Origin of the sequence: Christiangramia sp. (genome assembly GCF_029937855.1) — a bacterium.
GTDB lineage: Bacteria > Bacteroidota > Bacteroidia > Flavobacteriales > Flavobacteriaceae > Christiangramia.
Genome location: NZ_JAPYPC010000008.1, coordinates 1 through 57,671 on the forward strand (window position 1 = coordinate 1; position 57,671 = coordinate 57,671).

The 57,671-nt window shown below is 35.9% G+C and carries 58 protein-coding genes and 1 riboswitch (1 of these 59 running past the window's edge); of the genes, 40 read left to right on the forward strand and 18 right to left on the reverse strand.

Features of this window, described 5'->3' with window-relative positions; translation table 11 throughout:
- Positions 1 to 31 precede the first annotated feature (31 nt).
- The 3 genes from Q1K34_RS06075 to Q1K34_RS06085 all read right to left on the reverse strand — a co-directional run bounded on the left by Q1K34_RS06075 (position 32) and on the right by Q1K34_RS06085 (position 2,616).
- Positions 32 to 979 carry a hypothetical protein gene (locus tag Q1K34_RS06075; RefSeq protein ID WP_300435872.1) on the reverse strand — a complete coding sequence of 316 codons (948 nt, stop codon included), beginning with the start codon at positions 977 to 979 and terminating at the stop codon, positions 32 to 34.
- 159 nt (positions 980 to 1,138) lie between these two features.
- Positions 1,139 to 1,864 carry a superoxide dismutase gene (locus tag Q1K34_RS06080; RefSeq protein WP_009780324.1) on the reverse strand — a complete coding sequence of 242 codons (726 nt, stop codon included), beginning with the start codon at positions 1,862 to 1,864 and terminating at the stop codon, positions 1,139 to 1,141.
- A gap of 110 nt (positions 1,865 to 1,974) precedes the next feature.
- On the reverse strand, positions 1,975 to 2,616 hold the full coding sequence (locus Q1K34_RS06085; RefSeq protein WP_251740850.1) for an N-acetylmuramoyl-L-alanine amidase: 642 nt from the start codon (positions 2,614 to 2,616) through the stop codon (positions 1,975 to 1,977).
- Between the two features lie 195 nt (positions 2,617 to 2,811).
- Here Q1K34_RS06085 and Q1K34_RS06090 point away from each other — a divergent pair, with 195 nt between their 5' ends.
- The 9 genes from Q1K34_RS06090 to Q1K34_RS06130 are packed head-to-tail and all read left to right on the forward strand — an operon-like array spanning position 2,812 to position 9,995.
- Positions 2,812 to 3,099: a hypothetical protein gene (locus Q1K34_RS06090; RefSeq protein WP_251740851.1), complete on the forward strand. Its 288-nt coding sequence runs from the start codon at positions 2,812 to 2,814 to the stop codon at positions 3,097 to 3,099.
- A complete protein-coding gene (locus Q1K34_RS06095; protein ID WP_300435890.1) occupies positions 3,099 to 3,383 on the forward strand; it encodes a hypothetical protein in 285 nt (94 codons plus the stop codon). Before Q1K34_RS06090 ends, Q1K34_RS06095 begins: the two co-directional genes overlap by 1 nt.
- Positions 3,370 to 5,793 carry a TraG family conjugative transposon ATPase gene (locus Q1K34_RS06100; protein ID WP_251740853.1) on the forward strand — a complete coding sequence of 808 codons (2,424 nt, stop codon included), beginning with the start codon at positions 3,370 to 3,372 and terminating at the stop codon, positions 5,791 to 5,793. Before Q1K34_RS06095 ends, Q1K34_RS06100 begins: the two co-directional genes overlap by 14 nt.
- Positions 5,777 to 6,358, forward strand: coding sequence for a conjugal transfer protein (locus Q1K34_RS06105; RefSeq protein ID WP_300435893.1), 582 nt, complete (start codon positions 5,777 to 5,779; stop codon positions 6,356 to 6,358). Before Q1K34_RS06100 ends, Q1K34_RS06105 begins: the two co-directional genes overlap by 17 nt.
- 6 nt (positions 6,359 to 6,364) lie before the next feature.
- Entirely contained in the window at positions 6,365 to 7,201 is an 837-nt protein-coding gene (locus tag Q1K34_RS06110; RefSeq protein WP_300435896.1) for a hypothetical protein, read from the forward strand.
- Positions 7,201 to 7,824, forward strand: coding sequence for a conjugal transfer protein TraK (locus Q1K34_RS06115; protein WP_300435898.1), 624 nt, complete (start codon positions 7,201 to 7,203; stop codon positions 7,822 to 7,824). The genes Q1K34_RS06110 and Q1K34_RS06115 overlap by 1 nt, the downstream gene beginning before the upstream one ends.
- Positions 7,805 to 8,731 (forward strand): conjugative transposon protein TraM, encoded by a 927-nt coding sequence (gene traM / locus Q1K34_RS06120; protein WP_300435901.1) that lies wholly within the window; start codon positions 7,805 to 7,807, stop codon positions 8,729 to 8,731. The genes Q1K34_RS06115 and traM overlap by 20 nt, the downstream gene beginning before the upstream one ends.
- A gap of 12 nt (positions 8,732 to 8,743) precedes the next feature.
- Positions 8,744 to 9,631, forward strand: a complete 888-nt coding sequence (locus Q1K34_RS06125; RefSeq protein WP_300435903.1) for a DUF4138 domain-containing protein — start codon at positions 8,744 to 8,746, stop codon at positions 9,629 to 9,631.
- Position 9,632: 1 nt separating this feature from the next.
- On the forward strand, positions 9,633 to 9,995 hold the full coding sequence (locus Q1K34_RS06130) for a hypothetical protein (RefSeq protein ID WP_300435906.1): 363 nt from the start codon (positions 9,633 to 9,635) through the stop codon (positions 9,993 to 9,995).
- A 9-nt stretch (positions 9,996 to 10,004) separates the two neighbouring features.
- Here the strand turns inward: Q1K34_RS06130 and Q1K34_RS06135 are convergent, their stop codons facing one another.
- The 5 genes from Q1K34_RS06135 to Q1K34_RS06155 form a co-directional block, all read right to left on the reverse strand.
- The gene (locus Q1K34_RS06135) at positions 10,005 to 10,622 is read right to left on the reverse strand and encodes an SOS response-associated peptidase (RefSeq protein ID WP_300435909.1); all 618 of its coding nucleotides are present in this window, start codon (positions 10,620 to 10,622) and stop codon (positions 10,005 to 10,007) included.
- A 112-nt stretch (positions 10,623 to 10,734) separates the two neighbouring features.
- The gene (locus tag Q1K34_RS06140) at positions 10,735 to 11,259 is read right to left on the reverse strand and encodes a hypothetical protein (RefSeq protein ID WP_300435912.1); all 525 of its coding nucleotides are present in this window, start codon (positions 11,257 to 11,259) and stop codon (positions 10,735 to 10,737) included.
- Positions 11,260 to 11,265: 6 nt separating this feature from the next.
- Positions 11,266 to 11,907, reverse strand: coding sequence for a hypothetical protein (locus Q1K34_RS06145; RefSeq protein ID WP_300435914.1), 642 nt, complete (start codon positions 11,905 to 11,907; stop codon positions 11,266 to 11,268).
- Entirely contained in the window at positions 11,907 to 12,263 is a 357-nt protein-coding gene (locus tag Q1K34_RS06150; RefSeq protein ID WP_300435916.1) for a hypothetical protein, read from the reverse strand. Before Q1K34_RS06150 ends, Q1K34_RS06145 begins: the two co-directional genes overlap by 1 nt.
- 27 nt (positions 12,264 to 12,290) lie before the next feature.
- Positions 12,291 to 13,271 (reverse strand): hypothetical protein, encoded by a 981-nt coding sequence (locus Q1K34_RS06155; RefSeq protein ID WP_300435919.1) that lies wholly within the window; start codon positions 13,269 to 13,271, stop codon positions 12,291 to 12,293.
- Positions 13,272 to 13,473: 202 nt separating this feature from the next.
- On the opposite strand from Q1K34_RS06155, the gene Q1K34_RS06160 reads away from it, so the two are divergent.
- The 11 genes from Q1K34_RS06160 (at position 13,474) to Q1K34_RS06210 (ending at position 31,785) form a co-directional block, all read left to right on the forward strand.
- On the forward strand, positions 13,474 to 14,094 hold the full coding sequence (locus Q1K34_RS06160; protein WP_300435922.1) for a DUF1819 family protein: 621 nt from the start codon (positions 13,474 to 13,476) through the stop codon (positions 14,092 to 14,094).
- On the forward strand, positions 14,094 to 14,672 hold the full coding sequence (locus tag Q1K34_RS06165) for a DUF1788 domain-containing protein (protein WP_300435925.1): 579 nt from the start codon (positions 14,094 to 14,096) through the stop codon (positions 14,670 to 14,672). The genes Q1K34_RS06160 and Q1K34_RS06165 overlap by 1 nt, the downstream gene beginning before the upstream one ends.
- 2 nt (positions 14,673 to 14,674) lie before the next feature.
- Positions 14,675 to 18,178 carry a BREX system P-loop protein BrxC gene (gene brxC, locus Q1K34_RS06170; RefSeq protein WP_300435928.1) on the forward strand — a complete coding sequence of 1,168 codons (3,504 nt, stop codon included), beginning with the start codon at positions 14,675 to 14,677 and terminating at the stop codon, positions 18,176 to 18,178.
- Positions 18,178 to 21,708, forward strand: a complete 3,531-nt coding sequence (pglX, locus tag Q1K34_RS06175; protein WP_300435931.1) for a BREX-1 system adenine-specific DNA-methyltransferase PglX — start codon at positions 18,178 to 18,180, stop codon at positions 21,706 to 21,708. Before brxC ends, pglX begins: the two co-directional genes overlap by 1 nt.
- A gap of 3 nt (positions 21,709 to 21,711) precedes the next feature.
- Positions 21,712 to 22,329: an alpha-ketoglutarate-dependent dioxygenase AlkB gene (locus tag Q1K34_RS06180; RefSeq protein ID WP_300435933.1), complete on the forward strand. Its 618-nt coding sequence runs from the start codon at positions 21,712 to 21,714 to the stop codon at positions 22,327 to 22,329.
- Between the two features lie 45 nt (positions 22,330 to 22,374).
- Positions 22,375 to 23,469, forward strand: coding sequence for a DNA/RNA helicase domain-containing protein (locus tag Q1K34_RS06185; RefSeq protein ID WP_300435935.1), 1,095 nt, complete (start codon positions 22,375 to 22,377; stop codon positions 23,467 to 23,469).
- 10 nt (positions 23,470 to 23,479) lie between these two features.
- The gene (locus Q1K34_RS06190; RefSeq protein ID WP_300435937.1) at positions 23,480 to 25,282 is read left to right on the forward strand and encodes a Rho termination factor N-terminal domain-containing protein; all 1,803 of its coding nucleotides are present in this window, start codon (positions 23,480 to 23,482) and stop codon (positions 25,280 to 25,282) included.
- Positions 25,282 to 26,724, forward strand: coding sequence for a hypothetical protein (locus Q1K34_RS06195; RefSeq protein ID WP_300435939.1), 1,443 nt, complete (start codon positions 25,282 to 25,284; stop codon positions 26,722 to 26,724). Before Q1K34_RS06190 ends, Q1K34_RS06195 begins: the two co-directional genes overlap by 1 nt.
- A 3-nt stretch (positions 26,725 to 26,727) precedes the next feature.
- On the forward strand, positions 26,728 to 29,229 hold the full coding sequence (gene pglZ, locus Q1K34_RS06200; protein WP_300435941.1) for a BREX-1 system phosphatase PglZ type A: 2,502 nt from the start codon (positions 26,728 to 26,730) through the stop codon (positions 29,227 to 29,229).
- A gap of 11 nt (positions 29,230 to 29,240) precedes the next feature.
- A complete protein-coding gene (gene brxL, locus Q1K34_RS06205) occupies positions 29,241 to 31,256 on the forward strand; it encodes a BREX system Lon protease-like protein BrxL (protein ID WP_300435944.1) in 2,016 nt (671 codons plus the stop codon).
- A gap of 88 nt (positions 31,257 to 31,344) precedes the next feature.
- Positions 31,345 to 31,785 carry a hypothetical protein gene (locus tag Q1K34_RS06210; protein ID WP_300435948.1) on the forward strand — a complete coding sequence of 147 codons (441 nt, stop codon included), beginning with the start codon at positions 31,345 to 31,347 and terminating at the stop codon, positions 31,783 to 31,785.
- Between the two features lie 195 nt (positions 31,786 to 31,980).
- On the opposite strand, the gene Q1K34_RS06215 is transcribed toward Q1K34_RS06210, so the two are convergent.
- The 3 genes from Q1K34_RS06215 to Q1K34_RS06225 form a co-directional block, all read right to left on the reverse strand.
- Positions 31,981 to 32,646, reverse strand: a complete 666-nt coding sequence (locus Q1K34_RS06215; RefSeq protein ID WP_300435951.1) for a hypothetical protein — start codon at positions 32,644 to 32,646, stop codon at positions 31,981 to 31,983.
- 104 nt (positions 32,647 to 32,750) lie between these two features.
- Positions 32,751 to 33,269 (reverse strand): hypothetical protein, encoded by a 519-nt coding sequence (locus Q1K34_RS06220; RefSeq protein ID WP_300435954.1) that lies wholly within the window; start codon positions 33,267 to 33,269, stop codon positions 32,751 to 32,753.
- A gap of 35 nt (positions 33,270 to 33,304) precedes the next feature.
- On the reverse strand, positions 33,305 to 33,712 hold the full coding sequence (locus tag Q1K34_RS06225) for a hypothetical protein (protein ID WP_300435957.1): 408 nt from the start codon (positions 33,710 to 33,712) through the stop codon (positions 33,305 to 33,307).
- 89 nt (positions 33,713 to 33,801) lie between these two features.
- A riboswitch (SAM-I-IV-variant riboswitch) is annotated at positions 33,802 to 33,899 on the forward strand.
- A 53-nt stretch (positions 33,900 to 33,952) separates the two neighbouring features.
- On the opposite strand from Q1K34_RS06225, the gene Q1K34_RS06230 reads away from it, so the two are divergent.
- From Q1K34_RS06230 to Q1K34_RS06325, 20 genes are all read left to right on the forward strand, one after another.
- Positions 33,953 to 34,702 carry a hypothetical protein gene (locus tag Q1K34_RS06230; RefSeq protein ID WP_300435960.1) on the forward strand — a complete coding sequence of 250 codons (750 nt, stop codon included), beginning with the start codon at positions 33,953 to 33,955 and terminating at the stop codon, positions 34,700 to 34,702.
- Positions 34,703 to 34,709: 7 nt separating this feature from the next.
- Positions 34,710 to 36,155 carry a hypothetical protein gene (locus Q1K34_RS06235; protein ID WP_300435963.1) on the forward strand — a complete coding sequence of 482 codons (1,446 nt, stop codon included), beginning with the start codon at positions 34,710 to 34,712 and terminating at the stop codon, positions 36,153 to 36,155.
- Positions 36,156 to 36,188: 33 nt separating this feature from the next.
- Positions 36,189 to 36,587: a DUF3293 domain-containing protein gene (locus tag Q1K34_RS06240; protein WP_300435966.1), complete on the forward strand. Its 399-nt coding sequence runs from the start codon at positions 36,189 to 36,191 to the stop codon at positions 36,585 to 36,587.
- 40 nt (positions 36,588 to 36,627) lie between these two features.
- Positions 36,628 to 37,053, forward strand: coding sequence for a hypothetical protein (locus tag Q1K34_RS06245; protein WP_300435969.1), 426 nt, complete (start codon positions 36,628 to 36,630; stop codon positions 37,051 to 37,053).
- The gene (locus Q1K34_RS06250; RefSeq protein ID WP_300435972.1) at positions 37,004 to 37,450 is read left to right on the forward strand and encodes a hypothetical protein; all 447 of its coding nucleotides are present in this window, start codon (positions 37,004 to 37,006) and stop codon (positions 37,448 to 37,450) included. The genes Q1K34_RS06245 and Q1K34_RS06250 overlap by 50 nt, the downstream gene beginning before the upstream one ends.
- Positions 37,426 to 38,235, forward strand: a complete 810-nt coding sequence (locus Q1K34_RS06255; protein WP_300435974.1) for an ADP-ribosylglycohydrolase family protein — start codon at positions 37,426 to 37,428, stop codon at positions 38,233 to 38,235. The genes Q1K34_RS06250 and Q1K34_RS06255 overlap by 25 nt, the downstream gene beginning before the upstream one ends.
- Before the next feature lie 111 nt (positions 38,236 to 38,346).
- Complete coding sequence (locus Q1K34_RS06260; protein WP_300435977.1) at positions 38,347 to 39,396, forward strand: hypothetical protein; 1,050 nt, start codon at positions 38,347 to 38,349, stop codon at positions 39,394 to 39,396.
- Positions 39,397 to 39,604: 208 nt separating this feature from the next.
- Positions 39,605 to 40,837: a hypothetical protein gene (locus Q1K34_RS06265; protein WP_300435980.1), complete on the forward strand. Its 1,233-nt coding sequence runs from the start codon at positions 39,605 to 39,607 to the stop codon at positions 40,835 to 40,837.
- A gap of 36 nt (positions 40,838 to 40,873) precedes the next feature.
- The gene (locus Q1K34_RS06270; protein WP_300435983.1) at positions 40,874 to 41,725 is read left to right on the forward strand and encodes a hypothetical protein; all 852 of its coding nucleotides are present in this window, start codon (positions 40,874 to 40,876) and stop codon (positions 41,723 to 41,725) included.
- Positions 41,726 to 41,805: 80 nt separating this feature from the next.
- On the forward strand, positions 41,806 to 42,297 hold the full coding sequence (locus Q1K34_RS06275) for a hypothetical protein (protein ID WP_300435986.1): 492 nt from the start codon (positions 41,806 to 41,808) through the stop codon (positions 42,295 to 42,297).
- 59 nt (positions 42,298 to 42,356) lie between these two features.
- Positions 42,357 to 42,995: a VWA domain-containing protein gene (locus Q1K34_RS06280; protein WP_300435990.1), complete on the forward strand. Its 639-nt coding sequence runs from the start codon at positions 42,357 to 42,359 to the stop codon at positions 42,993 to 42,995.
- Between the two features lie 94 nt (positions 42,996 to 43,089).
- Positions 43,090 to 43,596, forward strand: a complete 507-nt coding sequence (locus Q1K34_RS06285; RefSeq protein ID WP_300435993.1) for a hypothetical protein — start codon at positions 43,090 to 43,092, stop codon at positions 43,594 to 43,596.
- Entirely contained in the window at positions 43,577 to 43,846 is a 270-nt protein-coding gene (locus Q1K34_RS06290; RefSeq protein WP_300435995.1) for a hypothetical protein, read from the forward strand. Before Q1K34_RS06285 ends, Q1K34_RS06290 begins: the two co-directional genes overlap by 20 nt.
- 107 nt (positions 43,847 to 43,953) lie before the next feature.
- A complete protein-coding gene (locus tag Q1K34_RS06295; protein ID WP_300435998.1) occupies positions 43,954 to 44,157 on the forward strand; it encodes a hypothetical protein in 204 nt (67 codons plus the stop codon).
- A gap of 72 nt (positions 44,158 to 44,229) precedes the next feature.
- On the forward strand, positions 44,230 to 44,856 hold the full coding sequence (locus Q1K34_RS06300; protein ID WP_300436001.1) for a sigma-70 family RNA polymerase sigma factor: 627 nt from the start codon (positions 44,230 to 44,232) through the stop codon (positions 44,854 to 44,856).
- A complete protein-coding gene (locus tag Q1K34_RS06305) occupies positions 44,853 to 46,091 on the forward strand; it encodes a hypothetical protein (RefSeq protein WP_300436004.1) in 1,239 nt (412 codons plus the stop codon). The genes Q1K34_RS06300 and Q1K34_RS06305 overlap by 4 nt, the downstream gene beginning before the upstream one ends.
- Positions 46,092 to 46,106: 15 nt before the next feature.
- Positions 46,107 to 49,145 carry a CHAT domain-containing protein gene (locus tag Q1K34_RS06310; protein ID WP_300436007.1) on the forward strand — a complete coding sequence of 1,013 codons (3,039 nt, stop codon included), beginning with the start codon at positions 46,107 to 46,109 and terminating at the stop codon, positions 49,143 to 49,145.
- 125 nt (positions 49,146 to 49,270) lie between these two features.
- Positions 49,271 to 50,191, forward strand: coding sequence for a GH25 family lysozyme (locus tag Q1K34_RS06315; protein ID WP_300436011.1), 921 nt, complete (start codon positions 49,271 to 49,273; stop codon positions 50,189 to 50,191).
- An 81-nt stretch (positions 50,192 to 50,272) separates the two neighbouring features.
- Complete coding sequence (locus tag Q1K34_RS06320) at positions 50,273 to 50,710, forward strand: hypothetical protein (protein ID WP_300436014.1); 438 nt, start codon at positions 50,273 to 50,275, stop codon at positions 50,708 to 50,710.
- Between the two features lie 82 nt (positions 50,711 to 50,792).
- A complete protein-coding gene (locus tag Q1K34_RS06325) occupies positions 50,793 to 51,614 on the forward strand; it encodes an endonuclease/exonuclease/phosphatase family protein (protein WP_300436017.1) in 822 nt (273 codons plus the stop codon).
- Between the two features lie 339 nt (positions 51,615 to 51,953).
- Here the strand turns inward: Q1K34_RS06325 and Q1K34_RS06330 are convergent, their stop codons facing one another.
- From Q1K34_RS06330 to Q1K34_RS06360, 7 genes are all read right to left on the reverse strand, one after another.
- Positions 51,954 to 53,213, reverse strand: coding sequence for a Y-family DNA polymerase (locus Q1K34_RS06330; protein ID WP_300436019.1), 1,260 nt, complete (start codon positions 53,211 to 53,213; stop codon positions 51,954 to 51,956).
- Positions 53,213 to 53,632 carry a translesion error-prone DNA polymerase V autoproteolytic subunit gene (locus Q1K34_RS06335; RefSeq protein ID WP_300436022.1) on the reverse strand — a complete coding sequence of 140 codons (420 nt, stop codon included), beginning with the start codon at positions 53,630 to 53,632 and terminating at the stop codon, positions 53,213 to 53,215. The genes Q1K34_RS06330 and Q1K34_RS06335 overlap by 1 nt, the downstream gene beginning before the upstream one ends.
- A 66-nt stretch (positions 53,633 to 53,698) precedes the next feature.
- Positions 53,699 to 55,309 (reverse strand): type IV secretory system conjugative DNA transfer family protein, encoded by a 1,611-nt coding sequence (locus Q1K34_RS06340; RefSeq protein WP_300436025.1) that lies wholly within the window; start codon positions 55,307 to 55,309, stop codon positions 53,699 to 53,701.
- Between the two features lie 11 nt (positions 55,310 to 55,320).
- Positions 55,321 to 56,361, reverse strand: coding sequence for a MobB family relaxase (gene mobB, locus Q1K34_RS06345; RefSeq protein ID WP_300436028.1), 1,041 nt, complete (start codon positions 56,359 to 56,361; stop codon positions 55,321 to 55,323).
- Positions 56,362 to 56,367: 6 nt separating this feature from the next.
- On the reverse strand, positions 56,368 to 56,748 hold the full coding sequence (locus Q1K34_RS06350; protein ID WP_347709965.1) for a BfmA/BtgA family mobilization protein: 381 nt from the start codon (positions 56,746 to 56,748) through the stop codon (positions 56,368 to 56,370).
- 347 nt (positions 56,749 to 57,095) lie between these two features.
- A complete protein-coding gene (locus tag Q1K34_RS06355; RefSeq protein WP_251740875.1) occupies positions 57,096 to 57,545 on the reverse strand; it encodes a RadC family protein in 450 nt (149 codons plus the stop codon).
- A 77-nt stretch (positions 57,546 to 57,622) separates the two neighbouring features.
- Positions 57,623 to 57,671 carry the 3' portion of a single-stranded DNA-binding protein gene (locus tag Q1K34_RS06360; protein WP_300436032.1) on the reverse strand. 305 nt of this gene lie beyond the right edge of the window, so only the last 49 of its 354 coding nucleotides appear in the window; its start codon lies off the right edge, out of view — the gene reads right to left on this strand; its stop codon occupies positions 57,623 to 57,625.

The window sequence follows — 57,671 nt, forward strand, 5'->3', positions numbered from 1 at the left end:
TTATTTGCGATGAACCGATGTTGGCATTTCGTTATTTTTCGAAAATCTTGATAATATCATTCCAGTAAATAATAATCTCCATTATAGCAACGACTATAGCTAAAGCAATTCCGATCATTTTTAATTTGGAACTCTTAATTCCAGATTTGGAATCTCCAGAATGTATTGTACTATCATTTACCTCCCCATTGACAAAAGTTACATTTTTGCTTCCTTTTATTTTTATATTCTGTTTGGGCATTTCATAAAGTTTTTGAAGATTTTCATATTCAATATAGGATGAATTATTCGCTTTTAAATCTTTAATCCATTTTTCTAATTCGGATTTTTTTCCTTTTGCTAAACTGTTATTTTGAGAATATGAACTCAGTCTAAAATTAAGTTTTGATATTAATTTTTGAGTGAATAAGAATCTTCTTGCGAAGAATTGCTCCATTTCTAAACGTATAGATATCTCTTGTAGTTTATGTTCAAGAGATGAAAAATTCCCTGAAATTATAAAGTCACTAAGTTTTAAACCTTTTGCTTGGCAAAATTCATCAAATTCCAACTTTGTTTTAAAAAGTTCATTGTTCTCTTTTAATATGTGTTTCCAAACAACCTCATCTTTTAAGGTTACAATTATATCATTATCATTTTGAGTAAGTTTTGACCAAATCATATCAGTCCATCGACTTGTTAAATAATCTGAAGCAATTTGTAATTCTTGGTCTGTATAATCTTTAATATTTAAATAATAATTGCCATTTAGTAAATCTTCCGATATTTTTTCCGCTTCCTTGGGTTCTAAATCTTTTCTCTTGATAATTTGGGAGCGAAAGTAGCTTGGTTTGACTTCAATCCAATTAGGTTTAATAATTAGACCTGTAATTTTTATTCTCTCAACTTTTCCATTTGATTTGGTTGTAACTTCAAAATCACAGTGATTAACCTGAAAAGTACAAGTAGTTTCTTTAGCTATGTTTATTAGATTAGTCACTAAAATCTCTTAAATAATGAATGCCAACGGTTTCGGCTATGAGTAGTTGCGTGGTTTAGCACTTAACTTTGCAAGTACACACCAAACTGAAAATCCGTGAGGATTTTCAGAAGTAGGCGAGAACAAGCAATTACTTATAGCCATTGTTGGCAGTAGTGTTTATTTTGTCAGTCGTTTTGCTGTCATAAATCGGTCAGCTACATTGTCCCAATTGATAATTTCAAGAACTGTATCAACAAAATCGGCTCTTTTATTTTTGTATTTCAAATAATAGGCGTGTTCCCAAACATCAATCACCAAAATCGGAACAACTCCCCATTGTGTTAATTTTTGATGATTTTCGCATTGTAACAATGTCAAGCTATCCGAATAAGGTTGGTAACCCAAAATACCCCAACCGCTTCCTTCTACAGTTTTTGATATTTTCCCGATATAGCTTTTCAGTTTGTCAAATGAACCGAAATCCTTTTCTATCTGTTTTAAGAGTTCAGTTTTGGGTTCAGTTTTTTTATTCGTTAAGTTCGTCCAAAAGATGGAATGAAGCACGTGGCTTGAAAAGTGGTAAGCTAACTTTCGGGTCCACAAATCCACTTGGTCTAAATCGCCCGATTTTAGATGTTCCTTAATTTTAATCAAATCTGTGTTTGCCCCTTTTACTGCTCCACCGTGATGAAATTCAAAGTGCAGATGTAAGGTTTCTTCATCCATATGTGGCTCCAAAAAAGTTTTATTGTATGGAAGTGATTTTTGAATGAAATTTCCATTACTGTCCACTAATCTGTCAATTCCGTTTTCCGTTACATTTTGTGAAAAAACGTTGTTCATTGGTAGGATTGTCGCTCCACCTAAAATTGCCGTGTTTCTTAAAAATTCTTTTCTGTCCATATTTATACTTTTTTCAATTTATCTCGTTTTTCCACATTACTGCCAACTCGTTATATTCATCCAAATATACACTTTTAATCGAGTACGTTCCGGGATAAACGCAGTTCTACCTATTTTATAACACTCAAAATTGCTAGACTTAATTCTTTCAGATTCCTAGGATCACTTAAATATCCTGCTTCAACCGGATTACTCAAAAAACCCATCTCTATCAATAAAGAAGGGGTGCTATCAATAGTTTCCCGCAGTACCTGAAAATCCGAGAATTTTACGCCCCGACTCTTTATACCAGTCCTTTGAGTGACTGATTTTTCAATTTGGTATGCTAGGTAAGTGGATTCATTTAGATTAATGCTATTCCTCCGGGAAACATAAATTTCAATTCCTCTGGCGTTTATAAAAGGGGAGTGGTTGCAATGCAGGGAAATAAATCTATCCGCTTTAAGTGATCTGGCAATTTTAGATCTGTCGCTTAGAGAAATTAAAGTATCTGAATATCGCGTAAGATAAATTTCAAATTTATTCTGGAATACAATTAGATTTAGTTTTTGAAGGTGCAACGCTAATTTCAGCACTACCTCTTTTTCCTGGATCTCATTTACTCCTATGGCTCCGGCATCTTTGCCTCCATGTCCGGGATCGATAACAATAACTAATTTTTCATTTCCTTTCAATTGCGCAGAAATATACTGGGGCATAAGGATTAATCCTGTCAAAATAATGATCCCTACAATTGATCTTAAAAACTGCATGACTTCTGTTTTAATTGTTTAAAAATCAGACAATCAAAACTTCTATTGAGAATATTTCAAAGTTTAACATGAGCTCAAGTTAAAATTTGAACATTTCAATCCATCCCTTCAGTTTCATGATAGATTCGATAAAAATTCATTCATCAAGTTGTCATCAACTACCTGTTATAACTAACAGTCAAAAAACGAAACATCATGAAAAGATCTATTTACACTACACTTTTTTTGTCTCTTTTTTCTATTCCAGTTTTCGCACAGATTGGCGGTATAGAAAATTCTGTAGCGGACATTTCCGACACTATCAGAGCAATTTTTCCCATCATTCTCGGAGTGATATTTCTGGTAGGCTTCCTTTTTAATGCCGGCCATTTTTTTGGTGAAAATGCCGATTTGAAAAAGGGAATCACCCGTGTGCTGGTTTTTGTTTTAATCGCCGGAGCGGTGGTTGGAATTTTTACTTACCTCATAAGCATCGTTGTATAATGAAACAGTTCGAGGTATATAGAAATATTAGAAAAGGAGCCATGATTTGGGGACTTCCCATTACGATGTTCGCATTGATTATGATCTGTATCGTAGGCTCACTTATGGTGATTATTTTCTCCTTCAGCTTAACAATGATCATTGGGGTTTTTATTTGTAATACCGGTCTCTATATAATTCTGATCAGGATATCAAGCAATCCCCGGCTTTTTCAATTTTCAAGTGTCTTTCCAGGTATTATCAGCAATAAAAAATCAAGCCTTTTAAATTATGAAGAAAATTAACCTAGCATCCTATTCACCAATCTTTGATATTCAGGATAATTTGGTTTTTGCCAGTAATGGGAACCTGATTCTATGTTATCAGGTTAGACTTCCCGAAATCTACTCATTGTCAGAAAAAGATTTTGATGAACTGCACAGTACTTTCTTTCAGGCATTCAAGTCACTACCTGCATCCTGTGTTATTCACAAACAGGATGTTTATTTAAAGCAGGAGTATTCTTCAGAAAAGCTTCCCAATAAAACTTTTTTGGAAAAGGCTACCCATAATCATTTTAAAGGGCGGGAGTACATAGAACACCAAAGCTATTTGTTTTTCGTGCTGACAAAAAACAAATCCTTAAACAATGCTAAATATAAAAACCCCTTCAGAAACATTTCAAAAACAATTCCTGAGACACTGGAGGAAAATATCCGGGACTTCGTAAGTACGGTATCAGATTCGGTTTCCTATATCAATAATAGCCGTAAGGTCAGCTTAGTTCCTCTTGCTGAAAATAGTATAATGAGCTTTAGCGATTCTTATTTTAATGGTTTCAATGAAGCTTGTGATACCGATATATTGCTTGATAAATCAGGTATACATATAGGAGATAATTATTTCGATTTACTATCCATAAACAGTGAATTGTGTTTCGGGGAGAGTGTTCAAAGCAGCAAAAGAAATGAACACTTTACCTCTGATGATTTTATTTTTCACCAGGGCTTTATTGATGGTTTAGGCCTGACCTTAAATGAAAACCATATAGTAAACCAGATCATCTATCTGGACGATAAACACAAATGGAGAAAGCTGCTGGACAAAAAAATAGAAGAGCTTAACAAAAGTTCCAATTTTGGATCACAAAATAAGGTGGTTCTCCAAAAAATTCAGCATATACAGGATCAGATTAATAACGACGATAGCTCCAGGATTATTCGCGGGCATTTAAACGTCATCTATTGGACAGATGAGGCCAGCAAGTTGCAGAGAATAGCATCCAGAATAAAGGCTGAATTTAAAGAATTGGATATCATACCATACTATCCGGGTGGTGAAGAACGTAAGAACTATTTCCTTAACAGCTATTTCTGTTTCTCCTCTAATTTTTCGAATGAGGATTTATATGTCACCGATCTCAAGCATGCATTGTGTATGCTTATAAATAATACAAATTATAAATCGGATCCAACCGGAATCATTTTTAATGACAGGGAGTATAATATCCCGGTTTTCAAAGATGTTTGGGATGAGAAAAAGAAGCGGATCAAGGCAAGGAATTTTGCAATTTTTGCCCCAACTGGAGAAGGCAAATCCTTTCTGGCCAATAATATTCTCCGTCAATATTTTGAAAGTGGTGTGCGTCTGGTGATCATTGATCTTGGAGGGTCTTATGCCAAATTTGCCAAATTATACCCTGGCAGCTATGCTATTCTACGCTATAAAAAGGGAACAAATTTAGGTATCAATCCATTTTATATAAATGATCTCAAGGACCTAACTCCCCAGCGTCTGGAAGATCTGGCAGATTTTCTTTTCGAATTGTTCGCCTCCGGTTTGAAAGTAACAAAGGCGCAATCGGTTTCCACTAAAAAGATCTTACTCCATTATTATCAAAATGTTCCTATCCCACATTCGTTGGGCAGTTTTTATCGCTTTATAGAAGAGAATCAAAAAGATCTACATGATCAATTAAAAGTTCATCCGGATTATTTTAATATCACTGATTTCCTTCACATTATGTCTGAATATGTAGGAAATGGAATTTATAGTTTTCTATTTAAAGAAGGATTAGATCTAACCTATAAAATTGAAGATAAAAGGCTTATCGTCTTTGAACTGGATGAAGTGAAGGATAACAAGGAGATCCTTTCGGTAATGCTGAAATTAATTAAATCTGCTATACAAAGGACCATCTGGAGAAACCGTGCTGAAAAGGGAATTATCCTTTTTGACGAATTTGCCAAACAACTGAAATTCGAAAACGTCCTGGAAAGCGTGGAGTTTTATTACCAGGCTATTCGGAAACAGAATGGAGCGATAGGGATCATTCTTCAATCTATCAATCAGCTTCCCAATAATTCCACCTCAGCAAGTATCCTGGAGAATACTCAGGTCATTTACAGCCTTCAAAATGAAAAAGGATATGACGAGTTGAAAAAACGTCTGAACCTCTCAATGCATGATTTAAATCAGCTGAAATCCATTAAAAACAACTTTGTCGGCCCCAGGATATACACTGAAATATTTATAAAGATCGGTAAGGAGAGCAATATTTTCCGCCTGGAAGTTCCGAAAGAAGCTTATGCAGCGTACCTGACCGATGGTTGGGAAAATGAAGAGATTATGAGACTTTATGAAAAATATTCTGATATGGAAAAAGCAATAATTGAATTCACATCTAAAAGATCAAACTATGAAATATCAAACTAAAATTGCAGCGCTGGCGATAGTTATTGCCCTAATCATGCCCGCAAGAGTTGCGAGTCAGGGAATGCCAGTTTATGACAACACCAATTTTATAAGTCTTGCAAAATCGCTTATAGAATCGGCCAAACAAACCTCACAATTATTGAAAACAGTGGATTTCCTTAAACAACAAAAGGAAAATCTGGAGAAAGTAAATAATGTGGTAAAACAATTGAAAGCGGTCCAGGAAATCACGGAAAATAATCAACGGCTATTTGATATAGTTCGGGACGATCTCAGGGAGATCCTGAATTCACCGTATATCAAACCGGAAGAAGTGACCCGTATTTCAGACTCCTTTAATTCTATTATTGAAAACTCATTGGAAGATCTGGATTTTATAGACCAGATACTTTCCAGCGATTATTTAAAAATGACCGATGCTGAAAGAGCGGCCATCCTTAAAGAAAAAGAAATGAATTCTAAAGAAATGGTGGCCGAGATCACTCAGAAGACCCAACGCTATCGCGATATCATTTCCTTTCGGGAAATGCAGGATAAAATCAACAATAGGGAAACTGATTACTAAACGGCTATGGGTATATTTTTAGGAATAGGACTGGAATATGTGGATGCTGTTTTTCAAACTATCAAAAGCAGTGATTTTTCGCAATACACCATAGCCGGGATGAAAAGTCTCGGGGTCATGTTTTTTCTGGTAAATATTCTCAAAAAATATAATGAAGGAATTGCGGACAGGGATGGATATACCTGGGGTTTGAGTCCTGGAGAACTCGCTAAGAATTTTGTGATCGTTCTACTGGTCATATTCTCAACAGAGGTGCTGGGTGTCTTTGATGGTATTTTGGTAGCGATTGAAACCAATTATCGTGATACTGCACCTGCGCTTATACCGCTTCAGTTGCAGGATATTGATATCGAGCAGGATGTAGGTGCCATTGAAGCAGCAAAAAAGGCGATGGCTTTGTTGTATGAGGCATTAGTAACTCCGCTTTACCCTGTAAAAGTACTATCATTTATAATCGGATTGTTTTTATGGGTATTAGACCTTTTTATTTATCCTTTGTTTCTGGCGGAACGCTATTTTCTCCTTGGAATCATGCAGGCTTTTTTTCCTTTGGTAATCAGCCTGGCCGTTTTTGAGAAATTCCGAAGTATGGCCTATAATTTTTTCAGGATGTATGCGGCGGTTTATATGCTCGTTCCTGCTTTTTTCCTGGTAAACATTTTTGTAAATGCTCTCTATGCGGAAATTAATATCAACTTCTGGTCGAATTTGTTAGGATCATCAACCGATAATGGAATAATAAAAATCATTGTAGAAGCCGGGTCTATAGCCTTTATCGTGTTTTTGAAATTTAAATTATACACACGAGCAACATCATTCACATTTAAACTTTTTACAGCATAATGAGAACAGCATATCACAATATTTTCAGTGTTTTAAAGATCAATCGCATTATAGTAATTACGGTGGTATGCGGCGCAGTCGTCACCAGCCTGTTTTCTGGGTGGCTGGTATATAACATACACCGTGAAGCTCTTAACAATGCATTTGCAGTAAGTACAGATGGAGCGGTAATTCCGCTAAAGTGGGTAGATCAGAAAGAAAATTTAAAAGTAGAAGCCCTGGCACACCTGGAATTATTTCATCAATATTTTTATGATATCGATGCCAGTAATTACGAAAAGAACCTTGAGAAAGCACTCTGGTTAGGGAACAGTTCGGTGGACAATGTTTACCGACAGAAAAAAGCCGATGGCGTTTATAACCGCTTACTTCAATATTCCCTAGTACAAAATGTGTTAAGCATAAATTCTGAACTAGACCTTGAACAGGAGCCGTTCCAATTTAAAACCACAACCATCTTTGAAATTAACCGTGGAAGTATTGTTGATACCTATGAACTGATAACCACCGGTAATCTGATTCAGGTGGATCGGAATTTTCCCAATAATACTCACGGAATTTTAATAACCAATTATTTTGAAAACAGTTTAAAAAAGATCGAATATGAAAATAGAAAAGAATAAAGTAGTCTTCGGAAGTATACTGGCATTTGTTATCATTTTTATCGTGTCTTATTCCGTGTTGGTTTTAGGTGATGGTTCTGAAGAATCTGAGTCATTGAAGCAAACTAATGTGCCGGAACTGGAAGAAGAGCAGGAGCAATACAATTCTAAACTCGACGCAATTAATGCACTCAGGGAAGTTAGGGAAACCAATGCTCCGAGTATCTATGACGAAAAACTAATTGATTCCCTGGGGTTTTATGATCCAGACCTTGAAATTAAGGAAAAGGAACGTATCGTTGATAGTATCTATAAATCTGGCAGGATCAATTACAGCGAGAACAGCTATCGAAAGACGAAACCTGATTTAAAAAAGCCTGAAGTACAAATAGCCGATTCCATTATTCCGGAAACAAAGGAAAGCCTGTCAGCTAAGGAAATTGGGCTGGAACACCAGTTATTTTTCGCTTCTCAACCTTTAAAAAATGAAATTGAAAAAGCATCAATCAATACAGACCCATTTATTTACGCAGAAGTAGATGGCGAACAAGTGGTCAAAACTAATTCCAGACTCCGAATGCGCCTTATAGAAAATGCAAAGATAAACGGTAAACCTGTTCAGAAAAATACCCTCATTTACGGGTTTATCAGTTTCAAGCCGAATAGGGCATTAATTGAAATTGAAAACATTCAACATCAACCGGTAAAATTGAAAGCTTATGACCTTCAGGATGGCAGCGAAGGGATTTATGTTGAAAATAGTTTCCGCAACGATGCTACCAGGGAAGTCATAGGAGATGTGGTGGAGGATATCAATGTAGCGGGAGTTCCACAGGTTTCAGGAATTAAAGACATATTCCAAAGAAATAATAAGAATATCAAAGTCACTATTACCAATAACTATAAGCTCATTTTAAAGGCTCATTAATATTCTACAATCATGAAAAATTCACTCATTTTATCAATCATTCTCATTTTTCCTTTTGCAATTGTAAAAGCCCAGATCGGAGCCTTTCACAATTCCAAGGATTCCCGATTGGATACCATTTTTGCTAACGATACAAAGAATGTGGCCCTATTTTTTCCAGAGCCAATCCAGCAGGGAATTGCGGGTTCCGATAATTTTGTATTGACCTATAACAGGGAAAAAGAACAAACATTTGCACTGCTCCAGGCAACTCCCGGAAAAGAAAGTAATTTACTGGTTATCAGTAATTCAGGTGCTATTTTTTCGTATATTGTAAAGTATTCCGAAGAGCTTCAAAACCTAAATTATTTTATTGAAAAATCAGGGAGTATTGGCAATGTTTACCGGGTTGTGGCTAAGCCTGAAAATGTTGAAATTGAGACTGATTCACCTCTCAATACTCAAATTAAACCATCATTGAATGACCGACTTTATTTTCAGAAGTTTGGTTCTTATTTGTTGAATAAAAATATAAAGTCTGGAATGCTTCGCAAGCGGAATGAAAAGGTGGTTTTAAAGTTTGAAAATATCGTATTCCATAACGAGCATTTATATTTTGTGATGGCAATACAGAACAGGTCGGCAATAGATTATGAAGTCAACTTTTTGAAGGTTTCGGTAAAAACCCGAAAAAATGGAAAAAGGAAGTCCATGCAAAACCTGATTCTGGATCCGGTATTCAAATATGATATGCCGAATAAGATTGGAGTGGGGGAAAGCGCTCGGTTTGTATATGTAATGCCAAAATTCTCCATTGCTTATGATAAATTAGTAATGCTTGATTTAAATGAAAAGAATGGCGAACGAAATATGAAAATGAAAATTAAACAGCGCTTCATTAATAATCCTAATTTCTATTAATATGAAAAATTATGTATTTATCCTGATTCTGGCTATTTGTGTTTCCTGTGCTGAATCTCAGATGAGTCCTGCCATGACCGCTCAAAAAGTCGTGGAGAGTTTTTATGCTAAGGATAACTCCCAGTTGAAAAAATATACCACTGCAGCAAGTTATGAATCTTTTCTGTCTGTACAGGATATGTTTGAAGCTCAAAATTCATTGACATCAAATTTCAAAGTGCTTGATGAATCAATAGAAAATCAAACTGCCTGGGTTAAATTCAGCACCAGTTTTGAAGATAATCCAGAGATCTTCAAATTGATACAGGAAGATGGAATTTGGAAAGTTACGGAAAGTGGGGTAAGGGAAACCAGCCCTTTTTAGTCTTCTATCCTAAACCGGTTTTGCTTCCAATTCTACATCATACGGAAATGCAAAATTTGAAACTTCATTTCCTGTGAGCCATGACTGATGATCTGCAGATTTAAGCACCACCGGCATTCGCTTTTTATTATTATGGATTTCACTCATTAACTCATTGGCTTCGGTTGTTACGATAGAGTAGGAGTTTACTAATTCATCATTCTCAGGATTCTTCCAGGTTGAATAAATTCCTGCAAAGGCAAATATTTCCTGGTCTTTAGGGGTTAGTAAATATTTCTGTTTTTCCTTACCTTTTGAATCCAGCCATTGCCATTCGTAATAACCATCAGCTATGATAAGGCAGCGATTTTTGACAGAATTTCTATAGGCCGGTTTTTCTGAAACAGTTTCAATCTTGGCATTTAGGGTCATTTTTTTGATCTTATCATCCTTTGCCCAAAATGGGATTAATCCCCAGTTGAACATTTGGATTTCTCCATGATTTTCATCGGTAATTACCGGTGTTTTCATAAAAGTGAATGCGTTGATCTCATCCATGGGAGAAAACAGTTCAGGCTCTACAAAACGAGCTTCAAACGAACGTTCAATGGCAGCAAGCCTGGAATTCAATTTGGTACGATAGCACATATTATTAATATTTTGAATTTACGGAAATTCTTGCATATAATATATTTCATAGTTATTGGATAAACTATCTCAAGCAATTACTGATGCAATAATTTTTTACGTGAATGACTCCTTACGGTAACTCTGAACAAATATCAGAAGTCCAATATAACCTGTCAAACTCCTCCAGAAATCGGACTGTAAATTCAAATTCCTTTGGGTCAAGTTTTACCTTTACATCTTCGAATTGAGGGAGAAAGGGTTCTATACTATTATGTTCCTGTAACCATTCTGACCAAAAAGTAAAAAAATCCTCTGTTCCTAATTTTTCATTTTTCTTAAGCCATTGCATTAGAGCCGGGGAATCACTTTCCACCTTCTTCAGCAATTCTAACTGATCCTGAAAGTAGGTTTCCTTTTTATGCATTTCTGCTACTTCTTCCAGGCTCTTATAAAAATCAAGGAATTTATTCTCAACCGAATTTAAGGTATGGAAGCATGGTAGTTCTTCAAAACAGGATGCGTTATTCCAGTTTTCCTTGCAGTAGGAGTAGAGCTTATCATGTTTTAAAAGCCACCAGTTAATTTTAGCCATCGAAATACCATCACTGATTTGTAAGGATTTTAACTCTTCAATGGCACTATTAATTCGTTTCATTAATTTTTATTGGAGAAGTTCTATTATTTCTATAGCTCTTTTATCAAACGTATTGTTTGATTCTTCTCGAACGAAACAATTTTTGCTTAGTTGATTTGTTTCGACCAAGTGGATAAGTCTTTTTGCAGTTATTGGACCATGTTTTTTACTTCGCTTTATATAGTAAAATTTAGTATCAAGATTTATTTCCTCGCTTTTATAAGAAAAAGTTTTTGCAGATCCAGACATCATTTTATTTATGACGGCATCAATTGATGATTTGTATTCAGCATCTTCTTCATATCTTCTGTTAGAATCTTCTTTGACTTGATTTTGTAATTCCGCTCTTTTGCGGATTTTTCCGTCTAAATTTTTATCATTTAAATCAACCATTGTAACTGATCTTCCTCCGTTTTCCCTGAAGCTATAGGTTACGTAATTGGGTTCATATGAATTTTTGCTTTTGGAGTTTTTACTTATCAAACCTTTTGATATTTCATAGGAAATGTAAATGGTGATAAATTGTAAAGCTAACAACCAAGACGTAAACACTTGGAAAAGGGTAAACAATGAGATTAAACCAATAGCGGTATTTCTAGCACTATTTCCAAATAGAGAGGAAATTTGAATAATTAGAAAAATTCCAATTTGATAAAATAAAACAGCCATTATATTAATTCCTTATTTACCTGGTAGATTTCCCCATTGATATTTAACTCTATGAAATTCTTCGGATTAACTAATTTTTCCTGGGTCAATCCTTCTTCTAGGTAATTTTTAATGTTATTTATCCAATAATACTGACTTCTCATGGCAAGCTGAGAAGTGTTAGGAACGATATAGTCTTTTTCCCCTAAAGAATTGCGTAGGGTTATTATTACAACTTCCTTATTATTTAAATCCCCCTTCCTGTAGTTAATAAGAATGTGCTTCAGATTTTTATCCTGAAATAATTTCTTATTTGATTCTTCATTTTTTTCGAATGCCTTTTTAAAAGCATTAATATCAAATTCTGATCTTCCCATAATTCAAATGTTTGATTTTTTATTAGGTTATATTAATTTAGACTTTAAATTTTTAATTGATTCTTCACTATTTCGAATAGAAGATGAAATTTTCTCTAATTTTTGATTTAATGCCTTCTTCTCTTCAAGAATCCTCTGTAATTGCACTTCAACCATTTCAGCTTTCGAGAAAACCTTCTCTTTTCTCTTTCTTTCTTCAACAATTTTAGCATTTAGAACCTCGATCTCTTTATTTTTTTCCTGATTTAAGATTATTCTAAATGCACATATTTGAACTATGATCACCGATGCAAGTTCATAATTGCCTCTAACAAAATTTTTTGAAGCTGTAAAAGTAGTCGTGAATTTATTTGATATACTTTCTAAACTCTCATTTCGTATGGAGTAAGCAAAGGCTCCTATTCCAATTGCCCAACCTACCGGTCCGGTTACAAAAGCTAGGAAAGAGCTCATGCCTGTATAGAAAGCAAACGGGAGAGTAATTCCTAATAAACTGGTAAGGCCACCAACCAAAGTTGAGGCCATAATATACAAACCCATCCCCGAGAGTTCTGCTAAAGCAAGCGCTCCCACTGTACCTAAGGAGGCTAATTGGGAATTTTCTAGATTTTGATTTTCAAGCACTTTATTGAGTTGATCCTGGAACTTCTTTTTTTCCTCCGGAGATAGTTTATCATAATTTTCCTGGAATTTATGTAGGAGTATTTGCTCTTCCATCTTTTTAACTGATGAATTAGTACCTGGTAAATTATAATGTTTAATTATTTTTTGGAGAATTTCCCCGTAGGTGAGTTTTTTCTGAAACATGCCCTTTAGGGGCTTGATTATAGCAGATAATTCCTTTTCAATATCAAAAGACTCACCAGGTTTTTTATTTAAAAGCTTTTGAAAAACCCTTTTTTGATCCGCATTGAGGTTATTAAATAATTTTGTAGGGTATGGCGCCCATTGAGTAAAGCCTACATTAGGAAAATCATCATCTATTGATGAAGAATAGGTTCTTGGCATAAGGTTAAAAATTTAAGGGATAGAAATTGTGTAGGGTGAATTTCTATCGGATAGCATCGTTAAGTATATAGAAAAAATTAACATTCCCATTTTCTTGTTTATCCTAAGTAAGAATTGTATAATTAAATCTTAATTAAATTGACAACGATCTCACCCTACTTTATTCATTGTCAATTGAAAACGATTAAACAGATCTTGGTTTTTGAATGCTGAAATAATGAATCCTGAAAAATATGACTTCGCATATACTTCATCTTCTCTACGATTGAATGAGATGGTGCTTGTAGGTGAGCATATTTTAAATGGGACCGAGCCTGATTATGTAAATGAATTGGGAGCAGGAAAAAGCGCAACTGGTAAACGTATTTACAGGGAGGTTAAAAAACGCCTGGTGTTCCTTAATGAACAGCAATTGAAGTTGCTGGTTAAAGGGAGTCTTGAAATTCAGAAGCATATGACGTTTTATGCGGCTTGTAAAACCTATCTGTTTATCAGGGATTTTACCGTTGAAGTTCTACGGGAGAAGTATCTGATATTTGATTATGAGATCAGCGAAGGAGATTATATTTCCTTCCTGCGTAGAAAGCAAGAGCTACACCGTGAAATAGAAGAGCTTTCTGAAAGTAGTTCAAAAAAAATCAAGCAGGTTACCTTCAGAATTCTGGAGCAGGCTGGTTTGATCAACAATACAAAAGAAAGGATAATCCAACCTCAATTACTCCAGCAGGAAGTTGTTGATGCTATTAGCAGGGATGATAAAGAATGGTTGAAAATATTCTTAGTCAGTGACATAGATCTGGAAAATTATACTAACCAATTATAATGACCAATATAAACGAAAAGTTCGATCATCTGTTTAAGGTGATCTCTTCTTCTAATTTCCTGAAAAAACAAAGCCTGGGCGGGGAGATCCCGTTCTTTATTTCTACGTATGAAGCGGAGGAAGAAAACGAAGTAAAAATTAATATCAGGCTTCTTCAGAATAAACTTAATTCACAGGGCGTAAAGGTTCTGGAATTGAATCTCTACGATATTGCCTGTGAAATTCTGGAAGCTAAAGGAGGAATTGAAAGAATGTTCAGGGTGGAACAGCGTAAATCCAAAGATAAATTTTTAAGGGCCTTACAGTCCTCTCTTAACATCCATCAGGTTCTAATGCCTAAAATCAAGGAGATGATCGATGAATCTGAGGCCAAGGTTTATTTTCTCACTGGAATAGGAGCCTGCTATCCTTTTATTCGGTCACATAATGTGCTCAACAACCTTCAGAATGTTGCCAAGGATTGCCCTACGGTTGCTTTTTTTCCGGGAGAGTATAATGGACATTCTCTCAATCTATTTGGATTACTTAAAGATGATAACTACTACCGAGCTTTTAATATCAATACAATCAAAGCCTAACCATGACAATTAAAGAATACTTTTTAAAACCTGTAGATCGACCTATTGAAACGGTAATTAAGGCAGATGACAGGGATCATATCTCTACCGAAATTGCAGAATATGTAATTACCGATGAAATTTCAAAGAAGATCCGTGAGCTCTTTCAGGCTTACAATAATTACAATGGAGTAAATGGAGTATGGATATCTGGTTTCTTTGGTTCTGGTAAATCTCACCTACTTAAAATTCTATCTTATGTTCTAGAAAACAAGGAAGTTGATGGTTATAAGTGCGGTGAGTTATTTGCTGAAAAAATTGAAAATGATGAAATGCTTAAAGGAGATGTTCTCGCTGCAACAAGAATTCCTTCAGAAGCTATTTTGTTCAATATAGATCAACAGGCTCAAATAACTTCGAAGGCAGATGAGAATGCCATTCTTTCCGTTTTTTATAAAGTATTTTTTGATCATTTGGGATATTATGGTTTTCAACCTCACGTAGCAGAATTTGAAATGTGGCTTGATAAGCAGCAGAAATATGCCGACTTCAAATCAAAATTTGAAAAGCTGCACGGACAGCCCTGGGAAGATGCCCGGATAGACTATTTCGACCCCATGGTTACCGATAATGTTGCAGAGGTTTTAAGTGAAATATTTGGCAAGGATGCTTCAAAATACGAGGATATCCTGGACGAGATGGAAGATAAACAAAAGCAGTCCATTGAGGATTTCAGTCACCGGGTAAATGAATATATCAATACTAAACCTTCAGGCTTTAAACTCAATTTTTTTGTTGACGAGGTAGGGCAATATATTAGTGATAATACCAAGCTAATGCTTAACCTGCAAACCATTGCCGAGTCCCTGGCAACTAAAACAAAAGGAAGATCCTGGATACTGGTTACTTCTCAGGAAGATATGGAAAAGGTGATTGGTGATATGACCAAAGCCCAGGAGAATGACTTTTCCCGCATCCAGGCCAGATTTAAATTAAAAGTGCCTCTTACTTCAGCCAATGTAGACGAAGTAATTGAAAAAAGACTTCTTAAAAAGAAGGATAACGCAAAAGAGCATTTAATAACCTTATACAAAAAGGAAAATGCTCATTTAGAAACCTTATTGTCTTTCTCCGAAGCAGGAGTTCAATTCAAAGGGTTTAAGGGACAGGAAGATTTTGCCAATAAATTTCCTTTTGTCCCGTATCAATTCGATTTGTTTCAGCAATGTAGAAGAGCATTGTCTTCCCATAATGCCTTCCAGGGGAAACATTCTTCAGTTGGAGAAAGATCTATGTTAGGAGTCTTTCAGCAGGTAATACAGCAGATAGAGAATGGTGATGAGCGTACTCTGGTTAGTTTCGATAAAATGTATAGCGGAATTAAGAACGAGCTAAGAGGTGAAATGCAAAGCTCAATCAATCTTGCTGAGAAAAACCTTGACAATCCTTTTGCAGTCAAAGTCCTAAAAGCATTATTCCTGGTAAAGTATTTCAATAACTTCAAGACCACAAAAAGGAATATTTCTGTACTGATGCTTGATGATCTGGATGTGGATCTAAAAGAGCATGAAAGAAAAATTGAGGAGGCTCTGAATAAACTGGAGAACCAAAGTTATATTCAACGAAATGGAGATAACTATGAATTCTTAACAGATGATGAAAAGGATGTAGAGCAGGAAATAAAGAATACCGATGTAGATGAACAACAGGTAACCCAATTACTTCGGGAAATACTATTCGATGAGATCATTAGAGATAATAGGATAAAATACCTCGAAAACAAACAGGATTACGACTTTACCAGCAAGATCGATGGCGTTATTTTGGGTAGGGAAAAGGAACTGGAAATTGAACTGATTACTGAAAATTATCCCGAGTATTCTAATACAACCTATCTGCAATCTCAAACAATGGGAAGTACGGGGATGAAAATGGTTCTTCCTCCAGATTCAAATTTTATCAAGGATTTGAAGATGTATTTGAAGACCGATAAATACGTAAAACAAAACCGTTCTACTTCCAACCGACCAGAAGTCAGCAGAATTCTAGCAGAGAAAAGCCAGTTAAATGTCAGGCGAAAGTCGAATTTAAAAGAGCTCGCCAATAAATTGCTATCTGAATCCACCGTCTTTCTGAATGGAAACAAGCATGAGATGGGAGCAACTTCCGATGGTAAAACCAGGGTAGTAAAAGCCTTCCAGGATCTTGTAAAGAATGTGTATTCCAACTTGAGAATGCTGGGCAGTACCCAATTCAGTGAAGACACCATTCGAAGTGTGGTTAGAAATCCTCAGGATGATCTGTTTGGAACTGATGATTCTACCATGTCTGAAGCTGAAAATCAAATCTTCAGTCTTATCAACAGAAGAAAGAAAAGATCTGACAGGACTTCACTTTCAGATATTAAAGAGGTATTTACCAGAAAACCTTATGGCTGGTATCCTAACGCGATCTGGACGGTAGTTGCAAAGCTATATCGCAGAGGGAAAATTGAACTAAAGCAGGATTCAAATATTCTGGAAGATCAGGATGTTATCGATTCTCTAATCAATAGCTCCTATCATAACAATACGCTTCTTGAGCCTCAGGAAGAGATCGACCCAAAACAGATCAGGGCTCTAAAAGATGCTTATCGTGATGCCTTTGACGAAACCTGCTCTTATAATGAAGGTAAGGAAGTAGCCAAAGCCTTTAAGGAGAAGCTCCAGGGAATGTTGGCGGAAGTTAGTCAGTTACAGGTACAGGAAAATCAGTACCCTTTTCTTGCCAGTTTGAATGCATTTGCAGACAATTTAAAAAGATGGACTAAGAAAGATTATAATTACTTCTTGAATGACCTGGATGATTTTGAGGATCAGCTTTTAGATACCAAGGAAGAGCTTCTGACCCCCATTAAAACCTTCATGAACAGTGACCAGAAGGAGATTTATGATGAGATACGTCAACTTGTTAAGGGAGACACATCTAATTTTCTATACGTGGAAGGAGAGGAGCTTGATCAGTTAAATGATCTGATCAAAAATAATCCGAAACCATACCAGGGAAATTCAATCAGGGAAGGAAAGGAAGTCAAGGATCGCTTAATTGAAAAGCTAAAAGATACTTTTGAAGCTGAAAGGAAAAAAGCCAGTTCAAAAATAGATCAGCTGGTATCTGATTTCCAATCTAAGGAAGAGTTCTCTCAGCTGAGTGAAGAACAAAAAGAAAAGGTATTAGATCCTTTTGAAAGGGCTAAAGAGGAGATAAGGAAAGAGAGATATATTTCCCAGATAAGACATATTAGCCACAGGGCCGAAAATTATTATTTTGAAAATCAGCTGAATGAAATGCTGAAGCTGGTTGCTGAAGAAGATTCTAAGGATGGAGGTGCCGGAGATCCGCCAGCACGATATATCAAAAGATCGAACATCAGGGTGCAGTTTGATAAAACTGAACTTAAAACAGAAGAGGATGTAGATGATTATGTAGAAACCCTTCGTAAATGCTTAAAACAGCATATAAAAAACAATAAAAGAATCTCGCTTTAATGAATACCAACCGACTCAAAAAGTTTGCTCAGGAGGCCAGGAGAAAGTTATTGCAACAGGTAAGTTCCAGAATGGAACTGGTATTAACGACTGACTCTGCTGAATTAAGGGAAAAGGCAGTAGCTTTGAACAGCCTTAAAGATGCCATTAAGAATACTTCCAAAGAGCAAATAATAGACAATGTAGCCTATACCTGGTTTAACCGGTTGATGGCACTTAGGTTTATGGATGTAAACGAATACCAGCCCACCGGGGTGAAGATCGTCACTCCAAAGGATGGTTATACCTTACCTGAGATACTTGAAGATGCCAGGCAGGGGCATATTCCGGACGAGCTCCCGGTAAATAAAGAACATATTTATGACCTTTTGGACGGAAAGATACCAAGTTCGAATGCCCAGAATGAAGTATATAAGGAGTTATTAATTGGAGCCTGTAACCAACTGCATTCCGTATTCCCATTTCTTTTTGAAAAGATCGATGATTACACCGAGCTATTGTTACCCGATGATCTAACCAGTGAATTCTCCATTATCCATGAATTTATTGATGGGATGGTGAAAGAGGATTGTCAGGAAGTTGAAGTTATTGGTTGGTTATATCAGTTTTATATTTCTGAGAAAAAGGATGAGGTCTTTGCTTCCAAATCCAAGGTTAAAAAGGAGGATATTCCTGCGGCAACCCAGTTATTTACCCCCAGGTGGATTGTTGAATATATGGTACAAAATACCGTTGGAAAATTGTGGCTGCAGAATAACCCAAAATCGGGTCTTCGAGATCATATGGAGTATTTTATCGAATCTCCATCTGTGGAAGCGGAAGATTATCTAAAGATCGATTCTGTTGAAGAAATTACACTTTTAGACCAGGCTTGCGGTAGTGGTCACATTTTGGTGTATGGTTTTGAGCTGCTATCCAAAATATATGAAGAGGAAGGTTATAACCCTAGCGAAATTCCACAATTGATTATTGAAAAAAACCTATTTGGTTTTGAAATTGATGAACGGGCGGCTCAGTTGGCTGGATTTGCCCTGATGATGAAAGCCAGGGCTTATCATAGAAGGGTTTTTAGAAGAGATTTGAAGCCAAATATTCTTCAATTTAAAGATGTGAGCTTTACTAAGAAAGAATTATCCAAAGTATTGCCAAAGGTATTCATGGATAAATCAAAAGAATTTCAGCGGGATCTCGAGCTGATCGAGAGCGCCACAAACTTTGGTTCTCTAATTCAGCCCGTAAGCTCTCTTAAGTTGCTTAAAGTTGGATTGAAAGAAATTGAAAATCAACTCGAGAAGAATTCAGATATTTTCCTTCAAGACTTGTTGGTAAGACTTAAAACTGCTGTAATCCAGTTAACGAATTTAGCCAGGAAATATCACTGTGTAGTAGATAATCCACCTTATATGGGTAGTGGTGCTATGAATAAAAACCTGTTAGCTTATGTAAAAAAGCATTTTCCAAAGAGTAAAAAAGACTTGATGGCCTGCTTTATGGAGGCTGGTTTAGAGGCGCTTAAACCAAAAGGATTGCTTGGAATGATAAACCAACATTCCTGGATGTTCTTAAGTAGTTTTGAATACCTAAGAAAAGAGCTTTTAGAGAATATTTTAATAGACACTCTTCTTCATTTAGGGCCTAGAACTTTTCCTGAAATAGGCGGCGAAATTGTGCAAAATGCAGCTTTTACTTTAACTAAAATTAATAGTACTGAAAATGGAATATATTTTCGGCTAGTTGATTATGATAAATCGGAACAAAAAAAAGAAAAATATCTTGAAGGATTACAAAATGAAAAATGTGAATATAGATATACTAGTCAGCAACTAAATTACCTAAAAGTTCCAGGAACGAGAATTGGATATTGGTTAACTAAAAAGGCTCTAGAGAATTTCGAGAAAAGTGAGCTTATTGGGGAACTTGGAGTAGCTAGAAGAGGATTACAACCTGGTTTGCCAGATCTATTTAAAAGGCGTTGGTTTGAAATCGACCAGATTAAAACACAATTCGGCTATCAGAGTAGAGAAAATAGTCTTAACGAGAATAAAAAATGGTTTTTATACAATGATGGTGGAACAAATATTAGATGGTTTGGCACCTTAAATTATGTTATAGATTGGAAGAACAATGGTGAAGGGATTAAAAGAATAGAAAAAGCTATAATTCCTAATGAAAAATTATATTTAAAAGAAGGAATTACATGGAGTAAAATTTCGTCAGGTCCTATAAAGGCTAGGTTTCTGAAGCAAGGTATTATATCAGGTGATGCAGCGCCATTTTTCATATCAGACAAACCATACTTATATATAGGTTATTTTAATACAATCATTACCTCGGAAATTCTTAAGTTGTTAAGTGCTACTACAAATCTTACCACTGGAAATATGGGTGAAATTCCTTTTCCAAATTTAACTCAATTCGAAGAGGAAAAAATTGAAAAATTAACTAAAGATGCAATTGGAATTGCAGAAGAAGATTGGAATCAAAAAGAATATTCCTGGGATTTTTCTTCTAATGAACTTATCAGTCATAAAACAAATGATATAGAAAAAACACTTTTCAATTATAAAGAATATTGGGAATTACAATTCCTAAAAATCCATTCTATTGAAGAAGATTTAAATAGGATCTTTACTGAAATTTATGGTATGCAGGAAGAGTTAAATTATAAAGTACCTCTTGAAGATATTACCATTCTAAAGGATGAAGCGAATGTTGTTAATGGGCAATTAATTTTTGATCAAAAGGAAATTTTTTCCCAATTTATAAGTTATGCAGTTGGTTGTATGTTTGGTCGTTATTCTTTGGATAAAGAAGGACTAATTTTAGCCAATCAGGGAGAAACCCTCGAAGAGTATTTAAGGAAAATTGGTAAAAGAGAAGCTGATGTTGCTTTCCTACCAGATGATGATAATATAATCCCAGTGCTGGATGATGAATGGTTTGAAGACGATATCGTTGGCCGTTTTTATGAATTTTTAAAAGCTTCTTTTGGAAAAGAAAATTTTGATAAAAACCTGGCTTTTGTAGAAGAGTGTATAGGGAAAGACATTCGTAAATATTTTGTCAGGGATTTCTACAAAGACCACATTAAACGCTATAAAAAGCGACCTATTTACTGGATGTTCTCTTCTCCAAAAGGTTCCTTTAATGTGCTTATCTATATGCATCGCTATACTCCAGATACGCTTAATAATATCCTTAACGGTTATCTCTTGGAATACCGGGAGAAACTCAAAGCCCGTATCGAGCACCTGGATCATATCATTGAAACCGGTAGCTCCACAGAGCAAACCAAAGCAGCCAAAGAGAAAGACAGGCTTAGAGCTATTCTATTGGAACTACAGGAATACGAAAGAGAGATATTATATCCCCTGGCTACGGAGCGTATTTCCATAGACCTGGATGATGGGGTGTTGGTGAACTATAACAAGTTTGGAAAAGCGATCCAGGAAGTAAAAGGTTTGAATGATAAGAAGGCCAAAGCTAAAGTGAAGAAGTTTGACTGGATAGATACTGACGCAATTATTTAGAATATGGATCAATTAGATTTATTCGGTGCTCCCGAGGAAGAAACCCAAACTCATTTTGAAATTCGAAATGGAGAATATATCCATATACCCGGCTTTTTCAATAAACCTGAAGCAGATCAATATTTTCAATCTCTTTTGAATAATATTGAATGGAAGCAGGAATCCATGAACATGTATGGGAAGGAAATTAAATTTCCGAGACTTACTGCCTGGTATGGAGATAACGATAAGCCTTACAGTTTTTCAGGTATCACACTTAATCCACATCCATGGAACAAGGAACTTCTTGAAATCAAGAAAAAGATCGAACCAGAGGCCGAGGTATCATTTAATTCGGTATTACTGAACCGTTACCGTGATGGCAACGATTCTATCTCCTGGCATACAGATGCAGAAAAAGAGCTGGGTAAAAATCCTGTTATCGCATCGGTTAATTTTGGTGCCGAAAGGAAGTTTCAGCTAAAGCATATGGAGACCGGAGAAAAAGTAGATATCGTTTTAAAACACGGGAGTCTACTGATTATGAAAGGAGAGCTTCAGCATTTCTGGAAGCATCAGGTGCCAAAGACTAAAAAAAATGTATCAGAACGAATAAATTTAACATTTAGAGTAATCAAATAAAATAACCACCACGGCCGCCCTACCAGCCTCTTAAATTATTATTTAATGCCATATTATTTTAATTTACCGGTAATCACGGAACTAACGATTGAACAACAGGCAGTTTTGAATGAGCCAGCGGCTATAGCGGTATCTGGAGGTCCAGGCACAGGTAAGAGTGTAGTGGCTCTTTGGAGGCATATTCGTAATCATGATTCAGATACAAGACATAGTTTATTGCTTACTTACACAAAATCGCTTGAACTATATCTTTCTTCCTCGGCGAGAACAATCAATCAAGATGCAGGAGATCATGTGAATAGGACATACCATTGGACGATCCATGAAGCTTCAGCAGAATATGAGGAAATAATAATAGACGAAGCTCAAGATGTAAATATTAATAAATATTTCACGATTAATCGTTTATCTGATATGGTTTCTTATAGTGCTGATAATAATCAAAGCTTGTATTCAAACGGCACTAAAGAAGAAGATCTGGAAAATTTATTTCAAAACCCTCATTATAGGTTGAGAAAGAATTTTAGGAATTCAAAACAGATATCGCAATTCGTTAAATCAATGTTTCCTGATTATCTAATTCAGTTTGGGAGCCAAGAATCTATGGTGCCTAAATTGATTTGTTCTAATGCAGATTTTACTATTCAGGATAAAATTGTATTTGATATTTTAGAATCTTTTGCTGAGGAAACTCATAATATAGCAATTCTTGTACCTTTTCAAAACAGTGTACAATATTGGTATGACAAAATAAGGGAAGAGGGGTACACTTGTAGTAAATATTCAAACCACGATGAAGAAATAGAGCGTATCGAGAATATCCATGTAACTACATTTAAATCTTCTAAAGGGTTAGAATTCGATACAGTAATTGTTCCATTCTTTAACCAATTTCAATATTTTATTGATAACTATGATATCGTTGAAAAGAATGATTATTATGTGGTTTTTACCCGAGCTCGAACCAATCTTTTCTTAATAGATAATAGTGCTTTAAGTAATAACAGAACATCTCTTGATTTTATTTCGATACCATTATCTCGAAACTTATTAGAAGTGGATTACGATTATATTTTTAATAATACAACAACCAATACTTCAAGGCAATATATAGAGGAAGAAGACGATTTGCCATTTTAAAAATTTTATTATGATAGATACTTACTATTACCATCTCGATTCGGAAAACCTTGCCCAAATAATTGTGAGTGCACTAATATGTCCTGTTACTTTTATTTCAGAGAGGAAGGAAGATCTACAGGATTTGATGCCGGATCAAATGTTATTGTCAAAGAAAAAGTGGCATAAAGACTATGATACTTCTATAGAATTGGTATTGACTGCAAGAGAAAAGGATTCTTTGAGGGAAGTTTCAAATGATTATTTTGTTTTAGATGGTTTCCTACCTATTTCAAGGATTATTAAAATTTATTTTCCTAATGAAGATAAATTAAAGATTATTCATTGGAACATTGAAAATGGAGCAGGGTTCGTACCTTCAAATTGGATTAGTGTAGAAGGAAAGGAACAAAATGAAGTGTCTTTAGATATACCGGAGAAAACATATTACCCAACTTTAATGGATAATTCAAATGTTCTCAAGCAAATAGGAGCATTTAATAGATTATTGGGAGGACTGGCATTTATGCGGATTGCCTTAGTTGATAATGAAGATGAATTAATTAACTATCCTATTAATTACATTTCTACATTTTCCTTTTTTAATAAAAAAGTTGAGGAAGAGTTAAAGGCCAAAAAACCAGATTATAAAAAAACCTATCACGAAATATTCCAAGGAGATACTGAGATTTATAAATTTTTACATAAAAAAATAACGATCGATATCCTTGGAAATATCGCAAGGGAGAGAGGAAAGGAATTAAAAGAAAAATTTAATATCGTAGATCCCGAACAATTTAGAGGTGATCGTCTACTTTACAATTTATCTATACTATATAATTATGGTGAGGGAAAACCGAAAAAAACCGTAGATCTTATAGGATCATTTATAACCAAACAAAACTGGAGAGTAAAGGAAGAAGTTGGACTGATTTATGGACTTCATTATGGATATAAAAGTCTAAGAAACCTATATAAAATTGGTGGTAATGAATGGGAAGTTAAATTTAGGATGGATCAAAAGCTAGATTTCTATCTTTTAGAGTCAGTTTATCAGTTCGTACTAGATAAGAATTCTTCGCAATATGAATTTAGCTATTTAGATCCTATAGTGCCAAGGCAGAAAGGTGAAAAAGTCCCATTTAATTACGAGGCTTATAATATTCTTAATACACTTATTATTACCAAAGAAAACAGGTATCAGGAAGGTCTAATTAAAATAATAAGACAATTATCTAAAGAACTTATTTCTTGGTTTCCGAAAGAAGTCTTCTCGATTAATCAAAAGGAATTTGAGAAGAAAATGAAAAAAAAGGTAAAAAATGATTATGCAGATATAATCAAAGAAGTACAAGGTGATATAATTGAGAACATTAACCTAAATGAACTATTGAAAGAGGAAAAATATGAGGTAAAGAATTTTTCTATTGATCCTGAGAAGTCAAAAACCTCAGATTTATATCAAGATCCGGAAGAAGAGAAGTCCGTAGTTAAAACCTGGGATTTGTCTAATGCCGAAATTAAAACCGAGGAAGAGGATATAGGAGCGAAGAATAATCCTAAGTCAGAAGAAACCGTGAAGGAACAATCTGAGAACTTAAAGAAGGTTGAAGAAAGTATTTCGAATGATCAAGACCTTGGTGGATTGTGGGCCCAAAATAAAAATGTTAAGGTTGCTTCCCATGAATCTGAAGGTAATTTTAATCGAATAGAAAATTTATCTGATTTAACAGTAAAAGACCTGAAGAAGATTGCTAAGGAAAGGGGGTTGAAGGGTATTTCTAATTTAAAAAAGGATCAATTAATCGAAAAGATTAAAAATAACCTAGAATAATGCTACTAGAAAAATATAGGTCAGCTCTTAATTCAACCAACGACCTTTCTAAATTTATTGAAGAAAATGGTGATAAACTATTTGATTATTATGGACTGATTAACCATAAAGAATTAGAAAAAAGGCGTAAAGAGTTTGAGAAAATTATACTACGATATCCAATTATCTCTAATCTTGATTTTTCTAATCAAGTAAATGAAGCTTATCTTAATTTACTTTTATTAACAGCTATAAGGCTCGGAGATAGATTTGTTTTTGAACGTTTTTACAATCTTCTTTCTAGTAATAATCTAGAAAAAAGCTTGATTATTCAGGCTTCTTCTAAATATATGTATAGAGTAAGATCACGTCAGGAGCTTGAAGAGGCTCTGCCGACTGTCCTTGATCTATTGGACAAAGCTTATATAGAAGAATCTCATTCAGACGATGATGTTATAGCTTGTTTAGTAAATTATTACGCACTATTTATAAAAGACTTTTTTGAATTTTCTCCTCATAGAGTTCATGCAATCAAAGACAGTATATTAGCTTCAATAGATAATAAAGAGTATTCTTTTTTAGCCAATGGAATATTAAAGATAGTTTTCAATATAACCCTGGAGAATGAGACTGATCTTTTTTATACTATACAAGAACACCTCGATGAATTCTTAGGTCGCGATAGAGTATTTAGCTTTTATGACAGTGGGCTTCTACTTGAAAAAGACACTTCTTATTCTGAAGAAATTTTAAAAATGGAGTTTTCATTAGAAAATCTTTTGAAAATGAACCGTATCCTTTATTCTGAAATTAGAGATGATAAATATTACGAGGCCCTAGGCAGAGGTGTCAATATTTTAGATAAAGAGGAATATATGCTGGCCTATATGTATGCTTATGGTAAAATGCACATTGCTAAATTGAGATTTGCAATTTCGAAATTACCAGATTATATAGACAATTCCTCGATCATTGATTGGGGTTGTGGACAAGGTTTAGCTTCCATGGTATTAGTAGACGAAATTGGTACTGAAAAAATTAATTCAATTTGTTTAATTGAGCCTTCGAATGTCTGCCTAAAAAGAGCAGCATTACATCTAGTTCAAAAATTATCTTCAATAAAAACTATTAATAAAGATTTTGACTCCTTGAATGGCGAAGATTTGGAAGCTGTATCCCAAGGTGAATCTTATATACATCTGTTTTCGAATATACTTGATGTTGAAATGTATTCCATCTCTAATCTTATTCAACTTATAAAAAGTAGATTTAAAGGAACGAATTATTTTGTTATTTCAAGTCCATATATAACTAGCTTAAAAACAGCTCGAATAGACAGCTTTATTAACTCATTCGCAGAAGACTTTGAAGCAAAAGTTTTTTTTAGAACTGAAAAGCGAAAAGGTGAATGGAAGAATAACTGGTCAAAAGTAATTAGAGTAATAATGGTAGAAATTGAATAGGGTATGGAAAAAGTTTCAGAAGCGCTTCAAAAAAGGTTTAAGGAAAATAGAGTCATTTTCTGGTATGATGAAAAACAAGAATTTACCGAAATCTTTGAGAACCTGGCGATAGAGCAGGTGGAGAAACTCGAGGTAAGTGGTAATGAATTTGAAGTAAAGTATCGAATCCTAAAAAATCATCCAGACACAAAGTTTCTTCTTTATCTCCCTTTTGAAAAACCAGTTAATGAATATAATTGGCTATTAGATCTGGAATTAGCCAATCATGTTTTCCATACAGATCAGGAAGCGATGTTTCTTCAGGAATTAGGTCTTGATTATTTCTTGAAAGAATTGGTAGCGGAGCACATAGAATTTTTTAAATCTAAGGAACGAAAGCAGAAACTTAAGGCTTTGATCACTAAGGATGATGAACAGCAGAAGATACGATGTAAAATGTTATCTGTCGTGTTTAATACTGAAACAACAAACCTGGATCAATTTGTTCAGGCATATTCTGCTCAGGTAATAAACAAATCAAAGGACTATGGTAAGCTTCTAGATCGCTTCAATCTGAATAGCTTCTTCTGGAGCGAGATTGCTAAGGTCTATAATTATCACTCAGATAATCCTTCAATCTATGATTTCCTCTTAGATCTTTTCCAACATAATTTCGTCCTGGGAGAGAAGCATAATTTGAATATTGAATCGAGATTGATTTTAAGCACTTGGAAAAACACAATTCCATTTCGGGATTATTTTGGGGAAATTTCAGAAAGAATAGCTGGCGATATCCAGATTGAGGAGAAGTTGAATTCAGCCCAATTAGATGAAATAATTTCAGACGACATTTTCAAATTAACTGACCAGAGAATAATACATGAACTAGTTTCTCAATTAGTTGCGGAAGATCTTAACTATGAAAAGGTTGCGACCTTTATCAAGAGGCGCGAAAATAAATTCTGGTATCCAAAATATTCAGAGTTCTATAATACAATCGAGTCAGGAGCACAATTAATAGACCTGGTTAAAAAATATATAGACCATCAGTTTAGTAGTTTTGAAAATGGAATTAAGGAATACACAACTGAATTTTATCAGGTTGATTACGCCTACAGAAAATTTATCTGGAATTACCGCCTTTCTAAAAATAATAATGTCCTACAGGAATTAGCTGAGAAGGTAGAAAGGATCTACAACAATTCCTGGTTATTGCCTTTTAATGACAACTGGCAAAAAATAATTGATGGTATAGAAGTCTGGCCCACTAATAGACTTGATAGTCAACAAGGATTTTTTAAACACCATGTAAAACCTCTCCTGGATAAAAATCAGAAGCTATTTGTAATTATTTCAGATGCTCTGCGCTTTGAATGTGGGGTTGAACTACATGAAATGATAGTTTCAGAAAATCGGTTTGAGTCTAATTTAGAATTCATGGTAGGTAGCTTGCCTTCCTATACCCAATTAGGAATGGCATCCTTGCTTCCTCATTCCAAATTAAAGGTTAAGGAAGGTGGCGACAGTTTAATTGTGGATGAAATGTCCGCATCTGGTTTAAAGGGTCGTTCTAAAATTCTACAATCAAATTCTGGGGTTCGTGCCACCGCAATTTTGGCAGAAGATCTAATGAAAATGAAGACCAAATCTGGTGGAGAAGGAAGAGAGTTTGTAAAGAATCATGATTTAATATATATCTATCATAATCGAATAGATAAAACTGGGGACGATAAAACCAGTGAAGGAAAAGTTTTTGAAGCTGTAGCAGAAGAATTGATTTACATTAAAGATATCCTGCGTAAAATATCTGGTTTAAATGGTACCAATGTATTTGTAACAGCCGATCATGGATTTATCTATCAAAATCATAAACTCGATGAAAGTGATTTTAGTTTATCTGAGTATGAAGGCGATTTATGGAAGGAAAACAGAAGATTTGTACTTGGACAAAATCTTCGAGGAGATGATAAATCAAAGAAATTCAGTGCCTCAGAACTAAATTTGAATAATGACGGTTTGGAGGTTTTAATTCCAAAATCTATCAACAGACTTCGAATTAAAGGAGCAGGAAGCCGATTTATTCATGGAGGAGCCTCTCCTCAGGAAGTAATAGTTCCGTTATTGAAAACAGCAGTGCGGAAGCGAACTGACACCGTGAGTCAGGTGAGTATTGATATTATTAAATCGACCGATCGCATTACAACCAATATTTTACCCGTCTCATTTATTCAACAGGAATTAGTAGGTGAGAAAATATTAACAAGGCAGATCAGGGCTGGACTGTATGCGGAAGATGGAGAACTTTTAAGTGATCAGTTTACTTTTAATTTTGATATAGAAGAAGGAAGTGAAAGACAAAGGGAGGTTAAGCATCAGTTTCATTTAAGTAAAAAAGCAAGTGGGAAATATAAAAATCAAAGGGTAAGACTGATTTTAGAGGAGCCACTGGAAGGTACTAACAAATGGAAAAAATATAAAGATTTTTACTATACTTTAAATATAACTTTTTCGAGCGATTTCGATTAAAACGATAAGATATGGAAGAACTGGATCAAAAGCTTAATCAAAGTTTTGGAGGAAAGGTGGTTCGAAAGGATCTCACAAAACTCGTTAAGGGAAATGCGATTGTTCCAACATACGTTCTTGAGTATTTATTAGGACAATACTGTGCTACTGATGATGAGGAAACCATAAACCAGGGAGTAGAAACTGTAAAGAATATTATTTCGAAACATTTCGTGCATCGGGATGAGGCTCAAATCATAAAATCTACAATTAGGGAAAAAGGCTCACACAGAATCATTGATAAAGTTTCTGTAAAGCTAAATGATAGAAGAGATAGGTATGAAGCAAGTTTTGCGAACCTAGGTCTAAAACAGATCCCAATATCTGATGAAATAATTAAAGACCATCAGAAACTTCTTTCTAGTGGGGTGTGGTGTATATTAACCCTGGCTTATTTCCCGTCTGATGAGAGAGATCATATTCCATGGCTGATAGAAACATTAAAGCCGATACAAATTTCAAATGTAGATGTACGGGAATTCAAAGAAGAGCGTGCTAAATTTTCGAAAGAAGAATGGATTGACTTATTAATGCAGTCCATCGGATTAAATCCTGGCGAATTTACCTTAAGAACAAAGTTGCTTCAACTGATAAGACTAATTCCTTTTGTAGAAAACAATTATAATCTGATCGAATTGGGCCCAAAAGGAACTGGGAAATCTCATATCTATTCGGAGTTATCCCCGCATGGGATATTAATTTCCGGGGGAGAGGTGTCTAAAGCAAAACTTTTTGTGAATAATAGTACTGGAGATATTGGCCTTGTAGGCTATTGGGATGTTGTAGCCTATGACGAATTTGCAGGTAAAACCAAGCGTTCAGATAGAGGCCTGGTGGATATAATGAAAAACTATATGGCCAATAAATCTTTTTCCAGGGGAACCGAAGTATATGGTGCTTCTGCTTCAATGGCTTTTGTAGGTAATACAGATCATTCTGTTCCTTTTATGCTTAAACACAGTGATCTTTTTGATGCTTTGCCTAAAGACTATTATGATTCAGCTTTTTTGGATCGAATACATGCCTATATTCCCGGATGGGAGATCCAGAAATTGAGAAATGAGATGTTTACTTCCAATTATGGTTTTATAGTAGATTACCTGGCCGAAATTCTAAGGGATTTAAGACGTGAAGACAGAACTCATGAATATACCCAGTATTTTGAATTATCTGATTCAATAACAACTAGGGATAAAACTTCTATTGCCAAAACTTTTTCTGGGATGGCTAAGATTATTTATCCCAGTGTAGAAATGAAGGAGGAGGAAGCAAAAGAACTGCTTGACCTGTCAATTGAAAGTAGGAAAAGGGTAAAGCAACAGCTTCAGAAAATGGATGAAACTTTTGAAGGAGTTGATTTTAGCTATACGATTAAAAGCTCAGGTCAGAAAATTGAAATCGAGACTCTAGAAATATTAGATTTTGGTGAGACTCTTATTAAAGAAAAGAAAACCAATTCAGAGGAAATTAAAGAAGTTCCCGCTGATAATGAGGCATCGGGAAATTTAGAGCTGGAACCCAAGCAGAAAATTATTAGAGATAATCAGTCAGGCATATCCTATGAAAATCTCTTCGGAGCTTATTTAATAGGCGCGACAGAAATAAAATTAGTAGATCCATATATTAGGATGCCTCATCAACTAAGAAATTTTATGGAGTTTATTAAACTTCTCGTTGATAACAAAGATCCTGAAAAGGAAATAAAAGTTCATCTCGTAACCACTTGCGATGAAGAGTATCTAGAAAACAATCAGGATGCCTTTAAGAATATGGCTCTTTCTGTAGAAAGTATGGGCGTAATTTTGACTTATGAATTTGATGACTTCATACATGACCGTTATATAGAAATGGATAATGGCTGGAAAATTATATTGGGCCGTGGGCTAGATATCTGGCAAAGAACAGGAGGCTGGTTTGATATAAACGAGTATGTGCAGGAGCAAAGGACTTGTAAAAGTTGTGAGGTCACGTTTATAAAATTAGATTGATGTATCTACTAGACGTGTATAATACACAAACAGAATTTGTTTGGGGGTATTTTAAAGAAATAAATTATTTTAAAATTTAACTGAACTTATGGAGCCTGATAATAAAGAGCTTGCATGTATAGAATATGTTAGGAACTACTATTCTTCACCACAAAAATGGTCTTTTTTTAGAAAACTTTTCAATTTGCGACCCCGAAAACTTAAATCAGATGACGTAATTGTTTCAAAAAATAAAACATTTGCTCAGTTATGGAAAGACCACGGATTAGCAGCTAATTATTCTGTAGATATAATGCAAAGGTATAACGACAAAACAACATGTATAAAGTTTTGGGCAGAAACCTTGTATTCTCATGAAATCGACATTGAAGGTATCCATGATTCCATAATTAAGGAAAGGACTAAATTTGCGGAAGAAACAAAAGGGACAGGTCTCCGTATGATTTATGCAGATCCAATAGATGTTGTTCCGAATAAAATTGATGAAATGTATGGAAATTACAAAAAAGACTTTGATTTGAAATTTTAGAAAAAAGTATATAAAAATGTTATATTAATCCTTATAAACTCTGAGCCTTTTTACAATTTTAAACTAAAATGTTTTCGGTCTACCTGGCCCCGATTGAAATTTGAGAATAATATTGCTGTTACTTCTCCAAGTATTTTATAATACATATTGATTTTGCTACCGGCCAATGATCTCTAGTTAATTAATAACCGATTGTCAAGCTTTTTTCAATTTCTCAGTATCCAGTTCAAATGGTATGTCGTCTTTAAGGGAGAGAATAGCATTTGCAATTAATGCGCCCTTTTCTAGTAGGTTCACTCTTTCGTCATCCACTTCAAATTCATATTCTTCTAAACATTCAATTGGTGAACTTTTCCCACGTAGAATAGAAAAAATTCCATTTAATATTTTCTCGTCCTCTTCCTTAGAAAGGTTTATCTTTTTTTCGCCTTCAGGAGTAGAATTAAAAAATTCCCATTTCAATATTTTAGTAGACTTAAGATTATAATCTGAGCCTTTTAAAGTAATAACGGCAAAAACATCAGGACCTAAAGCCTTCTTGATTAGGTTGTGAATACTCTCATTAATTAAATCAAATTCCTCTTCCGTACCTTCTAAACTGTAGTTGTAGTCTTCTCCTTCATCTTCCTCCTGGTAGAATATGACCTGTATCGAAGATGCGCTTGCGCCATTGTTCTCTATGATGTTCCAGGCAATACTATCCAGATGTTCCTGCAGGTCGGGATATTCGAAGTTAAAACTGGAAGCCTCCAGTGTTGAACTGCGTAGCTGTGTATATTCTATTTCCACCTCACCTAAAACATCTTCTCTGCATAAATAGTTTACTAGATCGAAGCTGTTTTTAAATTTTTGTATTGACATAGTTTTTCATTTTATTATTAATAAAGCGCCCTTCATAATTACATAAAGATCTTAAGCTACACAGTTATTAGATGTCATTAATAGAAAAAAAATTAAAGTTTTACCTATTCATTTAGAATCTTTCGAATAGCCTCTATATCCTTAAGTAATTGCGGGTATTCTTCTTCCGTGACATAAAATCCTCCGCTAAAACCCTCCATTTCATCCACCACTTTTACTTCTGAGCCATCAGTGAATTGGATATGCTTATTTTCACCATTTTCAAAATAAGTTGATTCTTTTATTTCTTTTTCTCGTAAGTCTAGCTCTGAAAAGATGGGTAAATCTATTCCCCAGAACCATTTGGCAACTCCCATTTTTTTATGGCTTTTCTTAAAAATTTCATAGAACTCTTTACCAAAATTATCTACAAATGTTTCTGGGGACTCATAATATATATATTCACAATAAAGTAGATTTACCAGAATCTCGGCGTAATCATCACTTCTCGCCAATTCCTGCCACTCTATCAAACTTTGATACTGGGGAGGAGACATGCCCAAGTCTTCAGGATAGGCAGTTCCTATGTAAACATACTTTTCGAATTCATCTGAAGAATCTTCCCGATATAATATTTCTTCCATTTTTTCTTATTCCAGTTTATTAATTAAAGCAGCAATTATTCACTTGATTGCTTGAAATCGATTCCGGGATCCAGTTGATCTTTATCTTTTTCCAGCATAAAAGTTTCATCGTCAAATACGACTACAACTCGATTTTGCTCCAGGGCGTTCATTAAAATTTCTACCAATGTCAATATGCTTTCTTTAAGTTTTACTTCATCGTATTGAAATTTAGGATATTGAATAAAGCTGATATCGACAGAAGGTTCATCCTGACCAGAAAAAACAATATCACAATTAGCAATTTTAGTACTCAAGTGTATATTGAATCTTCTAAAGATCATTTTTTGAACTGCGACCAGTTGCAATTTAAATTCCTCCAGACTAATAAAGTCCTCACGGTATCCCCTTTTTAAACCAAAGGTAGCTACTGCCCTAAAAGTTTTGGATTTTTTGATATTCATAAATGCAAATGAAATCTTTAGGTGAATAAATTAAAAAAGCAATAAAAACAATTAATTTTTGGTGAAAAAATTTTTTTTTGGTATATTCCAGACATCATTACGAATCTCATAAAAGAGATAGCAACCAGCGATAACAAGCAACGGTGCTTAAACAATGAGCCTTATCAAAGGAAATAAAATGTTACTTCCACAAATGATTAAAAGCTTCGGCGTAATGATGTTAATTTTAAAATAGCATCAATGCTGAAAAAATTAAAATATACAGATGAGGAAAAATTGCAGATCACATTTTCCTCCATTGTCTTCAATGTAAAAAGTATCAATGAAAAGTTTGGAAGTCTGGTCATTTTCGCTAAACAATTTGATCTGTACGGCGAGACTAATGGCAGGCTATTCTATTTATCTGAAAAGCTGGGGCCTCCCCATCTTCTTTATGAGAGAATGAGAAAGCATTTCCAGCCACTGGGTTTGACCAAAGGCGAGGATTATTTTTATGTAATTAAACATTCCGCCTCTGATAAAAAGATCGAACATCCTTCTTGCGGGAGTATTGCCTGGCTGGGAAGTGAAATAACTCCTGAAGGAAATTTTATGTGGTATAGAGATACAGCTGGAGACTCGTCCTTAAAAGATAAATTCGCAGTGAACATTTATGAAAAACCTAAGATATTAAACCAACAGCATCTTACCTTTAAAATCCTGGATTCCATGGATCCAAGACCTGGTTTCCCCGCAAGTCGTTTCATTGAGGTTCCCTATGACAGATTCATTCAATTTGAGGAAAACTGCGTGCCGGTATTTATTCCGACTGCCGCAGGAACATTTCCGGAGGAGATAATTCCCGAGGCTTTAGAGGGGCAAAAAGTAGCATTCTTCTATTATAATGATTTACCTATTACAACAACAATTTTTCAAGTTGTAGATGGGAGGAGAACACTCTTTCAAAAGATTTTGATAGAGGGTGAAACGAGCAACGAAACCCTTAATTAGAACATTCATGCAGGATCATATAAAGTTTAAAATGCTCACCAGTGGATATCCAGGTTTTGATTTTCCGGAGGACCTCTTGGAGGAGGTGGATCTTTCTACTTTTTACGAGATTGAAGAAGATCGTTTTCCCCTGTTTGTTGGGACACAATTTGGAACCTATCCTCTTGATTTTCCCTTAGATACATTTGAAGGGAAAAAAATTGCAATCCTACACAAGTCATTGCTGTCCGGCCACCAATCAGGTCTATCAATCTATGAGATCAGGAAAGGAAAAAGAAATGAGATCCAGAAGATAACCCTGAAAGGCCCAATATGGGAGCCCGAAAAATTAAAAGAGTATCATAATGAACCTCTAGACGAGCCTAAAATTAAGATACCCGAATTTTACGCATATGAAATTTGGTTTTACTTTGAATTAATAGGAAGCAAGTACAGGGGTTTTTCTCTACCTGAAGCTTATCATCAGGCAATTTCTACAGCATATAGAGATTTCGTGAACTTTGGTCATGAGAACACGGATAGTGACTGGATCAGCTTCCTTAGATTTGAACAGGCAGGGGATCACCAACATCTTTTTCGCCTTTTGGATAAATGTATAGAAGATCTGTACCCTGATTCAAAAACTCTTCCATTACCGTTGGAAAGAGAGCTTCAGTTGTTTAGGAACATCAGAAATCCATACCAAAGACGATGCAAAAGTTATGCAGAGCTGCCAGCGGAGGAGGATGTTCTAATACTTTCCGAACTAGGTCTATGCGTTTACTATAATAACTTCATCAACATTAACTCGCATGAAGCGAGAGAAACACAAAATGAGATCATTCAGGAATTCAGACACCGAAATTTTTATATAAAAAATGAAAACCTTTTTAGAAATCAAGCGAATCCTATCCAGTGCAATGTTAACGGTAGCATTCCTGTACTTCAGGTAAATAATGCTGTAGATTATAGGAAAGAGAAAGATATTCCTTCATTCGAAAATGGTGTTGTCAATGCTCAATTATTATATGAAGGTTATTACGCGGTGTATAATGAACTCACAGATATTCAGGTTGTTGATGTGCTAAATAAGGAAATCGGGATCAAATGTTCGGGAATAGGAAGGGCTGCTCATCTAAGAGCTATAAAGGCACAGTTCAAAAGTCGTGAAATTGATACAAGCGCCATTTCAGATAATCGGTCCTTTACTTTAGCGTATTGTGTGGTGCTGAAAAATAAAAAGTTGGTCAGGCTCGGAGAACTTGGTCTGGATCCTATGATGTTAATCCTCAGGAGTTATTTTAAAAAGTGTTACCCGTCTCACGACCTAAATAACACTAGGATCATCTATCATGACCTGGAGAAACTGGAATTGGTGAGTTTCGATAATAGCTCGATTTATGTAATACCGATCAATGATCTCCTGAAACAGAAGGGAGAAATGAAAATTATTGGAGATGCCAGAGAGCAATAGTTTTAAAAGTAATAATATAAAAGCCGATATAATATGGACAGTCATTTATTAACCGCCTATAATAATACATCCTATAATGTTTTTGAGCCGGCACTATCAATAAAAATAGGACAAAGGAACCCGGAACTAGATACCTTTTTGAAAAGTATGAACCACAAGAAATGGGCATTTATTACGGCCTGCAATCCCTTTTCGAAAATTGTATCAGACCGGGAAAATGAGGAACGTCATCACCAACTTAAAGAACAGATAAAAGAATATCCATTTTTTGAAGGAGAAGGAAAAGGTATGGATACATCCTGGAAGCCGGAGAGAAGCTTTCTGATTCTGGGTATTTCAGAAACAGATGCAGTTAAACTCGGGAGATACTTTGAACAAAATGCTATTGTTCTTGGATCTTTAAAAGAACATGCGAGACTATTGCTAGTGTAAAGTCAAATCCTTATTGAAATGAAAAAATAAAATCATCGAGATGAAAGAAATTAAAGAATTCAAGAGAAAGAAGAAAAATGATTTTCCGCCCGGGTATGGGAAGTTTCCGTATGTGGTGGTAAAAATAGGATATGCCAGATATCTGCAAATTCCTATTCACAGGACCTCAAAGGAAGAGGATTTTTCCTTGAAGGGAATATTTATTTCCGAAGAAAAGGAACCGGATATCAAGCTGAAGAAAGAACATGATCTTTATGCGCTAATGCAGGTTCGCAAACAAAACTATCAGGAAAAAAATATCTATTTACCAATGTGCCTTGTAGAAGGTCCGGAAGATGCAGTCTATATAGATGAGCAGGGAAATACTTCAGAGAATTCTTCTATTCCTAAAGGAGGGGTTTTATTAACGGCAAACCATGACATTATTTCAATGGAGGGACCACATTATTACCTATTCAATGAATAATCCTAATTCATCTAATAACTCTGCATTTCTGGAAATTCAAAGACCTATAGTAAAAGGGTTCCAGGAGTTAAAGAAAGTAACAGAAGGGTTAAGTTCCAGAACTAACAAATTGGGATGGAAACAGCGAAATGTATTAATTAGTCACGTCTATTCAGATTATCAAAAGCACCATCAGTTAGAGTTTGCGAGAAAAGAGTGGGAGGAGGTATCCTGGAAATATAATGTGCACCTTAAGCTGTATGAACTAATGCGGGAATATAGAGACATCTATGGTTACTTTCCTGAGTATGTGGAAATGTTCAGTCAAATAGATGTAATTATTGATCTTGCAGGTAAGCAGGATGAATTTGAAATTGCGCAAATTCTGGTGAATTGGAGGAAGAGGCTTTCACGGTAAAACGAAGTAGAATGATAGGATCAATTATAGGAGACATAGTAGGCTCAGTTTTCGAGCACAGGAATATAAAAACTACAGATTTTAAGCTATTTAATTTTGGTGCAAGGTATACGGATGATACCGTATTGACTATTGCAATTGCTGATGCCATACTTCATCATCTACCCTATGATCTTGCGTTAAGTGAGTGGGGACAGAGGTATCCCGGAAGAGGCTACGGAAATAACTTTGATACCTGGTTATATTCAAAAGATCCTCGGCCGTATAACAGTTGGGGGAATGGTTCTGCAATGAGAGTTAGTCCGATAGGTTTTGCCTTTGATGATATGGAGCGGGTTTTAAAGGAAGCCAAAAGATCTGCTGAGTTTTCACATAACCACCCCGAGGGAATTAAAGGAGCCCAAGCTATAGCTGCAGCTGTTTTTCTTGCACGAAGCGGCAGTTCTAAATCTGAGATCCGGGATTTTATAACTAATAAATTTGACTATGACTTGAACAGAACTGTTGAGGAGATCCGTCCGGGTTACAAGTTTGAAATCAGTTGTCAAGGCTCGGTTCCCGAAGCTATTATCTGTTTTTTGGACAGCAATGACTTTGAAAATTGCATACGATTGGCAATTTCAATTGGAGGAGATAGTGATACCATAGCTTGTATGGCTGGAGGGATTGCACAGGCCTACTATAGATCTATAGGACCAGAAATAGTTTCTACTGCAAAAGAAAATCTAGCGGAGGAGATGATCGTTGTTTTAGACAAATTTGAGGGAATGTATCCGATTTTTTGAGAAAATAACTTGTAGCATTGTAAATTAAAGGCACAGATAGAGCAGTGTCTATATAATGATAAAATTTAAGATCTTTTTAGATAATATTTCTTCTGAACTAAATATTTAAGAATGTTTAAACAAAATAGTGGATGTGGAATTTATGGGTTGATTTTTTGTTTATTAGGTGGATTTATTTTAGCTCTTGAGGGAAATTTTTTATACCTGATTTACCTGATCTGTTTTATTACCATCCCACTTTTATTCATTTGGATGATGAAGTCCGCTGAAAATAAGGGTATTCAAGAACAGGAAAAAAAGGAAGGTATAGGTAAGCCTTTAACCAATAGAAAAAGCAGAAAAGAGCAATTCACCATTAAAGAAGGAGAATTAAGGGGAGCACTTAATGAGAGGGAGCTGCCTGAAAATATTAAGAACTTGACAGATTTAGAAAAAATACATTTGACTACGCTCTACCCCATTGAACTCTCAAAGTTAATTAACCAAAATTCAAGGCTAAGGTATATATCATTAAGCGGACCCTTCTGGTTTAAGAACAATATCGGACCGGGAATTCAAGAGCTCCTTTTATATGATCATGATAACATTGACAAAATTTTAAATAAGATTGACCAACAAAGATTATATACTCTTGTTGTAAGCTCCAATAGGATTGATGTACAGGGATTAATAAGATTTGTGAAAAATTTGAATAGTTTAACTATCTCATGTGGCTTAAAAGAATTTCCTTATGAACTATTGAACCTCAAGAAGCTCCAATATCTTGACCTTTCAAAGAATCAGATTAATAACATATCGAAAAAAAGTCTTCAACGCACGGATATTCAAGGATCCAACTTGAAGGCCCTGTATCTTTCGGAAAACAATCTAAAAACATTACCTCTGTCTTTTTTTTACATAAAAACTTTAAAGTATGTACATTTAAAGGGTAATCCTTTAAAAAAAAGGATACTTAAAGAACTGCAGAGGAATTTTTCTGATAAAGTCATTTTAAGCTATAGTCAGAAAGAAATGGCGACCCGTACTTTTCATCCCCGGATCTGGTTTGCTTTAAAAGTTCTTTTGTCCCTCATAATAGTCTTATTCCCTATTATTGTCTTTGGAAGTTTTGTAGGCTCAGTTCTTATTGGTATCGTTGTTTGGTCTGCATGGAGGGTCTAAAACTTAACACACCTGGATTCGATAAGAGAAATTTAAGCAGCTATATTAGTATTATTATTTTTATTAAAACCGAGTTGTTGTTCACCTATTTCCATGGAAGGGTCTTCTGACTCCTATTTTTCAAAAAATTTTTCCTGGCAAGGGTTACCTTTTCTTCCTAGTGCTATAAATGGTTAAACAAACAATAACCAATTTAATTATAAGCATTATGGAAACACCAGCAAAAAACCTTTCAATTGTACCCCCTTCTTCTCAGGAAGAAACTTCTTCTACAAAAAGAATAGAGAAAATTAGAAGCTTCGCGAATTATGCCCTTCAAAAAGCAGGATTAAATAACGGAGACGCTACTTCAATGAAGACGTTTTTGAAATGGATCAAGGACGGATACATCGTTGATGAAGCATATAATGAAAAAGAGCACGAGACCCACAAACGGAAGATCCAGGTTCTTATTTCGGAAAAAAAAGAGGAAAGGGAAAAACTGGAATGTGAAAAAAAGACGATTCAGGATGTCCGTCTCAAAGAGGAACAACAGAAGGTAGAGGATTATGAGGAGGAAATTCAGCAAACGAAATTAGATCTTGAACAAAACAAGATCAACACCGGTTATAGTAGTATTAAATTCTTTACTTATGTTTCTCTGGTAATCCTGCTTTCGGTTTACCTCATCCTCTTCTACGCATCGGCCATTTATGCTTCCTTTTTTCGGAATGCCGGCACTCTTATTCAGACTGCGGGAGATGACATAGTACTCTATTTAGATAATATCTTTGATGTACAGGGCATTTTTCAAGCTTCCCCAGCCTTATTATTTGTATACCTCGGAGCATTCCTGTTTTTTGCCATTGGCTTGGTTCCCCACACTATGGGAGGAAAGTACAAAAGTCTGAAGATCGGGGCTGCAGTACTGGGAGCGCTCATCGTGGATTCTCTGCTCGCCTATAAGATCGACTCTGGAATTCATGAATTGAAGGTTATGGCGGGTATTGCCGATGCGGACTGGAATTTCTTAACCAGTATCAATTTCTACCTTGTTCTTGCTTTTGGTTTTCTGGCTTATTTGGTTTGGGGTTATCTGTATGAGCTGATGCTCAAAGAGAAGAATAAAAAAAATGCAGGAATTACTGCCGCATTGGTGATAAAGGACCTTAAAGCTAAGATCAGAAAACAGAAGGATCTCATCGCTGATCTAAAAGCCACTGTGCTTGATTTAGAATCCAGGGTAAAGACGCTCGAGGAGAAAATGGAAGAGCTTAAGAAAGAACTGGATAAAGCCATGCTAAATCCCGATCTGCTGTCCCAAAACCTTACCAGTTTCTACATGGGATGGAGACAATTCCTGAATGGTTCCCCCGACTTTGATTCCAAAAAGGATGAGTGTGAGCAGGTATATAACGACTTTATGGAAACTCACTTTAAGAAGATACCATCCCTCAATTAATCCTTCACCACTTTACTAATATCAAACTTATAAATCATGAAAAAGATAATAGTTATATCCTTTTTATCCGTGCTAACTTTTGGCCTTAGTATTTCAAAAGCATATGCGGAGGCCAACTCCAACAGCAAACCTGTCAATTATACAATTGTCCTGGATTTGAGTGACAGGGTTTTAAATGACGATCAGTTGCAGAAGGATTTTAATCTCATCCGGAAACTATTTCAGGAATTTGAAACTAAAGCCCGACGGGGGTTAATACTGACATCCAAAGACCGCTTCGCTGTAAAGATCATTCCTCAGAAAGGAAGTCCGCTGGACATAGCTTCTTTTGAAGATAAGCTTCAGCTCAATCTCGATGAGGTCCCGGTGCAGAATAAGAACAAAAAAATGGAAGAGTTTGTCACTTCTTTTGAAAAGGTGCTGGACCGTCTTGAAAAACAGTCTTTAATTGGAAAAGATTCGAATGACTTTTTTGGAGTGGACATCTGGGCATATTTGAATGACAATGCTGACAGCTTCAGCAAATCTGGATACAGGAACTTAGTCTTGATAGCCACAGATGGATATTTCGATTTTGAAAATCGGTCCCACGTCATGAGGACAGGGAACAGGTACACCAGCACACAGTTTATGGCAGAATTAACTGATTACGACTGGAAAGAAAAAGCTGAAGCCAAAGACTATGGCTTGATCCCCATCAAACTAAAAGCAGACATTGAGTGGGTGATCTCCGGAATCTCCAGCAAGGATGACCAGGATATCCTTCAAAATAAAAAGATCATTTACATCTGGGAAAAATGGTTGCGGGAATCAGGTGCAAACAAATACCACTTCATCCTTAATAATTCCAGTAGTCAGATGGCATCCAAACTATTAGCTGTTCTGTAATTGTTGTTGTTTGTTTTGAGGCTGCCTCTCTTTGTAGGGGAGGGGGGTGGTCTCTTTTTTTAAAACTTTAAAATTATATCATGAAAACGATCTATCTAACCATTTTATTAATAAGTCTAAATGTGGCTTCTGTTTTTGCACAGGATCAGGACCTCATCGTACTGGATAAGTTCATCATCCTTGATGCCACTGAGAATGGGGTGGATATAACGCCCCAACTTTTAGAAAATGAAGCTTTTCTTTCCTTCTTTGAACTAGCTGACGAGAATCATATCTACTTCGCTAATGTTTGGCCAGTGGCCGAAAGTATGAGCCATGGGGTGATCTATGATGCTGAATTTAAAGATTTTGAAGAGACGGAGGAAACATATGCACAGCAAAAGATCACTTTCACCTGGAAATATCAGAACTCTTATGACGGAATTTCCGGGAATGCAAAAGTTAAGATCAATAAAATATACAAGCCTCAGGGAGTTTATTTCGAGGCGGTTATCATTCCAGAAGATCTTGATCTACTGGTATACAAAGGCTATATAGATGGAACTCTTGATTTGGCTGTTTATGATCAATAGCAGTCTAGTCTATTCTGAATTACACCTAATATTCTTAATTAACCTTAAACATAAAAAAAATGAAAACAAGACACCAGGTTCACAATTTAATAATCCTTGATGAGAGCGGCTCCATGTTCAGTATCAAAGATCAGATCATCCGCGGATTCAATGAAATTGTTCAGACAATAAAAGGCGTTGAAAACAAATATTCTGAGCAGGAACATTTTATATCTTTTTTGACCTTTAATGGCTTAGGTATAACAGAACATCTGTTCAACCAGGCAGTAAGGAATCTGAAGCAGATCGATAACGAATGCTATAGACCAGGAGCTAGTACTCCTCTCTATGATGCCATTGGTTATGGAGTATCTAAACTAGAGAAGATCATTGGAAATAAAAGAGATTCGAACGTTCTGGTTACGGTCTTTACTGATGGAGAAGAAAATGCATCCAGGGAATATTCCAGGGAGGTAATAAAAAATAAAATTGAACAGCTTAAACACAGAGGTTGGACTTTTACCTACACAGGAACTGATCATGATGTTTATAGTGCTGCCAGCGCGCTATCTATTAAAAATGTAGTGAAATTCGAAAGGAACGAAGCTGACATGGAAAAGATGTTCCTGGATGAAAGAGAGGCGAGAATGAATTATAGTGCTTATATCAGATCTGGAAAGGACATCGGCGATAAATTTTACAAAAGAGATCTTGAATAGAAATATGGCTGGTCCAAAGAGGTGCGAGCTTCTTTAGACCATCTTCTTCTAATGAAGATAACCTATATTTCATGGAACTTATAAAAAGCATACAATGGAAATTACTTCTAGAGATATTCAAGACCTGGTTAAGCTTGGAAGAACAGCTGATGTTGATCCTGATCAACTACTAAAATTTGAACATCGTGATATCATAAACCGTCTACATTGGAATACATGGGAAAAGGTGGTAGACAATCTCTCAGACCTTGAATTGATCTCGGTTTACAAAGCACTAATAATACTGGAACGGGAGTTCAGATGGATTGGCGGGTCTGTTGCTGGTGCGATCTGGATATATAGGATAATCAACAACAGAAGGCTTGATGATAAATATGATCTGGCAGATTACGGACTGCGAAATAGCATCAACCCTTATGTGCCTTTTGGGAGCCATTATAGTGGAGTACGAAATATCCAGGGATATTTTCTCCATCAGAAGGAGAGAGCCAGGAGGAGAGCACTGAAGTTAGAAGAAGATAAAGCGTTCCGGGAGAGGGTTCAAGATCGAAAAAAAAAGACGGTCTGCTGCAATTGCAGAATTGAGGAAACTTTCTTTTGAAGAGCGAGGGTCAGTAAGAGCTAAATATCTTGAAGAATATAGATCTGCAACAAATCAGCAACGTCTGGAAATAATTGCTTCAGATGAAAAATATCCCCCGGAATATTATCCTCCAGAATGGAGCTGCATTAGTGAAGAGCAAATTCGGGAATTACCAATTGATCTTGTAAAAAAACTTTACGACAAGTTATCCACTAAGACAAAAGGAGAATGGAGGAGATTCTCTCAAAAACTTCAAAAAGTTGAGTAGGTTATATAAAGGATTTTAATGTATAATTAAGATGGAGATTTTAGGGTTACTTTTTTGCTGAGCTGCTATTAATGGTTATAAAATAATTTTTTATAAAACTATAGACAATGAAAGTAAAGGTAAGATCATTTAGTAACCCTCATAATTATGAATTTGATTTTCCGGAAAAGGAAATCTTAATGTACAGCACAACTGAGGCGCTGGCTTTTGCCCGAAAACAAATCGCAAAGGTGAGGGGAACCAATACCTTTTTGGGATTCAAGATCATAACCACTAAAGGAGACTTAATGTATAAGCTTCCTAGCTATTAAATCGGGCCAAGGAATTTTTCTGTGGTTCTTAATAATTTCTTAATTTGGGTGCATTAAGCAATAGCCCGTGGTATGCCCAACCAAAAGAAACTCCTGCAGCTTCCCGACGAGGAATTAATAGCATTAATAAAAAAGGAACCTGATCATATTAGCGTAGTTTATAAAAAAACCAAAGATTATTGTCTGCGGTTTTTGTACAAGAAGAGTGCGGGAAGTGGTGTCAAGGAGGATGAACTGGAGGAGATCTTTCATAAGGCTGTGATTACTTTATATGAAAAGATCATCAATGAAAATTTTCAGTTGACCAACAATGCCAGCATCCAGACTTACTTGAATTCCGTCTGCAGGTATCAGTTACTGGATAAGTTCAAAAAAGTCAACAAAGGATTTTCACTGGAGGACACAGAACCAAATCTGAAGGAATTGCAGGTAGATCCTGCAATTGAGGATGAACTTCGGCAATTGAAGATACAGGATGAGAAACTATACACTGCTCTGTTGGGAGCTTTAGAGAAAATGGAATCGGCAGGAGGACTTTGTTACGAGATCCTGACGCTTTTCTGGTATCACGGGAAGTCCATGGCCGAAATAGCCGGACAATTAGGTTATGCAAATGCCGAGACCACAAAACAACAGAAAGCACGTTGTCAGAAACGGCTTCGGCAAATGGCTCACCGAGAATTAACGACTGAACAATGAAAACGGATGTAACTATTATAAAGGAACTTTTTCTTTCTCATATTGAGAAAAAGTTCTCTTTTAATGCTGAGCAAAACTTTATGGTTTCTCGTAAGGAAAAACCTTTAAACGTTGAGCAGAACGATTCGGATTACTGGAAGAAGTTGGCAGTAGATCTTGTAGATTATGAAAATGATCCCAAACCGGTTTATGAGGCTGTGTATCGGTTGGAGCCTGAGGATCCTGAAAGAATGATCAAAAAGTTGCCTCGGCTTTATAAAATCTATCTTGAGGAGCTGGCAGAACAATATGTTCTCGGGAATGAATTCCCGCCCACAACCAGGCTCCTGAAAGAGAAAAATGCCAGCTTCCTTGGGGATGTGGTTTTTTTCCGGGAGTTGAAGAATGCGGCGACTACTCTGGAACGCACCCGAATGATCAAGAATATGCCTTCTACCTATGCGGCACTTTCAGAGGAGATTTCTGAAGAAGATATTCAGACTGCAGTTAAAAAAAAAGGACGGGAAGAGCTATTAGCTAAGTTCAAAGCCTGGGACCAAGAAATGGAGGTGGAGAAAACTTCAGAAGAATCGGCAGTAGAGGAGGCGAAGGTGGTGCCTTCCGCCCAGGCAGAGGAGGAAGAGCAGGAGTTGCCAACCCTGCAAACTGCAAAACCGAAGCCTGGCATATATTCCTATTCCTGGCTCTATGCTGTTGCAGCTATTCTGTTGATCGGATTTTTTATATGGCAGCCAACACAAAAATCCAATGAGGAACTTTTTAATTCCTATGCAGGGAGCCAACAGGTAATTTCAAAAATTGATTTTTCTGAACTCGGTGATACCGAAAATGCAGTTGTAACAAGAGGTGGTGAATATAGACTCCCTGGCCTCACGCAAAACGAATCTGAAAAAGCTCTCGAAGCAATAAATTATATTCGGCAGCAGGAGTTTTATAAAGCTAAAAACATACTGGAACAGCTTGCCCCTGAAGAAAAGAATGCTGAAGTTTTATTCTTTCTGGCTTTGACACAATTGAATACAGGGGAAATAGAACGGGCAGTAGAGAACCTAAAAGTTTTATCAAAAAGAAGAGACAACATTTTGCAGAAAGAATCGCAATTTCAGCTCGCTTTGGGGTACCTCGCACAGGATGATAAAGCCAGTGCAAAAAAGCTGCTTCGTAAACTTGAGGAGGATCAAGGTAAATATTCAGGGGAAGCTTCAGCGATTCTTAAGGATATGAAATGGTTTTAACTTAGGAGGCGGGGTATGAAAGAAAAATTCAGCAACTTTTTGTTCTTTGCCGGTCTTGCCCTGGTTCTGTATCTGATTGTAAACGTAATTCATGTTATCTGGTATATAGCCGATCCTGAAGGCTTCTGGGGGTTTGCTTATTTCACAGAACTGCTTAGGGTAGGTTTTCTTGTAGTTGTCATTCTTCTGTTTGCTCTTTTTCTGATTTTTGTCTTCTTTGGAATGCTCATTTCGTCCTTTAAAAATGGGTTTAAAAAAGGAGATTTCTTCAAGCTGCTAGGGATGTTGGCTTGCGTCCTCATAATGCCATTTGTCAATTATCTTTTCTCAAACGGAATCTCCCTGTATATAACAAAGCAGCTGGCAGACAAATATGAACATCTGGAGAGAACGGAGGATCTTGTGAATAGGGGAGAAATTCTCAAAGCCTGTAAATATGCTGAAAAAGCTTTCAATAAAGAGGTGAATAGAACCCCTGTTTCCTTCCTTTTCTTTCTTTCGAAGTTATACTCAAATACAAGATTTGATAAAACACAGCGCCTTACCACCAGATATGGTGCTTATCTTAGTTATGCCCATTGTTTGAAGAATTCCGGCAGTTCAGGTGAGGCGGAAGAACTTTACAAGCAGGCAATGACTTTGTCCAATTCTGATCTTCTACAGGAACAGAAAGCTTCCTTCCTTTCTTACCCGCTACTGGCACTGGCTGAATTGAATCTGCAGAAAGGTGAATATTATAAAGCTGAGCAATATTTTGAAGAGCTGGAGGAATTACATGAGGAATTAACCGTTGATGATATATATTATCAGATCCAAGGCCGAATGCTCTTTTCAGATCGTGCCTTAAGAGTGGGAGATTTCTCCAAATCTGCCCGCATAAACATGGAAACTTTAAGAATGTACGAAGACAGTGGCTTAAATACAGAATCTCGGAATTATCTGGGATTATTACTTATTGCTACGCTTACTGAAATGCATATGAACAGATTTGGATCTGTACAGGAACTTTTGAAAAAAGCCCAGATAATAGCAGAGGATAAAAAAGACACTCCTCTTTACTTTAACTTCCTGATCGTAAAAGGAAATTTTTTGACTTGGGCAGCCGAAAATGATTATGAAGCTTCTGTGTTAATACAAAGATCCTGGTGGGACAACATAAGGGCTGTTTTTGAAGAAAAAAAGACATTAAAACTACAATTGCTTCAGGAGGCAGAAAAATCGTATTCAGCAGCTTTGGACGTAGTGATCGACAAAGCAGGAAAAAACAGTTATCAATATGTCTCGGTTCTCCGGCAGTTGGGAAATTTCTATTACCAGATAGGAGACAATAAGAGAGCAGGAGAATTAATAGAGGAATTACAAACAATTCTGTCCCCTGTAAGGAGCGAGAACAAGGATCTATATAATGATATTTTGTTGAGTTCCCTTGCATCCCGGAAGGAAGTTGAGGAGGAACTTCTAAATGAGATAGAAGACCAAATATTTGATCAAGTTGCTTCTAATTTTATTTTTCTCACAGAAGAAGAAAAGGAAAGCTTTGTGTCCAAAACTGAAAAGCGAATAATTTTCTTGAATAGTTATTATGTGAGTGAAAATGGTCCAGAGTCTGCAAAACGGCTGTACAATAACATATTAGCGACAAAGCAGCTAGCTCTAAATAGCAATCAGCATTTACGGCGCTTCATTTCCGGAGCTCCAAAAAATATTCAGACAGAATATCATCAGCTCTTGAAGAACAAAGAAGAGATCCTGTACACAACAAATGAAGAAAAATTAAGATCCACCAGTTCAGAAATAACAGAAAAGGAAAGGGAGTTGAAGTTGAAATTAGTGACAATGAATTCATTTTCACCTTTTGATCCCAGAGGTGTAACTTGGGAACAGGTAAGAGATAGTTTAGAACCTACTGAAGTAGCCATAGAGATCATCAACCTTCCTTTAAAGCTATCTCGCGAGGAGGGTGAAGAAGTGAACTATTTCGCACTTGTATTAAAGAAAGAGTCAGAATATCCAGAGTTAATTCATCTCTTCCGGGAAAAAGATCTTGAAGATTTTATGAATAAAGAAGGCAATGTCCAGGAGAGAATGGATGTGATGTATGGGTCTCAAAAAACAGAATTTTTAGACATAATATGGCAACCTCTTTCTCATGAATTAGAGGACTCCTCGAATGTATACCTTTCAATTAGCGGTTTGCTTCATATGGTATCCTTTCCTGCTTTACTGCTTGATCAACCCTATGAAATGCACCTTCTGGGAAGCACTCGGGATTTAATCACTCCTAATCCTACAGAAGGACAGGAAAAAAAGAACCATATTGCCTTATTTGGAGATGCAGCCTTCGGATCAATAAACAAAAGCGATGTTCGGAGTTTTTCTTCACTTGATAATCAGATCAAAAAAGGTTTGGAATCAGGTCTCTTCAATGATTTGCAATACACCAGACAAGAAGTGGACACCATTGAAAGGATATTTAATTCTGCAAATGGAATGGTTTCCAAGTGGGTCGGGGAAAAAGCCTCTGAAAAAACGTTTAGAGATTTGAACAAGGACAAGTATAATATAATACATTTAGCTACTCACGGCTTCTACTTTAAGAAAAATAGTTCAGTGTTTTCAAGCACCTTTGATATGATGAACCAGAATTTTTTAGAGGACAATTCCATGTTCAGAAGTGGCATACTATTGTCCCGGGAGGATGTTACTGGGTCGGTTAAGGAAAGTGACGGAATTATTACAGCCTTTGAACTTTCTAAAATGGATTTTGGCGGGGTCGATCTAATGGTGCTTTCTGCTTGTGAAACAGCGCGGGGGGATATATCCGGTGGAGAAGGAGTTTTTGGATTGCAGCGAGCTTTAAAACTCGCAGGTGTAAAAGATCAGATCGTCAGTCTGTGGCAAGTGCCCGATAAAGAGACTTCCATATTATTCAAGATCTTTTATGAAAACCTGATTAACGGTCATTCCCCGTATAAGTCATTAAATATAGCTCAGCGTGAAATGGCTTTGGAGCATTCCCCTTTTTACTGGGCAGGCTTTGTGCTCCTGGAGTAATTTTCCAAGCCCTTTGATGACCTAACAGTGAGAAATTTAAAGATCAACGTAATACAATTCCAAAAATGTAGGTTACCTTTTCGATTTTGTTCTATAAATGGATGATCACCAATAATTCATGCCAAATGGAACAATACCTTTATTACCTCATTGAACTTGTTAGACAAAACCCATTAACAGCCTTTATCATTGGATGCTTGTTTCTCATGTGCCTGTTAGGATTTGTCCTGTTGGTGCTAAGTCTCAAAAAATATATAATTCTGAAGAACAAAAATCCGGGATGTGGTTCAAAAAAGATATATAAGATCTTCCTGACAATAGGATGCTTATCTGTAATGATAGCACTATTTAGTGGATTCGTCGGAAAGCAGTATTTACCAAAATGGATTTTCTCAAATAATTCAACCTTCTTTATCGGAAAAGAGAATACATGGCTTTATACTTCTGAGAAGAGCTTCGGAATTGATATATCCCATTATCAGGGAACAATAAATTGGGATGAGGTCAATTCTTCCGCACATCCCATAGAGTATGTTTTTGTACGAGCAACAATGGGCTCTGATGGAAAGGATAAGCAGTACGAAAGAAACTGGAAAGCGACCGCAAAAAGCGGCTATGTTCGAGGGGCATATCATTATTATCGGCCTAATGAAAACTCTGTTCTTCAATTCCAAAACTTTGCACGCACTGTGGAATTGTCAGCTGGTGATTTTCCACCTGTTCTGGACATAGAGGAAATGGGAAAATACGGAAAGGAAAATCTTATTACCGGGGTTTTAGACTGGCTGAGACTCGCCCAGGAGCATTATGGGATCAAACCAATCGTATACACCGGCAGCAATTTTTACCATCAATACCTGAAAGGTCATATTAAAGATTACCCTCTATGGATCGCTGCTTATTCAGGTCCACATCGATTGAAAGGCATCAATTGGTCTTTTCATCAGTTCAGCGATAAAATGAGAATCAAAGGTATCAATTCTTTTGTTGATGGAAACTCCTTCAAAGGAAAAGTATCTGACTTTGCACATTTTCGTATTCAGTGATGTCAGGGCTGGGTGCTTTAGTCTTAGAAACAGATGCTGAAGCTATTCGGGGTAATTATTAAAATAAAATATTATTAAGCTATGTCCTTTAAAACATCTGTACCTATTCTCTCTAAGGAAGAAACCGAGAAATTTATTAAACAAATAGATCTGGCCTGTAGGTTATTAGATGCACAGGTTTTGAAATGGGTTGTGGAAAAATTTGATCTCCATAAACTAGAGGACTCACCTGAGTTTCTAGAAGATGCAGTAGATAAACTGGAGTTTTGGAAAAAGAAGGAATCACCGGTGCAAATAAAGACAGTTGGCAGCTTTGAAACAAAGTGCATAGCCTGCTTTTTCGGTAAAAAGGTTAATGGTTACCTGGTTTCCTATTACGAAGAAAAACCCGAGGGTTTTAAGGTTCATTACGAACGACAATTCGCAGTAAACTTTCAGTTGAAAGAGGGGCAGCTTACAGATTTCGGCTGGTGTCATGCCTTTTTGTACAAAGAAGAAGTGGATCAAGTCAAACAGTGAGGCAGAAGCTAAAAGAATATTAAATTGAGACTGAATGAAATCAGCGGCCGATGGTGAATGACTTAAGAATTAAATTTATTTCATGAGAAAACTACGCATTATTCTATGTCTTACCTCTCTAGTCTGGTGTAATCTACTCATTGCACAGGTTAAGGTCTCCTCCTGGAATCTTCAGAATTTTGGAAAAACCAAGTCTGAAGCTGAAGTAAATTTTGTTGCTGATGTTTTAAGAGATTTTGACGTAGTAGCCCTACAGGAGATAGTTGCAGGTTATGGCGGGACCCAGGCCGTGGCGAAACTGGCCGATGCTTTAAACCGCAGAGGGGCTAAATGGGATTACCTGGTAAGCGAACCAACAGAGAGTACACCTTATGCAACGGAACGCTATGCTTTCCTATGGAAGACCTCAAAGGTCAAAAGGTTAAAAAGAGGGTGGCTAGAGCAAAACTTTGTTCATGAAATTGATCGTGAACCTTATCTAATCAATCTTAGCTACAACGGAAAAGCTTTTACTCTGGTTAATTTTCATGCCATACCTAAGAAGAAACAGCCAGAAACAGAAATAAAATACTTCAAATTCCTTCCTGAATTATATCCTGAAAATAATCTGTTATTCCTGGGCGACTTCAATGTTCCGCAGAGTCACACTGTTTTTAATCCGTTGAAGAAAATTGGATTCAGACCTGTAGTCCGGGACCAAAAGACAACCATGAAAATGGATTGTGTTGAAGATGAATGTTTGGCATCTAAATATGACAATATCTTTTATAATTCCAATGAAGTTCGACTTTTGCACTCAGGAGTAGTGCACTTTTATAGAAGTTTTCAGGGTATGGTTGCGGCTAGAAGAATATCCGACCATGTTCCTGTATGGGTAGAGTTAGATTTCAGGAAAGGAGGATGATTCTAATTTTTTTAAATCGTTTATTAAAAAATAATATTTAAACTATAAACCGAGTTTAATTTTTTTATTGGATCTATCAATCCAATTCTTTATTGCGTAAAGGAAATAATTAATATCCTTAGCTGAAGGTTGATGGCCATAAGTTGATGTTCTTAAATGTAATACTACAGTTTTTAGAAAATTGGTAGCTCGGGGTCAAAAATATTATAGTTTTCTATTGTAATTAATTTTCGCAGCATGGATTCTGCCTACTCAAACTAAATCTCATTGATAAAGAATAATTATTACCGGATGGTGGTAAAGATGAATTTTTAATAACCAGGTAACATGTAAATTAAATTAAGTTTTCACAATAATTACCTCATCAAGTCGGGTTGAATATCTTCTAGAAAGTCTTTCCCGCTTCATTTTCCAGGTGCGGCCAAGATCCTGGCTACCAAATTTTATTTTTCCGTTTTCTGATTTATTTAAGTGGTCAATGGTTTTCATTAAGATCTGATGTCTTGGATCTTCACTGGTAAATAAATCTAATTGCCTTTGGTTTTCAGGGGTTAGCCCCATTACCATAATCCCAGCTTTCTTGTATTGATATCCCTTCCTATAGATTTTAGATAGTCCAAGCAAGGCAGTTTTTATTAAAACTATACTGGAATTAGTAGGGAAGGGGGTATGTAAAGTAATATTTGCTCGATACTGCGGCAGATCCATTCGAAATGGATTGGTGAGTAAAAAAACATGTATTAAAGCACAGTTGGAATTCTGGCGGCGAAGTTTTTCAGCTGCTTTAACGGCGTAAGTAGACACCCGTTCTCTTAAGTCATTATAATTTGAGTACATTTTCTCAAAAGCCCTGGTAACAGCGATATTTTTTTTGGTTGAAACCTCCTCCAGAGCTAAGGTGGGAAGACCCGATAAATCCTTTTTAAGCCTTAACCCTACAATACTCATTTTTTTCTTTACATATTCATCTGGCAATTGGGTGAATTTATAAGCATCATCAATATTCAATTTTAGCAGTCGTTTTTCATGTTGTCTTCCAATTCCCCATACATCACCTATTTTAGTCCATTTCAGGGCTTTTATCCTTTTTTCATCAGTGTCTATAACATACACTCCCTCGGTGCGGTCTGAGAATTTCTTTGCGATTTTATTTGCAACTTTTGCCAATGCCTTTGTTGGTGCTATACCGATACTGATAGGGATCCCAGTGGAGCTTTTTACTTTTCGAATTATTTCTTTACTGTATTTCTCCAAATCAAAATGTTCACTAAAGCCTTTGAATAAAAGGAATGCTTCATCTATGGAATAGATTTCAATATCGGGTGTGTAGTTAGAAAGAATATTCATTACACGGTTGCTCATATCCCCATAAAGCGCATAGTTTGAGGAGAAAACATGCACATTGTTCTCATTAAAAATCTTTTCATAGTGAAAGGCTGGTGCACCCATAGGAATATTTAGAGCTTTTGCTTCATTACTTCGGGCTATTACACATCCATCATTATTCGAAAGTACCACCACAGGTTTATTATTTAAATCAGGATTGAAAACCCTTTCGCAGGAAGCATAAAAGTTGTTGCAGTCTATCAAAGCGTACATTAGAAATATTTTATCACGTTGGTTACTATCCCCCAGATAAGAAAATCATTATCCTTGTTCACTTTAATAGGGGGGTAGTGCTTATTCTCAGCAATTAACCAGACAATTTCCTTTTCTATTTTGATCCTTTTTACGGTAAACTCTCCATCTATAAAACAAACTGCAATCTTTCCATTTCTGGGTTCTAAACTTTTATTTATGATAAGAAGATCTCCATGGTCTATCCCGGCTTCGGTCATGGAATCACCTTGAACCCTTCCAAAAAATGTAGCGTCCTTATCTTTAATCAATTCGATATTAAGATCTATGTTGGAATCGAGGTGATCATCCGCAGGCGAAGGGAATCCGGCAGTTATTCCACCAATAAAAGGGCGAACATAAGAAATAGGGAATAATGAAATTTTAAATATCTCAATCATTCCACAAAGTTATTAAAAGGATATTATCCATAAAATAGGAATAAATCCATATTTTATTATTATGAGCTATTTTTTAATAGGTTTTTCATTCTTACACATGTGTCGAACCTCCCGGTATATTTTAATGTAATTTGCATTGATTTCGTCTTCTGAATAAAACTGATCATTTTCAGGTAGTTGCCTTTGAATTTTTTGATGTTGGAAATAAACCTTTTCATCTTTTCCGTCGGCATAGGTAACAAATTCACCCTGTTTTAATCCAAAAAAAGTGTTGGCGCGAACTTTATAAATCTCTTTTTCACCGGTAGAAATTTTGGTGTCAAAATCTAATCCCGTGCCGCGCATCACCGTTTTTGTTTCATCTTTTATAATTTCAAAAAAACGTTCATAATATCTGGCGGTATCGGGATCGTTTACTTTACCGAAGAATTGATAGGATAAATTGCTCAATATCGCTTTGCTGGCTTTATCTCCATACATCATATCGTTTTGTACCTTATCCTGCATCACATAAATTGTTGCGATGTCATAACTCCTTAAGGTGGCCGGGACTCGATGCATGTTCAATAATCTTATGGTGGGAGCTTCTTCAATTAGAAGGAAGGAAGATTGGGCATGACGAACGCTCATCTGCTTTACGACGGTGTGCATAACCGTCGCAATAATAGGCGAATAAACGGTATCATATTTTGGATTGTTCACCAGGGAAATTATTGCCGGATTCTCAGGGGCATTGATATTGAGCGGGATATCATCGGCTGCAAGTGCCATGAAAATACGTTTGCTGCTAATCTTCATAAGAGCGTTGGAAAGTGTACTTTTTACTCCGGCAGTTTGCCTCTCGGATTCCTTTCCGCTAATAAAGGCATCTGCAAAAGCCCTTGAAATTTGATTGGATTTTAAAAAATTAATAAGCTCATCGGTATTTAGATATTGATAAACTGCTATAAGATGGGGTAGGGTACAATATTGAGGAAATGAAACCTTTAGTTTCCAAATCAAACCGCTAATCAATCCCTGAGCGGCATCATTAAAAAATTTACCTGTTCCTGTAGCGCCTGTTTCCTTTTGTTCCAATAGATTTTCCAGAAGTACCCGGGACACTTCATTGATATCCTCTTCATTTTCTATATACTTAGGTGCGATGGGGTTTACACGATGAAAAATTCTGTCAAATGATAAAATGTAAAATGGGATATGGGGATTTTTGAATAGGGGGTAAGCCATTTCTGTGATTTCGTAATCCTTATAATCGTGGATCACCCCACAAAAGAAATGCTTACTGAAATGTTCCAGCAAATTATACACAACGCTCTCTGTCTTGCCACTCCCTGCAGCGCCAATAATAGAAACTCCTCGCTTTATATTTCCGATTTTAAATTTTGATTTCATTGTTTTGAAATGAACTTCATATTTGGCAGGGATATTCGTATTCTCCTTTTTAGGCAGGAATACATACATTATCGTATTGCCCAGAATTAAAGGGCAACCTAAATAAAGTACTACTTTGGCTATTTCATTAAAAGATGGAGTAACGGTTAAAATTACCCAAAGCAGAATACCGGTAAACAAAGTATTGATGATGAAAGCGTAAGCAGATATTTTAAAGACACCATAAAAAATCATACTTACAGCAGTAAGTAGAAAAATAATTGAATAGAGGTTAAAGGTTTCCATAATTGCCTGAATTAAATTCCAATTGAACCGGATCTTAGTGCAACGCCAATACTTTTCTGTAAAGATTTGATCAGTTTTACTGTTAGCTGAGCCTGGGATACGGGAATGACGGGAAGCATTGGCAGGCCACTTTCCCGGAGCATTTTCATGGCCAGGGCTCTTTCAGAAGCCGGAAGACCAATTACCGCTGAAAAATATAACTTGGGATTTTGGATATAGGTTTTACGGGCCTGGTAAGTCTCCACAAAATTACGCTGGTATCCGAAATTCTTATCAAAGGTCTTTTCTGCCTTCTGAAAAAACGCATCTCTGTCAAAACCTCTTTTCACCATCTTACCCTTTATTTCAACTTCAGAAGATTTGTATTTGCTACCCGGTGACAGGCTGACTGAATTAGAAACATCCTTTCGACTTACGATAATATGGATATGGCTTTGATTACCTTCTTTGAACATTCCCTGTACAATTCGCTTTCCGTTCTTTTGATGAGGAGCCGCCTTTTCCAGCCGATTAATTTCCAACTCAATTTTTTTGATATTTCCTTCTTTTTCACCTCTATGAATTTTCTGGATTTCATTTTTTAATTGAAGTATTTTAGTAGCATAAACCTGATTCTCCTTCACTTGGAAATCATTTCCTTTAAAAGTGCGATGATGTTCGACCTTAGCATAATATTTTATATCGTTAACACTAATTGGGCGACCATTAATTTCACGGTTAAAGCAGGAAGCGTAATCTTTCATAAGTTCCCTTGTATAGCGTTTTAAAGCCTCGCTATCGTTTTCCAGTCTTCTAAGCTCATATTGAGATGGATTTACGGTAATCGAGTAAAATTTAGGTTCAATTTTCTTTAATTTAGAAGTATTTGCATCTATTTCCTGTATCACGTCTTCCGGGCTTATATCATCGTTATACTGGTTAAAGAAATTTTCAAATTTTTGACTTTGTTCTCGTTCGGGCATCTGGTTCTCTTTTTCCAAATAATCCACATAGTCTGCTACACTTGGTGAATAATTCCCTCCTAATTTTTGTGCTGAAATAGTGATATACATAATGAATTATTTGTAGAAATCGGGATGAGTATCATCTTCTTCATAATCCCTTATCTGATTTTTATTTTTGGGATCGGCGGCTTCCATAAGGGATTCCAAGATTGCAAGTGTAGGATTTGCTTTGTTCTTTTCTACATCCTTCATTATGGCGATTACTGCATTTATTCTTTTCTTGAAAGTATTTTCAAGCCTTCTTCCTGTAGGACCGAAATTTTCTTTTGGGGAGATTTCATTGTAATAGAAAAAGTCCAACATACCCGCTAAAGTTTCAGTGTGGGTTCTGTAATGTTTTTTAGAAAACTCCTTAAAGCGTTCTGCAATTTTCTTCTTTATCCGAATACCTATAAACTCATCCATAATTTTAAATTTGTCACATTTAAATGCCATTTTACTGTGGTTTTGGGCCCATTTGTCGCAAATAGCAATGATTAATAATTCTGAATAAATTTTAAAAAATTGATAATCAATGTTTTAAAAATAGAAAGGCATGCTTAACCTCGCTTTGCGGGTTATCCTCTTGCTTTGCCTTTTCGTCCCGCAGGGACAAAAATTTCAAACTATCAAACAGAATTTAATAGCCTTTGAGCAATACGAATAATGAATTGTATTTTTTAAGAGGCAGAAGTTTGTCTTCTTAAATTAATCTTACAAATGGGGTAAATTGATTGCGAAATTTTTAAATAAAAACCGGGCCTTAAAAATTAAGACCCGGTTAAGATTCTGCTTTTGATTGTTTACAATAGACCTTCATCGGCAAAACTAAAATAGTCGCCATCTGGAGTTATTATAAGATGATCAAGGACTTTAATATCAAAAAGGATCGCTGCATTTTTTATTTTTTCGGTTAGTCTTTTATCAGCTTCACTTGGTTTTAAGGTTCCAGACGGATGATTATGGGCAAGTATCAAATTCACCGCCAATGACTTTAAGACAACTGCAAATAGGATGCGTAAATCTACTAGTGTTCCGGTGATTCCGCCGGTAGAGACTTCAAATATTCCTTTTACTTTATTGGCATTATTTAAAAGCATAACTTTAAAACATTCCTGCAGCCCTATTTGATCCTTGTTCCAGGAACAGAATAAAAGTTCGGTGGCACTTTGGGAAGAAGTTACTTTAGGTGCCTGGCTTATTTTAAAATTCCCCTGATATTTTATCGATATTTCATTAACTTTGGTTTTCATATTGATCTTGTTTAATTGGATTAATAATGAAAAGAGGGCGAAACTTTGAACGAGGTCGCCCTCTTTAATTTTAGAGATTAATTGCTGCCATTACTGGCATTTCCTCCCAGCAAAAGAATTTCACTG

Excerpts from the sequence above, each read along its gene's own strand:
- Q1K34_RS06305 (WP_300436004.1), top strand. The coding sequence starts at position 44,853 with ATGAAAACGGATGTAACTATTATAAAGGAACTTTTTCTTTCTCATATT.
- Q1K34_RS06135 (WP_300435909.1), bottom strand. The coding sequence starts at position 10,622 with ATGTGCTATCGTACCAAATTGAATTCCAGGCTTGCTGCCATTGAACGT.
- Q1K34_RS06315 (WP_300436011.1), top strand. The coding sequence starts at position 49,271 with ATGGAACAATACCTTTATTACCTCATTGAACTTGTTAGACAAAACCCA.
- Q1K34_RS06140 (WP_300435912.1), bottom strand. The coding sequence starts at position 11,259 with ATGAAACGAATTAATAGTGCCATTGAAGAGTTAAAATCCTTACAAATC.
- pglX (WP_300435931.1), top strand. The coding sequence starts at position 18,178 with ATGAATACCAACCGACTCAAAAAGTTTGCTCAGGAGGCCAGGAGAAAG.
- Q1K34_RS06280 (WP_300435990.1), top strand. The coding sequence starts at position 42,357 with ATGAAAACAAGACACCAGGTTCACAATTTAATAATCCTTGATGAGAGC.
- Q1K34_RS06275 (WP_300435986.1), top strand. The coding sequence starts at position 41,806 with ATGAAAACGATCTATCTAACCATTTTATTAATAAGTCTAAATGTGGCT.
- traM (WP_300435901.1), top strand. The coding sequence starts at position 7,805 with ATGAAAATAGAAAAGAATAAAGTAGTCTTCGGAAGTATACTGGCATTT.
- brxL (WP_300435944.1), top strand. The coding sequence starts at position 29,241 with ATGGAAGAACTGGATCAAAAGCTTAATCAAAGTTTTGGAGGAAAGGTG.
- Q1K34_RS06100 (WP_251740853.1), top strand. The coding sequence starts at position 3,370 with ATGAAGAAAATTAACCTAGCATCCTATTCACCAATCTTTGATATTCAG.
- Q1K34_RS06265 (WP_300435980.1), top strand. The coding sequence starts at position 39,605 with ATGGAAACACCAGCAAAAAACCTTTCAATTGTACCCCCTTCTTCTCAG.
- brxC (WP_300435928.1), top strand. The coding sequence starts at position 14,675 with ATGACAATTAAAGAATACTTTTTAAAACCTGTAGATCGACCTATTGAA.
- Q1K34_RS06230 (WP_300435960.1), top strand. The coding sequence starts at position 33,953 with ATGCTGAAAAAATTAAAATATACAGATGAGGAAAAATTGCAGATCACA.
- Q1K34_RS06245 (WP_300435969.1), top strand. The coding sequence starts at position 36,628 with ATGAAAGAAATTAAAGAATTCAAGAGAAAGAAGAAAAATGATTTTCCG.
- Q1K34_RS06225 (WP_300435957.1), bottom strand. The coding sequence starts at position 33,712 with ATGAATATCAAAAAATCCAAAACTTTTAGGGCAGTAGCTACCTTTGGT.
- Q1K34_RS06310 (WP_300436007.1), top strand. The coding sequence starts at position 46,107 with ATGAAAGAAAAATTCAGCAACTTTTTGTTCTTTGCCGGTCTTGCCCTG.
- Q1K34_RS06125 (WP_300435903.1), top strand. The coding sequence starts at position 8,744 with ATGAAAAATTCACTCATTTTATCAATCATTCTCATTTTTCCTTTTGCA.
- Q1K34_RS06165 (WP_300435925.1), top strand. The coding sequence starts at position 14,094 with ATGACCAATATAAACGAAAAGTTCGATCATCTGTTTAAGGTGATCTCT.
- Q1K34_RS06330 (WP_300436019.1), bottom strand. The coding sequence starts at position 53,213 with ATGTACGCTTTGATAGACTGCAACAACTTTTATGCTTCCTGCGAAAGG.
- Q1K34_RS06105 (WP_300435893.1), top strand. The coding sequence starts at position 5,777 with ATGAAATATCAAACTAAAATTGCAGCGCTGGCGATAGTTATTGCCCTA.
- Q1K34_RS06155 (WP_300435919.1), bottom strand. The coding sequence starts at position 13,271 with ATGCCAAGAACCTATTCTTCATCAATAGATGATGATTTTCCTAATGTA.
- Q1K34_RS06325 (WP_300436017.1), top strand. The coding sequence starts at position 50,793 with ATGAGAAAACTACGCATTATTCTATGTCTTACCTCTCTAGTCTGGTGT.
- Q1K34_RS06130 (WP_300435906.1), top strand. The coding sequence starts at position 9,633 with ATGAAAAATTATGTATTTATCCTGATTCTGGCTATTTGTGTTTCCTGT.
- Q1K34_RS06185 (WP_300435935.1), top strand. The coding sequence starts at position 22,375 with ATGCCATATTATTTTAATTTACCGGTAATCACGGAACTAACGATTGAA.
- Q1K34_RS06285 (WP_300435993.1), top strand. The coding sequence starts at position 43,090 with ATGGAAATTACTTCTAGAGATATTCAAGACCTGGTTAAGCTTGGAAGA.
- Q1K34_RS06260 (WP_300435977.1), top strand. The coding sequence starts at position 38,347 with ATGTTTAAACAAAATAGTGGATGTGGAATTTATGGGTTGATTTTTTGT.
- Q1K34_RS06220 (WP_300435954.1), bottom strand. The coding sequence starts at position 33,269 with ATGGAAGAAATATTATATCGGGAAGATTCTTCAGATGAATTCGAAAAG.
- Q1K34_RS06145 (WP_300435914.1), bottom strand. The coding sequence starts at position 11,907 with ATGGCTGTTTTATTTTATCAAATTGGAATTTTTCTAATTATTCAAATT.
- Q1K34_RS06335 (WP_300436022.1), bottom strand. The coding sequence starts at position 53,632 with ATGATTGAGATATTTAAAATTTCATTATTCCCTATTTCTTATGTTCGC.
- Q1K34_RS06090 (WP_251740851.1), top strand. The coding sequence starts at position 2,812 with ATGAAAAGATCTATTTACACTACACTTTTTTTGTCTCTTTTTTCTATT.
- Q1K34_RS06115 (WP_300435898.1), top strand. The coding sequence starts at position 7,201 with ATGAGAACAGCATATCACAATATTTTCAGTGTTTTAAAGATCAATCGC.
- Q1K34_RS06340 (WP_300436025.1), bottom strand. The coding sequence starts at position 55,309 with ATGGAAACCTTTAACCTCTATTCAATTATTTTTCTACTTACTGCTGTA.
- Q1K34_RS06300 (WP_300436001.1), top strand. The coding sequence starts at position 44,230 with ATGCCCAACCAAAAGAAACTCCTGCAGCTTCCCGACGAGGAATTAATA.
- mobB (WP_300436028.1), bottom strand. The coding sequence starts at position 56,361 with ATGTATATCACTATTTCAGCACAAAAATTAGGAGGGAATTATTCACCA.
- Q1K34_RS06355 (WP_251740875.1), bottom strand. The coding sequence starts at position 57,545 with ATGAAAACCAAAGTTAATGAAATATCGATAAAATATCAGGGGAATTTT.
- Q1K34_RS06215 (WP_300435951.1), bottom strand. The coding sequence starts at position 32,646 with ATGTCAATACAAAAATTTAAAAACAGCTTCGATCTAGTAAACTATTTA.
- Q1K34_RS06235 (WP_300435963.1), top strand. The coding sequence starts at position 34,710 with ATGCAGGATCATATAAAGTTTAAAATGCTCACCAGTGGATATCCAGGT.
- Q1K34_RS06195 (WP_300435939.1), top strand. The coding sequence starts at position 25,282 with ATGCTACTAGAAAAATATAGGTCAGCTCTTAATTCAACCAACGACCTT.
- Q1K34_RS06250 (WP_300435972.1), top strand. The coding sequence starts at position 37,004 with ATGACATTATTTCAATGGAGGGACCACATTATTACCTATTCAATGAAT.
- Q1K34_RS06095 (WP_300435890.1), top strand. The coding sequence starts at position 3,099 with ATGAAACAGTTCGAGGTATATAGAAATATTAGAAAAGGAGCCATGATT.
- Q1K34_RS06240 (WP_300435966.1), top strand. The coding sequence starts at position 36,189 with ATGGACAGTCATTTATTAACCGCCTATAATAATACATCCTATAATGTT.
- Q1K34_RS06110 (WP_300435896.1), top strand. The coding sequence starts at position 6,365 with ATGGGTATATTTTTAGGAATAGGACTGGAATATGTGGATGCTGTTTTT.
- Q1K34_RS06295 (WP_300435998.1), top strand. The coding sequence starts at position 43,954 with ATGAAAGTAAAGGTAAGATCATTTAGTAACCCTCATAATTATGAATTT.
- Q1K34_RS06210 (WP_300435948.1), top strand. The coding sequence starts at position 31,345 with ATGGAGCCTGATAATAAAGAGCTTGCATGTATAGAATATGTTAGGAAC.
- Q1K34_RS06150 (WP_300435916.1), bottom strand. The coding sequence starts at position 12,263 with ATGGGAAGATCAGAATTTGATATTAATGCTTTTAAAAAGGCATTCGAA.
- pglZ (WP_300435941.1), top strand. The coding sequence starts at position 26,728 with ATGGAAAAAGTTTCAGAAGCGCTTCAAAAAAGGTTTAAGGAAAATAGA.
- Q1K34_RS06320 (WP_300436014.1), top strand. The coding sequence starts at position 50,273 with ATGTCCTTTAAAACATCTGTACCTATTCTCTCTAAGGAAGAAACCGAG.
- Q1K34_RS06350 (WP_347709965.1), bottom strand. The coding sequence starts at position 56,748 with ATGGCATTTAAATGTGACAAATTTAAAATTATGGATGAGTTTATAGGT.
- Q1K34_RS06190 (WP_300435937.1), top strand. The coding sequence starts at position 23,480 with ATGATAGATACTTACTATTACCATCTCGATTCGGAAAACCTTGCCCAA.
- Q1K34_RS06080 (WP_009780324.1), bottom strand. The coding sequence starts at position 1,864 with ATGGACAGAAAAGAATTTTTAAGAAACACGGCAATTTTAGGTGGAGCG.
- Q1K34_RS06180 (WP_300435933.1), top strand. The coding sequence starts at position 21,712 with ATGGATCAATTAGATTTATTCGGTGCTCCCGAGGAAGAAACCCAAACT.
- Q1K34_RS06085 (WP_251740850.1), bottom strand. The coding sequence starts at position 2,616 with ATGCAGTTTTTAAGATCAATTGTAGGGATCATTATTTTGACAGGATTA.
- Q1K34_RS06270 (WP_300435983.1), top strand. The coding sequence starts at position 40,874 with ATGAAAAAGATAATAGTTATATCCTTTTTATCCGTGCTAACTTTTGGC.